Raw genomic sequence first — 57,671 nt, forward strand, 5'->3', positions numbered from 1 at the left:
ATGGTTATTTATTTTAGGGAAATTAGTCAAGCTATCAGGAAAGATAAGTGTTACCGATTGGAAGGAAAACTTATCTCCGTTTCGTTATTATTTGCTTGTAGGTCCGTTCGTTCTTTATCTAATTTTCTCCGCTTTCATAACGAGCAAAGATATCGTAATTTGGAGCCATATTTCATATATACCAGATATAAAATATGAAATCATTGTCATTGTTTTTCTGTTTATATGTTATCTTGGAACAAAATCAGGAACACAATCATTAGCAATCTTAAGTGGAATATTATTGCCGTTGGTAGTAGTGTTAGGCATATTTGTCATGACAGTGAATGTGAAAAATAAACAGTATGAATTGCTATTCCCTATTTTTGAAGACGGATATATGCCAATTCTTAACGGGCTTATTTATACAATGCTGCCGTTAGTAGAACTATTCATTATTATGATCATTCCTCATGTAGACAATAAAACAATGACAACTAAAAAGATCTTTCTAATCGGCGGGATTATTGTAGGTTTGATGCTTGGACCTACAATAGGGGCAATTACAGAATTTGGCCCTGACCAAGCATCTATATATCGCTATCCGGCATTTGAACAGTGGCGGATACTCACAATAGGAAATTACTTTTCACATGTAGACTTTTTCGCCATTTATCAATGGTTAGCAGGCGGAGTCTTAAGAACAAGTTTATATGTATTAATAGCAAGTTACCTGCTTACAAGAAAGAAACAAAAGAAGTACACAGTTATCTCAATTTATCTTGTTCTAATGATTGGATGTTTCTATCGGATTGATCAACACACATTTTATGAATTTGTATATACGTTTTTTATGCCGGCTTCATTACTTGTATTAACGATTCAACTAGCTATTCTATTTGTTTTTCTTACCCTTCAAAATCATAAAAAGAAGCTGGAGAAGGTGAAGCAGGATGGTTGAGAATAACGTTGAGTATACAGTTGAGGGAATGCAAAATCTGTTTTATTCGTCTTCAGATGTTGTGATAAAAACAATATTAATAGGAGAAGGAGAAAAGATTTTGGTGGTGTTTTGTCAACCATTAGTTGATACAAATATAGTAAATCAATTTGTATTGCTGCCGATGAATCAACATGAATCTGTTGAGAAATTACTTGAATCGCTGAAAAACTCGATACAAATAAGCGCAGTGGAAAAGGCGCAAATAACGCCTGATGATATTTGCAGTTTTATTTTTTCAGGGAAACTAATGGTGACAACATGGGAGAATGATGTGGTCTATTTTTATGATATCAGTAAAATACCTTCCCGAACACCTGATGAGTCAATTACAGAAGTTTCGGTAAGGGGACCAAAGGATGGATTTGTGGAGGAAATAGGTACAAATATTGGATTAGTTAGAAAGCGTTTAAAAACAGCTTCATTTATTGTCGAAGAATATAAAGTAGGGAAACGAACTCAAACAAAGGTAGCGCTTCTTTATATAACAGATATTATAAATTCAGAATTATTAAAAGAAATTAAAGAGCGATTAGAAAACATAGAAATCGATATCCTCACTGGAAGTGCACAAATGGAACAGCATATTGCGAAGAAACAGCTTCTATCATTGTTTCCGTTAGTGGATTATACGGGAAGACCAGATTATGTTGTTGAATCGATAAACCAAGGAAGGTTTTCCATCATTGTTGATGGAGCACCAACTGCTTTGGTTGCTCCTGCAAACTTAGGATATTTAATAAAAACCTCAGAAGATGGGCATACAAGCTTTTTTTATGCTTCAGTCGAAAGGCTACTCCGCTTATTTGGCTTAATTGTTACAATTTTCCTGCCAGGATTGTATACGGCTCTAACAACTCATAATGTCGGACAATTACCGCTGCCATTATTAGCTACAATTTCATTATCAAGAATGGGGCTTCCATTTACAGCCTTTATAGAGATTATCATAATGTTAATTATGTTTGAATTGTTTCGAGAGGCGGGGGCACGCCTGCCTAAAGCTGTTGGTCAAACAGTAGCGGTTTTAGGCGGATTGATCATAGGGGATGCAGCGATAAGAGGAGGCATTACATCGCCAACGATGCTCGTTGTTATAGGCGTTACAGCCATTGCAAGCTTTACGCTTGTGAATCAATCACTTGCAGGAAATATTTTTATTTTACGATTATATGTTGTCATCTTGAGCTATGTCATGGGGATTTTTGGTGTTATCATTGGTTTCATTTCGATTGTGATGTATTTAGCTAATTTAAAGTCATTCGGTTTTCCGTATTTGTCCTTATATACAAATCTGACCTGGAAGGATTTCTTGTCAATCTTTATAAAGTTGCCTGAAGAAATAAAAGATAAGCGCGGAGCTGGATTAAAGCAAAAGGACTCTTCAAGGTTAGGTGAAACTGAATGAGGTTCCGATTGAGTAAGCTATTGATATTTGCATCAATGTTAATATTTCTTTCAAGCTGTGGAAGTGCCAAGGAAATTTATAATCAAGCATACGCTGTTGGCATGGGAATTGACTATATAGATGATGAATACAATGTTGTTATCCAATTTCTTGATTTTAGTAACGTTGCTAAAACTGATCAAGGGAAGAGCTCGCAGTCGGTACCTGTTTGGTTGGCGAAGGGGAAAGGAAATACCATTGAAGCCGCATTAACAGACATTTATCAATCAGTTCAAATGCGGGTGAATTTCGAACAGTTAAATTTAATCGTTTTCGGTGAAGGGATTATTAAATCAAAACAGCTTGAAGAGGCATTTCAATCACTAACATCTAATTTTACTGTCCGGTTAACGGCATGGGCATATGGGACAAATATGAGTTTTGAAGACATTTTTACTTCAACGGTGATATTTGACTTTCCGTTTTCTTACTCAAGGTTAAATCAGCCTGATGAAGGAAATCAGCAGAGCTCCACGATTCCAGCAATTACGTTAAGAGAATTTGTTTGGAGATTTAATGAAAAAGCAATGACAACCATCATTCCATCTGTTTCACTTAACGAACAAAATATTCTTAAAGAGGATAGGCCTAAAAAGACTGCGGTCATCAATGGAGCTTACATTCTTTCAAATAAAGCATATAAAGGCTGGTTATCCACATCAGATTTACGCGGCTTTATTTGGACAAACAATGAGTCGAACAGATCGATTACAACAATTAACGAAGAAAAAGACAATCTAGTAACCGTAGAACTAATAGAGCCGAAAATAAAATTGAAAAAGAATGTTAATGGATTGAATTATAACGTTATTGTACGATTAAGAGCCATAGTAAAACAGAGCTTAGATAGTCACTTATCCCAAGAAAAGTTTATAAAGAAAGTGGAAGATGCAGTAAAAAAAGAAGTGAAAAAAACGTTCATTGCAGGGAAAGAGATCGGTGCAGATATATTTCAATTGGAGGACAACTTGTATCGATACCATTATCATGAATGGAAAAACAATAAACAGGAACAACCAATTGATATGGCGAATGTTAAGGTGAAGGTGGAAACATTATATAGTATTGATAAATATAAAAGCAAAAACTCAGATGCAAATACAAAAAGGCAAAATTAAAAAAATTCGTATTATCCATTCAACGGATAGTCAATGCATGAAATAACAGGGTATGATAAACTAGGGATATAGTTTGTTGCGAAGGAGAATAGTATGCAGGTAACATTTACTAAAGAAGCACTTGAGCAAATATCACCTAAACTTGAAGAAAATAAAAATAAAGTTTTAAAATTAAAATATGATACAGAAGGCTGCGGATGTGTAATGAGCGGTGTGACATCCTTATGGCTTGTAGATGAGCAGGATGCTGATGATATTAAGATTGAAACAAATGAAATACCGTTATTTGTTGAGAGAACAAAAATGGTCTTTTTAGATGAAGAGCTTACCGTTTCCTTTAACAAAACTGCCAATTGTTTTATGTTAAAAAGCCCTTCACAAATATTAAATCCGCGTATGAGCTTGTTAGTAAAGTGAGGGAAAAAATAGGTGAAGGATCGATTAAAATCAATAAAAAATGTTGCCTTAAATAAGACATGGGTATCTTTTTTAAATGATAATCATCCATACAGTCTGCTGCATTGGTCGATTGGCGGGTTTCATGACGAAACAAAAGATGTATGGCTGCTTCAGGATGAAATGACGTTTGAAGCACAGGAATTTCCAACCATTGATGAAGCTATTCAGTGGATGGAGAATAATATGGAGAATATTTCAGATGTGCTAGGATAAAATGTAAGGCTGTCACCTCCAAACAGGGCAGCCTTTTTATTATTTATAATCCAATTTCAGTGAAAAAGTCATCAATTACCTTTGAATAATCTTCGCGATTGTCAGCATATGACATTGCATGTGAACCCTTTTCAGCAATGTAGAGTTTTTTTGTCCCTATCTTTTTGTCATAAAGTTGCTGTGTCATTTGAGAAGGGATATAATCGTCATCCTTACTATGGATAAAAAGAACAGGGCTGTTAATATTAACGACTGAATTAATTGGCGACACCTCTTTAAGTGAATAGCGGTCACGAAGCTGAACAAAAGGCTTTGCAATTGGCATCACAAGAAAGCTGGGAATTTTAAATTCAGCTTTTAATCGGTATAACAGCTGTGCCTCAAGCTCAGAAAAAGGGCAATCTGCAATATAAAAATCAGCTCCATCTTCGACCATACCAGCATAAAGTAATGTTGTAACAGCACCCATTGATTCTCCATGAATACCTAAAACAATGGAGTCTCCAGCCTCTTGCTTTAACCAGTGAACAATTGATTGAAGGTCAAACTTTTCATAATGACCATAGCTTGTTGTTTTCCCGCCGCTTTCACCATGTCTGCGATGGTCGTATATCAAAACATTCCAGCCTTTTTGTATAAATAAATTCATGTATTTCACAGAATTAAGGCGATTTACTGTAACTCCGTGGCATAAGATGATGTAACGGTTTGTTCCATGGGGCTCAATAAGTGAGCCTTTAAGCAAATACCCAAACCGGGATGGAATAGAGAAATGTTTTTTTTCTAACGCATCGAACTCTTCTTGGTTATAAAGCTCTAGCATCGTTTCCCGCTCAATGATTTCTTTATCTGTTTTCTTTTTTATGTACATCATTTTATTCGTAAAGAAAATTCCTACAATAAAAATGTATGAGAGGATAATAAACAGTCCGAAAAAAACTTTTTTCATAGGCAACTCCTTTATTTAAGTTATACCTTCTAAGTCCCATTTGATCTCTCTTCATTATAACAAATGCATCGCTAAGGCTTGAAGTGTTTCAAAAGACAAAAAAGCAGTGATTTAAAAATCGACTGCTTTTAGTAAGAGAAAGGGCTTATTTTATAGAGGGAGTATAAAATTTGTACTTAGTTTTTGTGTCAAGCTCCAGGCGCCATGGCTTTAGGGTCTAATCAAATCGGAATTGAAGGTAAAGAACACCTTCTATTCCGATTTGCCTTATGGTTGTCGCCTAATGCTGCGCCTTCCGCTTTTCTTAGTACCTATTATTATTGCGGTGAATTTTGTCTTTTTGTAGGGTGTATGGCTTTATCTACTTCTTCGGCTGCCATCATCTTTTTTGATGTATCTGCATTTGGTTTTCCTTTTTGTCCTTGTTGCTTTGCCACTTAAATCGCTCCTTTCTATCTATTAAAATGTCTGTAATAGGTAAAAAATATGCAAGCGGGGATTTAATTAATTTTCAGTAGTAAATCCTTTAAAATAAGACAAAACTTTTTTATACTTTGTATGAGAGATGGTAAGAGGAGGCACTTGGATGAAAAAGTCTAATAAGAAAAAGGATGATCAAACGGTTAGTGTATCAGATCATTTAAACCATGATTTAGTGGAGAAATTAAAGGCCGTAAAAAAAGGCTTAACAAAAGAGCAAGAAGAAAGAGAAGCAGTTCTCGAACGTAAAAAAATTGAAGAACGAAAGCAAAGAGAGAAAAACAAAAGCTTTGAAGAGCTTTTAAATGAAAGTTCATTAACGTGGAAGGATTTTAAATAAAACCGGGACCTTTGCAAGCAGGTCCCGGTTTCAATGATTAAGAGCATTTGTTTTAACGATGTTGTTCATATTGATCCAGCTTTGCAAGTTGTTGCAGCTGTTCATGTGTTTGAGCAGTTAGTTGTTCTGAAGTTCCTGCAGCTGCATTTTCGATTAATTGCTGAATTTTACTTGCACCAGGGATAACCGCACCAACGACATCCTGGTAAAGGCAATACTGTAAGGCAAGCTCGGTCATAGCATGTGATGAATGAATGCTTTCAAATTTCACTAAAAAAGCCTCTAGTTCTTCTTTTGTATAAGAAAGATATCCCTGATCCTTTAGCTTTTGATCCAGCGGTTTGTCAGTTAACAGTCCTTTAGCGAGCGGGCCGCGGGCAATAACACTAACACCTCTATCTTTGATGAAGGAAAACCATTCCTCTGGGCGCCGGTCTAAAAGGCTATACTGCATCATAATTGAAACAATACTAGATTTATCTAAGTATTCTTTAATTACATTAGGTCGAATCGAAGAGATTCCATAATGGCGAATAACCCCTTCTTGTTTTAATTCCTCAAAAGCCTCAATCGTTTCATCAATATTGTCTTCAATCGTTCCGCCATGCAGCTGATATAGGTCGATAAAATCAGTTTGAAGACGCTGGAGGCTCTTTTTAACTGCTTCTTTTATGTATGCTTTTGAAGGATCCCAATCCCATCCTGATTTATCTTCTCTCCAGCGGTTACCTACTTTTGTTGCCAATATGATGTCATTTCGGCGATGTTTAACAGCTTTACCTACAAGCTCTTCATTTTGCCCGACATCATATAAATCCGCTGTATCAAAATAATTTATCCCCAGGTCAATTGCCTTATCGATAAGTGAAAGCGCACGCTTTTCTTCCGTCCCTAGCGACATACAGCCAAGTCCTATTTCACTTACATACAAATCAGATTGACCAAGTCGTCTTTTTCGCATCATATCACTCCTTGTTCAAATGTCATCTTCTTTTCGAGGGTAGTATAAAGAATGCGAAAAAGCAACTTATAACACTTATCGTTTTTTCGATTCAACCTGCAGTTTTTCATCATTAAGCCATTCAGCAACGGTTGTATAAGACTCACGATATTCCTTTAATTTTGTCAGAATCTCCCATGCCTTGCCTACGAGGACTACTCCGTTATCTAACCGGTAGATTTTCACGCTTAAAAAATCATCCTTTCAGGTAAGATATGATAGAATGTATGAAGGTAGGAAGGCTTATAGAACAGGAGCTGATTGAATGGATCATTTAAAAGAAACGACCCTTTCCTCAAAGGAAATTTTTAAGGGAAGAGTGATAGATGTATATGTAGAAGAGGTGGAATTGCCTAATGGAAAAACAAGCACCCGGGAAATTGTTAAACATCCTGGAGCAGTAGCCGTTATCGCAATAACTCCTGAAAATAAAATTCTAATGGTTGAACAATTTCGTAAACCGCTTGGCCGGACACTTGTTGAGATTCCGGCAGGTAAGCTGGAAAAAGGAGAAATGCCGGAAGCGACTGCAAAAAGAGAGCTGGAAGAAGAAACAGGCTATACATGCAGTGATTTAAAGCCCCTTATTTCGTTTTATGTATCACCAGGCTTTGCGGATGAGCTTGTCCATTTATTTATTGCGGAGAATTTGGAAAAGCTAACAAATGCTGCAGAACTAGATGAAGATGAATTCTTAGATGTATTGGAGGTGACGTTAGAGGAGGCGCAAGAAATGGTCGAAAGCAAACGCATTTATGATGCGAAAACAGCGTATGCTGTTCAGTATTTGCAGCTTAAACAGGCGCTCCGCTAAAACAAATGGACAGTTATTTTGCTGATTTACATATTCATATTGGCCAAACCACTTCAGGAAAACCAGTGAAAATAACGGCATCCCGCTCACTTACATTAGAAAATATTTTGGTAGAAGCAAGCGAGCATAAGGGTATTGATATCGTTGGTATTATCGACTGTCATGTTCCAGAGGTGTTGATTACATTAAAAAAGCTTGTGGAAACCGGTGAATGTATGGAATTAGAAAACGGTGGCATACGCTTTTTGGACACTACGTTAATGCTCGGCACCGAACTTGAAATTTATGATGAAGCCTGCAAAGGGCCGATTCATATATTAGCTTTTATGCCGTCACTTGATAAGATGGAGGAATTTTCTTCTTGGCTTTCCTCACGAATGACAAATATTAACCTAAGTTCTCAAAGAATTTATGAACAAGGAAAAACACTGCAAAAGGTTGTGAAAAGCCTAGGCGGGTTGTTTATTCCTGCCCATATTTTTACTCCGCATAAGAGCATGTATGGGAGTGGTGTAGAGAAATCGTTAGAAGAAGTTTTTGATAGCAGCTTAATTGATGCAGTTGAATTAGGTCTAAGCTCAGATACGACGATGGCTGATCAAGTTGGTGAACTTCATCAATATACATTTTTAACAAATTCGGATGCCCATTCCTTACCGAAAATAGGAAGAGAATATCAAAAACTCATATTAGAAGAGCCTAGCTTTTTAGAGCTGAAAATGGCGCTGGCTGAAGAAGGCGGCAGGAAAGTTCAAGCGAATTTCGGCTTAAATCCTTATTTAGGAAAATATTATGACACAACCTGTGAAAAATGCGGTTTAAAGCCGAGAGCGGGCCAAAAGGAATGCGAAAACTGCGGAAGTACACGGTTTGTTAAGGGTGTTTCAAATCGGCTTAAAGAATTAGCAAACAAAATAGACAAAAGCCGGCATCGACCTCCCTATATTCATCAAGTACCGCTTCAATTTATTCCCGGTATTGGTCCGAAAACATTGGATAAGTTAAAGGATATGTTTAGTACAGAGATGAATATCTTACACGAAGTACCTAAAACTGAACTAAAAAAAGTCGTACCTGATAAAATAGCTGATTATATTGAAGCTGCAAGAGAGGGTCGGCTTCAAGTAATCTCAGGCGGCGGTGGAACGTATGGAAAAGTGACTGGTATTTAAGAGAAGAGGCTGTCTAATAAGGGTTGTAAACCCGTTGAGACAGCTTCTTTTCTTTTTATCTTCCGCTTTAAGATGTAAGAAAGAGTAGTTAAGATGGAAGATAAGTAGGGGATTACGGGCCATAAAGTCCCAACGAAGGAATATTGTCCAAGCGAAACATAAGGATGCAGCGATATTACGTAATAAGTTTCACTAATTACTCAGGCCAGAATGAAAACCCACTGATGGAATTCTCACTATATAAAAGACGATGCATCATTTTGCTATGTTGATCGGAACGGATATGCGAGACCCTGGTGAAATAACAAGATAGGATCCTCCGCAGCATACTGCATTATAAGACCAGAACCATCCGCGAAATCTACTAAAAATGCGATTCAAACTTCTCCTTATGTTTTTTAAGTCATAGATTAGCAATCCTCTCATATACTCTAGTAAGTGAATGACGGGAGGAAATTATTATGCGTAAACAACCGCCAATTAGTGAAATGATGAAGATGCATCTAAAGGATCATTCATCCATTTATCTGTTTGTTTTTGTCCTATTTTTGATGGGAGTTATATTTGGCGCGATCATTGTTAATAGTATGAATTTAAGTCAGAAGGAAGATTTATTTTACTATTTAAATCGTTTTTTTGGACAAGTTGCTGAAGGGAAAGTTGCAAGCTCAGCAGATATGTTTCATCAGAGCTTTTTTCATAACTTGAAATACTTAGGGCTAATGTGGATTTTAGGTGTTTCAATTATCGGCCTGCCAGTAATATTAGTCATGTTGTTTATTAAAGGGATAGTGGTAGGCTTTACAGTCGGTTTTTTAGTTAATCAATTAGGATTAAAAGGTTTTTTATTATCATTTGTCACAGTGCTCCCGCAAAATGTATTGCTCATTCCAGCGTTTATCATTATGTGTTCTGTTGCCATTGCATTTTCATTAAAGATCATAAAACAGCTGTTTGTAAAAAAATCAAACAGCTTAGAGGCTCCGTTCACTTTATTTATGAGATATGTGATCGTATTTTTGTTTATCGGAGTTATGGCTATAGCAGCCTCCGGCTTTGAAGCATATGCATCTCCATTTTTAATGAAGAATATTGTGGAGCTTGTAAGTAAATAATAATAATTATTATCTAATATTGATTCTTTTTGTTAGATTATAATCATTTTAGTTGGACACCTTCCTTCCTGATGATATATAATAGGTTTTGGGAACGCGGCGAGGGAGGAAGAGTATTATGGAAAACCGCATTGATCGGATCAAGAAGCAGCTGCATTCTGCTAGTTATAAGCTGACACCGCAGCGTGAGGCAACCGTTCGGGTATTGCTGGAAAATGAAGAAGATCATTTAAGTGCTGAGGATGTATACCTTCTTGTTAAAGAAAAAGCACCTGAAATTGGCTTAGCAACTGTCTATCGAACATTGGAATTGTTAACTGAATTAAAAGTTGTCGATAAAATAAACTTTGGTGATGGCGTTTCAAGATATGACCTTCGAAAAGAAGGAGCAGCCCATTTTCATCACCATTTAGTATGCATTGAATGTGGTTCTGTCGCTGAAATTGAAGAAGATTTACTTGAAGACGTAGAAGAAATTGTTGAAAGTAAATGGAAATTTAAAATAAAAGATCACCGCTTAACATTTCACGGTATATGTGTGAAATGTCAAGAAAAAGAAAATAGTGAGCAAGAACTTAATAGTGAGGTAAACAAAGTCTAACAACCAACGTTAGGCTTTTTTTATTCCTTTGAAAAATCCATGTATAAAGTTTGTCCTTTTTGGCATATCTTCTAATAATCCTAATAATTCCTCTTTTAGATATGATCCTTCAAATGGCTGGCTAAACTGGGTAAATCTTAATAACATGGAGGTTCTTTATGATTCGTTGGCTAAAAACGGTTAGAGATATGATAAAAGTGTTTATTTTATTTACTGGATTTACGATTTTATTCTATTATGCTATTATGTGGGTGAACTTAGAGTACCAGGAATTGCATCGATATGATCAACCAGAAGGAGCAGCTTTAAAGGTTACGAATATGGTAAACAATGAAGAGGAAAGTTGGTATAACAGATTACTTTTCTTTTTAGACAATGGGGAGTAGACAATTTTGAAGGATCAAATAAAAGATTTCATCCATTATTTAATAGTAGAACGAGGTTTATCCAATAATACGATAATGTCCTATGAACGAGATTTAAAAAGCTACCAAAATCATTTAGTTGAGAAGCAGCAGATTGAAACGTTTAATGATGTAACCCGTATTCATATCATTCAATTTTTAAAGTCATTAAAAGAAGCAGGGAAATCTAGTAAAACAATTGCAAGACATACCGCTTCGATACGTTCTTTCCATCAATTTTTACTTAGGGAAAAACAAGCTGACCAAGATCCATCCGTACTTATTGAATCACCTCAATTAGAACGAAGCTTACCTAAGATTCTTTCCCTGCAAGAAGTTGAAAAGCTTCTTGAAACCCCAAAGCTTACAACACCATTTGGCTATCGTGATAAAGCAATGTTAGAGCTCTTATATGCAACAGGAATCCGTGTTAGTGAAATGATCGATTTGAATTTAACAGATGTTCATTTAACAATGGGATTTATTCGCTGCTTTGGAAAAGGGAATAAAGAACGGATTGTACCAATCGGTCAAACAGCAACAGAGGTTATCACAAATTATATTGAAAATGGAAGACCAAAGCTATTAAACGCAAAGCAGCCTACAGAAGCCCTTTTCGTCAATCATCACGGAAAGCGAATTACCCGGCAAGGTTTCTGGAAGAACTTAAAGAAAATAGCTTTGGAAGCAAGAATTGAAAAAGAACTTACCCCGCATACATTAAGGCATTCATTTGCCACACATTTACTCGAAAATGGGGCGGACTTAAGAGCCGTTCAGGAAATGCTTGGACATGCAGACATTTCAACAACACAAATTTATACACATGTAACAAAAGCTCGATTAAAGGATGTTTACAATCAATTCCATCCAAGGGCTTAACAAGGCATCTCCAAAACGGGATGCTTTTTGTTGTTTTTGCCACTTTGTTGATTGGAACGTAAGGTGAAAAGCTCTTGGACTGCAGGTTCAGAAATAGAGCCTATTGGTGAAATGAAAAGAGTCTCATTTTAAAAGTTGTCATTTATCATGAAAGGGGTTTATAATAAAAGTAACGAAAGGTTGTCAGACTTCTGACAAGTTGACGTTATCGAATGGATTAAGCTAATAATTGGCACAGTAAGATTAGATAATAAAGGAGGATGTAGATGTCACATTATACATATAAACGAATTTTTTTAATCGTGATGGATTCAGTTGGCATTGGAGAGGCCCCTGATGCAGAAAAGTTTAATGATCTTGGATCTGATACTCTTGGCCATATAGCAGAGCATATGGGTGGATTGCATATGCCGAATATGGCCAAGCTCGGACTCAGCAATATACGAGAAATTAAAGGGGTACCAAAACAAGCTCAGCCATTAGCTTTTTATACAAAAATGCAGGAAGCATCAACTGGCAAGGATACAATGACAGGGCATTGGGAAATTATGGGCCTTCATATTGAAAAACCATTTAGAGTGTTTCCGGATGGATTTCCACCTGAGCTGATCAATGATTTAGAAGCAAAAACAGGACGAAAAATCATTGGAAATAAACCTGCATCCGGAACAGAAATTTTAGATGAATTAGGCGAAGAACATATGAAGACAGGGTCTTTAATAGTCTATACATCAGCAGATTCTGTATTGCAAATCGCTGCTCATGAAGAAATTGTTCCATTAGATGAATTATATAAAATTTGTGAAATAGCCCGTGAATTGACATTAGATGAGAAATACATGGTTGGACGGATCATTGCCCGTCCATTTGTAGGAGAGCCTGGAAATTTCACAAGAACAGCAAATCGTCACGATTATGCATTAAAACCATTTGATCGTACAGTTATGAATGAACTTAAAGATAGTGGATATGATGTTTTGGCAATTGGAAAGATATCTGATATTTACGATGGAGAAGGAATCACAAAATCTTTAAGAACAAAATCCAATTTGGATGGCATGGATAAATTACTTGATACGGTAGGGATGGATTTTACCGGCATCAGTTTTGTTAACCTAGTTGATTTTGATGCATTATTTGGTCATCGCCGTGATCCCGCTGGTTATGGAAAAGCGCTAGAGGAATATGATGAAAGACTAACTGAGGTGCTGGAAAAATTAACCGAACAAGACTTGCTTATTGTCACGGCTGACCATGGAAATGATCCAATACACCACGGAACAGATCATACTAGAGAGTATGTACCATTACTAGTTTATAGTCCGAAATATAAAGCGGGTAAGGAGCTGCCGCTAAGAAATACATTTGCAGATGTTGGAGCGACAATTGCTGATAACTTCAACGTAAAGCTGCCAAAATACGGAAAAAGCTTCTTAACTGAGTTGAAGGGGGATGGATCTTAATGAATTATGAAAATATTAAAGAAGCTGCAAGTTATTTAAAGGAGAAATATCAGGAGACGCCAAAGATCGGGTTAATTTTAGGATCGGGCCTTGGAGTTTTAGCTGATGAGATCGAACAGCCTGTAAAAATCCCTTATCATGAGATTCCAAACTTTCCTGTTTCCACGGTTGAAGGGCATGCAGGACAGCTTGTTTTTGGCCGATTAAATGGCGCAAATGTAGTTGCAATGCAAGGACGTTTTCATTTTTATGAAGGATATAGTTTAGACAAAGTTACTGCGCCAGTTCGCGTTATGAAGGAATTAGGCGTCAAAACATTGATTGTCACAAATGCTGCAGGCGGCATTAATGAATCTTTTGAAGCTGGAGACTTAATGTTAATTACCGATCATATCAATAATATGGGGACGAACCCATTAATTGGACCGAATGATTCTAACATCGGAGTACGGTTTCCGGATATGTCAGAAAGCTACAGTAGAAACCTAAGAGAGTTGGCAAAAAATACTGCGAATGAGTTAAACATTAAACTCCAAGAAGGAGTCTATGTAGCGAATACCGGCCCGTCGTATGAAACCCCGGCGGAAGTTCGCGCTCTTCGTATCATAGGAGGAGACGCGGTAGGGATGTCAACAGTGCCAGAAGTAATTATAGCAAGGCATGCAGGAATAAATGTGTTAGGAATCTCTTGTATTTCTAATATGGCAGCAGGTATTTTGGATCAGCCATTATCACATGATGAAGTTATGGAGACAACCGAAAAAGTACGTGTTAATTTCTTAATGCTAGTAAAAAGCATTATAGAGAAGATTCGCTAAAACTAATATAAGGGTGAGATTAAGCATGAGAATGGTAGACTTAATTGAGAAAAAAAGAGATGGTCAGGAATTAACAAAAGAAGAAATCCACTATATCATTAAAGGATATACAGCAGGCGATATTCCGGATTACCAAATGAGTGCTTTAACAATGGCGATTTTCTTCCAGGGAATGACCGATAATGAACGTGCAGAGCTTACAATGGCAATGGTTGATTCCGGTGATAAAATCAACTTAAGCGATATTGAAGGCATAAAAGTAGATAAGCACAGTACAGGTGGAGTAGGCGACACAACTACATTAGTATTAGGACCATTAGTAGCAGCAGTTGGAGTACCAGTAGCAAAAATGTCCGGCCGTGGATTAGGGCACACTGGAGGAACCATTGACAAGCTTGAGTCTGTACCAGGCTTTCACGTAGAAATTGAAAACAAAAAATTTATTGAGCTAGTCAATCAAAACAAGCTCGCTGTCATCGGGCAAAGCGGAAATCTTACTCCAGCAGACAAAAAACTTTATGCACTTAGAGACGTAACAGCAACCGTAAACAGTATCCCTCTTATCGCAAGCTCAATCATGAGCAAAAAAATTGCTGCAGGTGCGGATGCAATTGTATTAGATGTAAAAACTGGCGCTGGAGCATTCATGAAAGATATTGAAGGTTCAAAAGAACTTGCAAAGGCAATGGTCGACATTGGAAATTTAGTTGGCCGCAGAACAATGGCGATTATTTCTGACATGAGCCAGCCATTAGGCTTTGCAATCGGCAATGCTCTTGAAGTAAAGGAAGCCATTGATACGTTAAGTGGAAAAGGTCCAAAGGACTTAGAAGAATTATGCTTAACTTTAGGCAGTTATATGGTTCTTTTAGCAGAAAAGGCAAACTCTCTGGACGAAGCACGTGCAAAACTTGTTGAAGCAATAGAAAATGGCAAAGCATTAAATACTTTAAAAACATTTCTGGAGGCACAAGGCGGAGACGGATCAGTTGTTGAGCAGCCTGATAAATTACCGCAAGCACAATATATTACTGAATTAGAGGCAAAAGAAGATGGCTGTGTTGCAGAAATCATCGCAGATTCAGTCGGAACGGCTGCCATGCTGCTTGGCGCCGGGCGTGCAACAAAGGAATCTGAAATTGACCTAGCTGTTGGCTTAGTACTAAATAAAAAAATTGGTGATGCCGTTAAAAAAGGCGAATCACTTGTGACGATACATAGTAATCGTGAAGATGTTGAAGATGTGAAGAATAAATTGTACGCTAGTATTACGCTTTCGAAAAATACAGTTACTGCACCAAAATTAATTTATGCTACTGTTGAATAGGATTAGTTGGACCACAGCCTAGAGGCTGTGGTTATTTTGATGGAGTATGATGGGCTGGAGAATTCGTTGAAAATGGTGAGACTTTTAAAGTGGAAAGACGTGGCTCCTAAAGGAAATAGTGTGATAGGTGCCTGAAAAATCTGATAACTTCTGCAAGAAGCATGACACCAAAAAAGTAAGAAGATGACATATAGGGGAAGAGTCTTGATCAGGTGCCTAAAAGAAGAATACCTATAGAAAATGAAGTAACAAGGTAAGTGGAAGAAGTGATAGAGAAGAAAGAACCTGACTCCAAAAGAAATGATACCGACAGTAAAAAATGCGACATCCTACAAAATCGACGTGGCCTGGTATTCCTTAGTCTTAGCGTCTACTAAACTACCCCGATCCTGCTATAAACCCGACTTTTATCTAAATTCTTGATAAATCAGACGTACAAAATTAAATAATCCCCTCCATATCAATTAAAATCCATAAATCACTATAGAAACACCCTTCTTCGCACAAAATTCTCTCTTCTTAAACTTCTATGTGACAGGCAAAACTAGTAATTGGCATTATCATCTTACAATCGATTTACATGAATAAAAAAACTTCCATTCTAAGTATAATTTCCCTGCCATTGGAAAAAATGGAAAGTATAAAGAATGGAGGGCTTATGAAATGAAACGGATACTTTCATGTTTAACGCTTATAGCGATGCTTCTTTCTGTCACACCAGCGGCTTTTGCTGCTAAAGAATCTACTACTGTTGAACTTGCAGATAAAGCGAAGTCAGCTGTTTTAATCGAACGAGATACAGGAACGATTTTGTACGATAAAAATAGTAATGAAAAGCTTCCTCCAGCAAGTATGACAAAAATAATGACAATGCTTTTAATCATGGAAGCGCTTGAAAAAAATCAAATAAAATGGGATGAAAAAGTACGCACAAGCGAATATGCTGCTTCAATGGGAGGTTCGCAAATTTTTTTAGAGCCTGGTGAAGAAATGACTGTTGAGCAGATGCTAAAAGGAATTGCGATTGGGTCTGGAAATGATGCATCTGTTGCTATGGCTGAAAAAATTGCTGGCTCTGCCGATGAGTTTGTCAATATGATGAACAAAAAAGTAGCTGAGTTAGGCTTAAAAAATACTCATTTTAAAAATCCGACAGGACTACCTGAGGATGGCCATTTTAGTTCTGCATATGACATGGCTATTATGGCAAAAGAATTATTAAAGTATGAGGAAATTACAAAATTTACTGGTAAATATGAGGATTACTTACGTGAGGGAACAGAGAAAAAATTCTGGCTCGTCAACACTAATCGACTTGTTAAGTTTTATCCAGGTGTAGATGGAGTAAAAACAGGATTTACGAATGAAGCAAAGTATTGTTTAACAGCAACAGCGAAAAAAGATAATATGCGTGTGATTGCCGTTGTGTTCGGAGCCGATACTCCTAAGGATCGTAATGCACAGGTCACAAAAATGCTTGATTATGCATTTAGTCAATATCAGACACATCCTCTTTTTGAAAAAGACCATGTGTTGACAAGGGTAAAGGTTAGCAAAGGCAGTGAAAAGGAAGCAAATTTAATGACTTCTGAACCGATTTCTGTCCTTACGAAAAAGGGAGAAACTGTTGATGATGTAACCCAGGAAATTACCTTGGAAAAGAATGTTCAAGCTCCTATTAAAAAAGGGGATGAGCTAGGATCTCTTCTGCTGAAAAAAGAGGGTAAAGTGATTGCTGAAAGCAAATTAGTAGCTGAAAAAGATGTAACATCGGCAAACTGGTGGAAATTATTCCAACGTGTAATGGGTGATTTTACAAAGTCTAGCTAATGTTGGCGAATATCCACTAGTTTTGTCACCATGCAGGAAAATAAAGCTTCAATCAAGAAAGACTCTTTTATCCAGAATTTAAGGAGGGGTAAAACCTTGAGTCTAGCAATTGAACTTGATGTAAAGGAAGCTGTTTTATGCATACGACTTTCAGGTGAGCTTGATCATCATGCAGCTGAAGAATTGCGTTCAAGAGTAACGGAAACGTTAGCCGCAAATCCTATCAAGCATATTGTGTTAAACCTAGAAAAATTGACGTTTATGGATAGTTCTGGTTTGGGAGTCATACTAGGAAGATACAAACAAATTAAAGCTTCTGGCGGAGAGATGGTTGTATGTGCGATTTCTCCTGCTGTTAAACGATTATTTGATATGTCAGGGTTATTTAAAATTATCCGCTTGGAAGATGATGAGCCTAAAGCGTTGCAAACATTGGGGGTGGCGTCTTGAAAAATGAAATGAACCTCCAATTTTCAGCACTTAGTCAAAATGAATCGTTTGCAAGGGTAACTGTTGCTGCGTTCATTGCCCAATTAGATCCAACGATGGATGAATTAACGGAAATTAAAACAGTGGTTTCTGAGGCTGTAACCAATGCCATCATTCACGGATATGATAATGATCCAAACGGGATTGTTTATATTTCAGTCACATTAGAGGATGGAGTCATTCATATGACAATTCGGGATGAAGGGATTGGGATTCCTGACATTGAGGAAGCAAGGCAGCCTCTATATACGACAAAGCCGGAACTTGAACGATCAGGCATGGGCTTTACCATCATGGAAAACTTTATGGATGAAATTTCTGTTGAGTCTTTAGAGACTAAAGGGACAACAGTCAGGCTGACAAAACATTTATCGAAAAGTAAAGCTTTATGCAATTAAAGGGAGACTTGCTATGGATGTGGAGGTCAAGAACGATCAATCAAAAACACAGTTAAAGGACCATGAAGTCAAGGATTTAATTCGCCGTAGTCAAGAAGGTGACCAAGAGGCACGTGATTTAATCATTCAAAAAAATATGCGTCTTGTTTGGTCAGTTGTCCAGCGCTTTTTGAATCGCGGCTATGAACCTGATGATTTGTTTCAAATAGGAAGCATTGGTTTACTTAAATCTGTTGATAAATTTGATTTATCCTATGATGTGCGATTTTCAACCTATGCTGTACCGATGATCATCGGTGAAATCCAACGTTTTATTAGAGACGATGGAACTGTTAAGGTTAGTCGATCACTAAAGGAATTAGGGAATAAAATTCGGCGTGCCCGAGATGAGCTATCGAAAACAATGGGGAAGGTACCCACTGTTGCAGAAATCGCAAACTACTTAGATATTTCTCCCGAAGATGTGGTTCTCGCACAAGAAGCTGTTAGAGCACCTTCATCCATCCATGAGACCGTTTATGAAAATGATGGAGATCCGATAACATTACTTGATCAAATTGCAGACCATACCGAAACGAAATGGTTTGACAAAATTGTGTTAAAGGATGCAATTCGTGATCTCGATGAACGCGAAAGACTTATTGTATACTTAAGGTATTATAAAGATCAAACTCAATCTGAGGTTGCAGATCGGTTAGGTATTTCACAGGTACAGGTTTCACGCCTTGAAAAAAAGATCTTGCAGCAAATGAAGGATAAGATGAATCAATAAAGTGAGACTTCCATCAGTGGCGAGGTTCTTCATCCAACTGATGGTTAACGATTCATATCATTTCAAAACCGCCTCATCTGTGGCTTTCTTCTGACTTAGGCAACAAATACTCGTCGGATCTTTATTGGCAGTTAGAATGGGACGTATTTTCTTAAGCAATAACAGAATATTGAGGCGGGGGTTTTACTGCCCGTTAATATGGGATAAAAAACATAGCTGACTCAAGCATTGGGTCAGCTTTTTTGTGCTTAAAAAAATAAACAAATCTTTCATGGTAATTAATGGACTTCAACTTAGGATTGTATGATTAAAATTGTGCCTATGCATACTAGATATACAGGCAAAATGAAAATGATGAAATGAATAAGAAAAGAAGCCATAAAGGATGAAGCTGTAAATCTCGTTTAAGTGACTTAAGCAAGAGAAGCTCCTTTTCCTTTATACCAAATCAATCATTAGGAAGTGAATCTTGATGGAAAAGACGGTATATATCAGACTTCGTCATCGCATTCAAGTCCATCCTAACGATGTTATTACGATTGATAAAGTCGCACTCGTCGTCGGTGATAAGGAGTTGACGGAACAGCTAAGAGAACTTTTCATTCACAAAATTAAACCAAGTGATAAAAATATGGTGGTCATTGACGTCATGCACGTTATAAAAGAAATACATAAATTTGACCCTCATATCGATGTCCAAGCAATTGGCTCGTCACAAACAGTTATAGAAATTGTTTTTGAAAAGAAAAAGCTTTCTCCACTTTTATTTTGCGCAGTATGGTTACTGCTTTTTATTGGAGCAGGCCTTGCTATCATGAATTTTCATGAGGACGTGAGCATGCAGCAGGTACATCAGCGAATTCACAAGATCGTAACTGGAAAGACAAATACCCAGCCGCTCTTGCTGCAAATACCATATTCAATTGGCTTAGGTTTGGGAATGGTGTTGTTTTTTAATCATTTATTTAAGAAAAGAATTAATGAGGAGCCGAGTCCCTTAGAAGTTGAAATCTTTAATTATCAGTTGGATTTAGATAAGTATGTAGCAATGAACGAAAATAAGGAGAACTTAAACGAAGCAAATGATGATCGTTGAAAATTTGCTATTAATTATCATCGGCTTATCAGGGGGATTAGTTGTAGGTTCCGGATTTGTAGCGTTTCTTGCGGTACTTGGGATCATTCCGCGACTGACTCAGTTAACAAAAACGTATCAATTCATTCACGTATATGAATGGGCGATTATTTTAGGGGCTGTCTTGATAGGCTGGATAAGTTTAAGAGATACCCTCCTGTTTCAGTCGGCATTATGGCTGGTCCCCGTCGGTCTCCTTAACGGGATGTTTGTTGGCATGCTGGCAGCAGCTTTGACAGAAGTTTTAAATGTTTTTCCGATTTTAGCAAAGAGGATCGGATTAGGAGATAAAATTATTATTTTACTAATGGCCATTGTCCTAGGAAAAATCGCAGGTTCACTTTTCCACTGGATGTATTTCGTTAATCATTAAAGGGAGGTAGCAGTATGGCAAAGCCTAAAATGAAGGAAGATTATAAAAATCGGATAAAAAATTACCAGCCAAAACCGCCATATTTCCTTAATTGTCTCAAAGCATTTATTATCGGCGGACTCATTTGTTTGCTGGGGCAAGCGATACAAAACTTTTATATGAATGTAATGAACTTTTCAGAGAAAGATGCCGGTAATCCGACAGTTGCAACATTAATTCTTATTTCAGCCCTTTTAACGGGCTTTGGAATTTATGATAAGATAGGGCAGTTTGCAGGTGCTGGCTCAGCGGTTCCAGTTACTGGTTTTGCCAATTCCATGACAAGTGCTGCGATCGAGCATCGAAGCGAAGGAATTGTATTAGGAGTTGCGACAAATATGTTTAAGTTGGCCGGAAGCGTCATCGTTTTTGGTGCTGTCGCAGCCTACGTTGTTGGGATCATACGTTATTTTTACGGAATTGTATTTTAGAGTGGGGTGACGGTGATGAAGTTAACAGGTAAACAAACATGGCAATTTGAAAATCCGTTATTTGTTCAATCTAGTGGTACGGCAGTGGGTCCCAAGGAAGCGGATGGACCATTAGGGCAACATTTTGATGTTAAACATAAAGAACTCCATTGTGGTGAGGATAATTGGGAACTTGCAGAAAGAAGATTAATGGAACAAGCAATTGAGCAATGTTTAACAAAGGGAAACAAAACAATAGATGATATAGACCTTTTGTTAGCTGGAGATTTGTTAAATCAAAATGTGACTGCTAATTATGTTGCCCGACATGTAAATATCCCTTTTCTATGTATGTTTGGTGCATGTTCAACCTCTATGGAAACAGTTGCTGTCGGATCAGCTTTAATAGATGGAGGATTTGCTAGCCGTGTCATCGCCGCAACTAGCAGCCATAATGCAACAGCAGAAAGACAGTTTAGGTATCCGACGGAATATGGCGGGCAAAAGCCTGACACAGCAACATTTACTGTTACAGGGTCTGGAGCAGTCTTAATTAGTAAAGAAGTCAGCAATATCCGAATTACATCGGCCACTATTGGAAAGGTTGCAGATCTGGGAATTAAAAATCCTTTTGACATGGGATCAGCAATGGCACCTGCTGCTGCAGATACTATTGCCCAGCATTTGAAGGATTTAAACAGAACACCTGATGATTATGATTTGTTTTTAACAGGTGATTTATCTGGAGTAGGAAGTCCTATTGTAAAAGAAATGCTTAAAGAGGAAGGCTTTGATGTTCACGATAAACATAATGATTGCGGATTAATGGTGTATCGTCCTGATCAAAAGGTATTTGCCGGTGGAAGCGGCTGTGCTTGTTCTGCAGTCGTGACGTATAGCCATATCTTTAATGAATTAGAGCAAGGGAATTTGTCCCGCGTTTTCGTCGTAGCAACTGGAGCATTATTAAGCCCGACAATGATTCAACAAAAAGAATCGATTCCTACCATAGCACACGGAGTGGTATTTGAACGAGCGGATAGGAGTGTGAATAGCTAATGGAATACCTAATAGCTTTTGTTGTCGGTGGAGCGATTTGTGTAATTGGCCAGCTGCTTTTAGATATTTTCAAATTAACTCCGGCACATGTAATGAGTGTCTTTGTTGTATCAGGTGCGATTTTAGATGGCTTTGGTTTATATGACAAACTAATTGAATTTGCTGGTGCAGGAGCAACTGTACCAATCACGAGCTTTGGACATTCCTTGCTCCATGGAGCGATGGAACAAGCACATGAACATGGATTTATTGGAATTGGAATGGGGATCTTTGAATTAACTTCAGCAGGTATTTCAGCAGCGATCTTGTTTGCATTTATTATGGCACTTATTTTTAAACCGAAAGGATAGGATATACATTGACAAAAAAACGAAAGGTCATCTTAGTAACGGATGGGGATGAGTATGCTGCACGAACAGTTGAATATGTTGCAGCTAAAATAGGTGGCAGAGCCATTTCCAGGTCTCAGGGAAATCCAACGACACTAAGTGGACAAGAGATTGTTCAGCTCATTCTCGAGGCTAAAAATGACCCGGTTTTTGTCATGTTTGATGATTGTGGCCTATTAGGTGAAGGTGCAGGTGAAACAGCTTTAAAATATGTGGCAGAGCATCAGCAAATCGAGGTTCTAGGTGTTATCGCTGTTGCGTCTAAAACACATCAGACTGAGTGGGCAAGAGTTGATGTTAGTATTGACCGCTTTGGTGAGTTAACAGAATATGGAGTAGATAAAAGCGGGTTAAAGGATCTTGAGGTTGGCAGAATAAGTGGTGATACCGTTTATTGTCTAGATCTACTTGATGTACCGATTATTGTGGGAATAGGGGATATCGGCAAAATGGCCCGAAAGGACAGCGTGAATAATGGATGTCCTATCACAATGAAAGCAGTAGAACTTATTTTAGAAAGGAGCGGATATCATGACAACAAAGACTGACAAAAGGCCAATCTCAGCGAATCTTGCAGAAAATGAACATTTTTTTAAAAGCCATGTAGGGTTGAATACAAGCTTTGATTTAGGGATTAGGAAGCTGACAATCACTGATTTCCGAGTGAATTTATACTATGTTAACGGCCTATGTGATACAGCTTATATCACACAATTATTAAGACAGCTTTTAATGATAAAAGATGATGAGATTGAAAAATTAAAGTTTAAAGAGGTTCTTGAAAATCAACTCGTTAATCAATCCGTTGAAAAGATTTATTCTTTGGATGATGTGGTAGACCAAGTTTTATCAGGATTAGTCGTCTTTTTAATAGAAGACACAACTTACGGTTTAGTTGTTGATGTACGCAGCTACCCCGGCAGGCAGCCGCAGGAGCCTGATACAGAAAAAATTGTTCGTGGTGCCAGAGATGGATTTGTCGAAAATATTATCGTCAATACCGGACTCATTAGACGAAGAATTAGAGATGAACGATTAAGATATGAAATGATGAGAATAGGGGAACGTTCGAAAACAGATGTATGTATTGCATATGTGGAAGATGTAGCGGACCCTGGACTAGTCAAAACAATAAAAAAAGAATTAGAAACGATTAAAATTGATGGCATTACAATGGCCGATAAATCTGTAGAGGAATTTTTAGTGAAGCAGGGATTTAATCCATATCCTTTGGTTCGATATACCGAGAGACCTGATGTAGCGGCTAATCATTTGCTTGAAGGACATGTTATTATCATTGTGGATACCTCCCCAAGTGTCATTATTACTCCTACTACATTTTTTCATCATGTCCAGCATGCTGAAGAGTATCGGCAAGCACCTGCAGTTGGTACCTTCCTAAGATGGGTCCGTTTTTTAGGGATTCTAGCTTCCATTTTTTTACTGCCGATCTGGTTTTTATATTCGATTGAACCTTCATTATTACCTGAACAGATTAAATATATTGGTCCAAATGAGAAAAAAAATATCCCGATTGTAGTGCAAATTTTCCTCGCAGATTTTGGGTTGGAATTTTTAAGGATGGCGGCTATACACACGCCAACAGCGCTGTCAACGGCAATGGGGTTAATCGCTGCAGCTTTAATTGGTGAAATCGCAATCAATGTCGGTTTATTTGTACCTGAAGTTATCCTTTATGTAGCAATTGCAGGGATTGGAACATTTGCAACCCCAAGTTATGAACTCAGCGTTGCCAATAAGATGGCTCGTTTAGTCTTATTAGCTGCAGTTGCTTTATTCCATTTGGAAGGTTTAATTATTGGTTGTACAGTGATATTAATTTTCCTTGTTAGTATAAAATCATTAAATACTCCTTATCTATGGCCTTTCTTGCCTTTTAATGCAAAAGCCCTATGGCAAATTATCGTACGGACGGCTGTACCAGGAGCAAAGCTTAGACCAAGTATTGTTCATCCGCAAAATGTAAAAAAACAGCCAAAATAGGTAAAGTGACATTGAAAGTACCCCTTATTTGTGATATTGTATGTTTAATTTATAAAGGATTTTTCGTAACAGACAGTTACTTGCCTGCTGGGTGTTAACTGTCTTTTTTTCCTTTTTAGTTAAAAATGAATGGCTTATTATCAATAGATGTTTTTTAGCGGAATGATTGATTGGTTACAATCGTGCATGAGTAAAAAGAACATTTTCATAACTAGCCTATATATAGAAAGAGGGGATACAAGTTGTTCTTACATGGTACAAGTAAGATAAATGATGCAGGACATTTAGAAATAGGCGGAGTTGATACGGTTACATTAGCTAAAGAATATGGTACACCTCTTTATATTTATGATGTAGCTTTAATTAGAGATCGTGCAAGAAGCTTTAAACAGGCATTCGAAAATATAGGTGTAAAAGCACAAGTTGCCTATGCGAGTAAAGCCTTTTCTTCGATTGCAATGTTCCAATTAATTAATGAAGAGGGCTTGTCACTAGACGTTGTGTCTGGAGGGGAGCTTTTTACAGCAATCACTTCTGGTTTTCCAGCATCGAGAATTCATTTACATGGCAATAATAAAAGTCGTGCAGAGTTAAAAATGGCGTTAGATCATGGAGTAGGTTGTATTGTAGTCGATAACTTTTATGAAATTGAGCTTATTTCCGAGCTTTCAAAGGAATATAGCAGACAAGTACCGATTCTTTTACGTGTAACACCTGGTGTTGAAGCACATACACATGATTATATTACAACAGGTCAGGAAGATTCCAAGTTTGGTTTTGGTTTGTTAAATGGTCAAATCGAACAAGCAATGAAAACGGTACTTGATTCTGATGGTATTCATTTATTAGGCATTCACTGTCATATCGGATCACAAATTTTTGATACAGCCGGATTTGTTTTAGCTGCAGAAAGAGTTTTTGAAAAAATCAAGGCTTGGAAGGAAGAATTTTCGTATATACCAGAAGTTGTCAACTTAGGCGGCGGCTTTGGTATACGCTATACGCAAGAAGATGAGCCACTTCCAGCAACATATTATGTAGAACAAATTGTAGAAGCTGTAAAGAAACAGGTAGATGACATGGGAATAACCATGCCTGAAATTTGGATTGAACCAGGCCGTTCCCTTGTAGGTGATGCTGGTACAACACTATATACAGTTGGATCGAAAAAAACTGTACCGAATATCAGAGAGTATGTGGCGATTGATGGCGGTATGAGCGATAACATCCGTCCAGCGCTTTATCAAGCGAAATATGAAGCGGTGTTAGCCAATCGAGTAACTGAAAAGCATGACAAGCCGGTCTCTATTGCAGGGAAATGCTGTGAAAGCGGGGATATGTTAATTTGGGATTTACCATTGCCAGATGTTCAAGCAGAAGATCTATTAGCTGTTTTCTGTACAGGAGCCTATGGTTATTCTATGGCAAATAATTACAATAGAATTCCTCGCCCTGCAGTAGTATTCGTTGAAAATGGGGAAGCACAGCTAGTGATAAAACGAGAAAGCTATGAAGATTTAATTGTGAATGACCTTCCTTTAAAATCAAAGGTATCACAAGGCTGATCTCTATTAAAAAACTAAGGTTTAGCAATTATCTAATTTAATAAAAACAAGCGGTGAAATTCTTGAGAATTTCACCGCTTTATTTTTGATTAGGGTATGATAAAATTTTTATACTGTGAATTGGCCATAACATTCAGCTTCAAAGCACAGGAGTTGTAAGGAAAGTCGGCAAAAAACTTCGGTTTTTGCATGCCGGCGCTTTTTTAATTAAGCGGATTGTTCATTATTAGTAAAGATCGAAATGATCGCATTCCATAAAGCGATAAAAAAGTCTTCTAGTTGTTGTAAAAACGTTTGGCCTTCCTCAGAGTTCAGGAATTTTGAGATTTTATCTCTTGCTTGATCGAGCTGCTGACCCACCTGATTCCAGTCAATATTAATGTCTTTCATTTTATTAAATAGGTCAATCAAGCTATTAATATCTTCCTCTGATAAAGTAATTCCTAGTTCTTTTGCCGAATCTTCAATTAAGGCGCGAAGATCGGCATCAGTTTCTGGAACACCATTTTTTGCGATTTCATCTTTTATTTTAGCCATAAGGGCAGAGGCATTTTCTGCACCAACCTCATCACCAAGCTTAGCTGTTGTAACAAGCTCTTCATTAGCGACCTGCTTTACATCCTCAGGGATCGCTTCATCTGCGGATACTTCATAAGCTTTGATCAACCCTGTCAATGCTGCTGTACCTGAAACCTCGAACGGTGCAGTCACATAAATGGTTGCATCCTTTACTCCAGCTGTCATTAACGCATTTAAATACATTTCATCTGTTACCCAATTAATATTTTTAGTGGATACTTCGAGTCCAGATCCTTCCTTTTCAATCGTAATACTTGAAGAAGAAATTGCTTTTGTTCCTATTGTCGCTTTGGGAATGTAATTCCCTAAATATTTATGCTCTTCAGCATTAGAAACAGTAATAATCTGATTTTCTTCCTTCGCATCCATTTCAGTTAGTAGTTGTTGTCTTTGTTGCTCTGTTAAATCTTCTCCAAGCGTAATAATAAGATCACCGACCACCGCATCAGCGTGGCTAAGTGAGGGAAATGCAAATATTAGTATCGCAATTATGCTTAACATAATTTTTTTCAAAGGGATAACCTCCTTAATTTGTTACAGAATTTCTTTGACACCATCAATTATAATGCTTTTTCAGTCAGTAAGACGTATTGCTTGGTAAGTAAGGTTGTTAAACGTTAGGGTAACATGTTTCTATACGGATTACAATGTAAGGTTACATGGTGATTGATCTTATTTGCTGTTCACTCCTTGAATATAGTAGAATAGAATGGTGTTCATGTCTATTAGACGTATAATATTTATTGGAGGTTTCATACATATGAAAAAAGCACAAATTACAATGGAAAATGGGGATACAATCGTTTTTGAATTATTCGAAAATGAAGCACCCGGCACTGTAGCAAACTTTGAAAAATTAGCAAATGAAGGATTTTACAACGGTTTAACGTTTCACCGTGTCATTCCTGGATTTGTTGCTCAAGGCGGTTGCCCACACGGAACAGGTACAGGCGGCCCTGGTTACACTATTAAATGTGAAACAGAAGGCAATCCGCATAAGCATGAAGCAGGGTCACTTTCAATGGCGCATGCAGGAAAAGATACAGGCGGCAGCCAATTCTTCATCGTACATGAACCACAACCGCATTTAAATGGTGTCCACACTGTGTTTGGTAAAGTCATTGAAAACCTTGAGGCAGTTTATAAAATTAAGCCGAATAATGTTATGAAGGAAGTAAAAGTATTCGAAGAGTAAGGTGCAAAAGGATGACGTTAATGGCATATTCATTAGCGTCATCCTTTTTTTATATTTTCTTTCGGAAACTAACAGTCAGTAAAAAGGTACTCCAAAACGCTGTTGAGGATTAATTTATTAATTAACAAGCTTTATGATTGCGTTTCTCACATTATACGGATAAAATAAATTTATAACTTCATATTTCGGTTTACATTCTTCGGGGCAGGGTGGAATTCCCTACCGGCGGTGATGAAGCTAAAATCTTGCTTCTTAGTCCGTGACCCGTTAACAATTGTTAACGGTGGATCTAGTGAAACTCTAGAGCCGACAGTTAAAGTCTGGATGGGAGAAGAATTGCGCGAATTTTTGCGGTGTATTAAAATCTTTTTTAAAATTTGGGTTTTAATACTCTTATTTGACGTACTCAAATATCAATTTCTCAACTTACAAGCCCTTAGTCTGCAGACTTTGGGCTTTTATTTTATGTAAACGTAAATATGGCCATTATATAAAAAGGGAGGTTGAATGGCAGTTTAGGCTCACGTTAGAGAGACCAAAAGGTTTTACAAAAGCTGTAACAAAGAGAGGGAAGCTGATGTTTACGGGAATTATCGAAGAGATTGGAATAATTACTAGTATTCAAAGTTCGAAAGACGCATTTGTCTTTACGATCGGGGCAAAAAGGATAATGGATGATATTTCCTTAGGAGATAGTATCGCAGTAAACGGTGTATGTTTAACAGTAACAGAGTTTAATTCTGCTTCTTTTTCTGTAGATGTCATGCCAGAGACAGTCAAAAGTACGTCTCTGAACCAATTAAAACAAGGATCAAAGGTTAATTTGGAAAGGGCTATGGCAGCAAACGGCCGATTTGGCGGCCATTTTGTTTCAGGACATGTGGATGGGATTGCCAAAATCATTAAAAAACAGCGTGTCTCAAATGCTGTTTATTATGAAATGCAGGTTTCTGAAGAGTTAACAGAAACGTTAATCCATAAGGGCTCAATTACAATCGACGGCATTAGCTTGACCATTTTCGGCTTAGAAAAAAACAAGGTTATTATTTCAATTATTCCACATACTTTGACAGAAACGATTCTGGGCACAAAGGATGTTGGGGACATCGTGAATATTGAATGCGATATGATAGGAAAATATATTAAGAAATTTTTAAATCAACAGATAAATCCAAAGGGCTCTTCATTAAGTAAATCATTTTTAGAAGAAAATGGCTTTTATTAATGATAGGAAAACGAAAATAAAATGAAGGGGGCTTGACAATGTTTGATAAAATTGAAGATGCGATTGCTGATTTAAAAGTGGGAAAAGTTATTATTGTTGTTGATGATGAGGATCGTGAAAACGAAGGGGATTTTGTCTCCTTAGCTGACCGGGTGACACCAGAAACGATAAATTTTATGATTAAACATGGAAGAGGATTAGTGTGTGTACCGATTACTGAAAAACAAGCGAAAAGATTAGATCTATCACCTATGGTCAATCAAAATACTGATCCCCATGGAACGGCTTTTACAGTTAGTGTTGATTATAAAACAAATTCAACTGGAATAAGCGCCTACGAACGTGCAGACACCGTTCGGGCACTGTTATCAGATGACACAAAACCTGCAGATTTTAAACGTCCTGGCCACACGTTTCCATTAATAGCAAAAGAGGGCGGAGTACTTCGCAGAGCAGGCCATACAGAAGCCGCAGTTGACCTTTCTATTCTATGCGGTGCAAAACCAGGCGGTGTGATCTGTGAAATTATTAAAGAAGATGGAACGATGGCAAGGGTACCGGATTTACTTAAAATTGCTGAGCAGTTAGATGTAAAAATGATTACAATTAAGGATTTAATACAATACCGTAATCGCAGCGAGAAATTAGTAAAAAGGGAAATTGAAATAGACTTGCCAACAGAATATGGTACCTTTAAAGCGATCGGGTATTCAAACTTATTAGATAATAAAGAACATATCGCGCTTATAAAAGGTGAAATTGCAGATGATGAACCTACATTGGTACGGGTGCATTCCGAATGCTTAACAGGTGACGTTTTTGGCTCTTACAGATGTGATTGTGGTCCACAATTACATGCTGCACTTGCTCAAATCGAAAAGGCAGGCAAAGGTGTGCTGTTATATATGCGCCAAGAAGGCAGAGGGATTGGGCTGCTAAACAAAATGAGAGCATATAAGCTTCAAGAAGAGGGCTATGATACAGTTGCAGCAAATGAAAAGCTGGGCTTTGCTCCTGATTTGAGAGACTACGGGATAGGAGCTCAAATCCTAAAAGATTTAGGGATTGACAAGATGAAATTATTAACAAATAACCCAAGAAAAATTGCAGGTCTTGAAGGATATGGCTTAACCGTTTTGGACCGGGTTCCGATTGAAATGCCTGCAAGAGAAGAAAATAAAAATTACTTAAGAACAAAGTATGAAAAATTGGGTCATTTTTTACATTTTTAAAACAAACATAATTTTTTGGAGGAATGAAAAATGAAAACATTTGAGGGTCATTTAATAGGGAGCGGATTAAAAGTTGCGATCGTTGTCGCTCGTTTTAATGAATTTATTACATCAAAGCTTTTAGGCGGAGCAGAGGATGGATTAAGAAGACATGGTGTTGAAGAAGAGAATGTAACTGTTGCTTGGGTTCCAGGTGCCTTTGAATTACCGTTAGTTGCTAAGAAATTAGCTGAATCTGGCAAATACGATGCAGTTATTACACTTGGTACTGTAATCCGTGGTTCGACTACACATTATGATTATGTCTGTAACGAGGCTGCAAAAGGAATTTCAAAAGCTTCATTGTCAACAGGAGTTCCGGTTGTATTTGGTGTCTTAACGACTGAGACAATCGAGCAAGCGGTGGAAAGAGCTGGAACAAAAGCTGGCAATAAAGGGTATGAAGCTGCTGTTACTGCAATTGAAATGTCTAATTTACTTAAAGCCCTTGATTAATTTTCCTAAAAGTGTTTAAAATCGATAAAAAACTGTTTATAATGTTGTGAGAAGTGGTTTCTCAAAAGAGCTATTGTTCTTGAATTCGAATATCACTAAAAACGCATTTTTATCTTACTAATTTATCGGTGGAAAACTATTGCTTTCGCTTTTTAGGGAGCTATTTCGTTAATGAGGGGTATATATGTTAATACGTTATAAGAAGAGTTTTGAAAAAATTGCAATGGGCCTCCTGTCATTTATGCCGGCGGAAAAGGATCTGAAGCAATTACAACAAACAGTTAAACAGTATGAAACCGCAGATGATTGGCAGTTGTTTCTCTGGAAGCAAGAAGAGGATATTATCGGTGCAATTGGAGTTGTTCTTAAAGGTGATGAGCTTGTAGAAGTACAACATATCTCAGTGAACCCGTCCCATCGCCAGCAAGGTGTTGGTAAACGTATGGTCAATGCAGTGAAAGACCTCTACAAAAACAAATCTGTTGTTCCTAATGACGAAACAGAAGCATTTTTTAAAAAGTGTAAAAGTGATAACAAAGATTGTTAGTAAAAGAGGCTGTCTCAGGAGAATTTTCCTTTTTGAGGCAGCCTCTTTATCTTTATTTTAGAAGGTAATTTATGCCTAGGTCACCTAAAAACTTCCCTTTTCAAATTTCTGCTTTTTTAAAGAAAAGAATGGATACTATTTGAACATAGATCCAGTATCTTGCAACTCTAGAGTCTAGCCGCTCAGGAATTGAAACAAAGAACGCCTTCTATGAGAAATTTATTTGCCCTTGGTTGTTCAAGGCGTTTCCGTTTTTCTTGATTTTCTGAGCTCAAGCTGGTTTTTTCGTTCTTCTATTATATCTGTCCGATCTCTTTTTGTATGTTTATGGATTAAATACTCATTTGTAAAGTCACTGGCGTTTCCCCAATTTTTTTGATCATGACATTGTGTTTTGCAAATCGTTACTAATTCTTGATCAATGATAGGAAGATTGAAACTATAATAGCACTTGCCATCTAGAATTTCATTCTTTCTAATTAATAATTGTTTTATTAGCTCCTCTTTATGTAATCCAAGCCTTTGAAGGTCATGCTGCTCATTCTTTAGCAGCTTAATAGCGTTAGATATCATTTTTGCAGCCCCGGCAAAATTTCCGCGTCTATGATGGTATAAGCCAACAGCGATCTGTATTAATCCTACCCAGTAGTTTTTTCGTTTAGTGGGCGGATCTTTTTTCCAATGTTCTTCAAGTATTTCATGGCACTCAAAATAGTCACGATCACAATGAAAATATATGAGATAGTCAATATATGCTTGTTCATACATACCGAATACATCCCTTCAGTTCTCCAATAAATAACATTGTAGCATAATCATTTAAAGGCTGCTGAATGAACAGCAGCCTCTTTGATTAATAAGCACGCATGTACCAGTATCCGAAGCACAGGACGTGTAAGTGCAGTCATGGCGATTGTGGTCGCTGGTTTGACTGCCAGCACCAAGCCCAGCAATTCTATCCACTAAGGAACTATAGACAAAGAACGTCATCTATTCCTTGCGTCTAATTCATCTCCGTGCTGGTCAAGGAGCTGCCGCTTTTATCTTAATATATACAAGCAGCACCAACAATGATTAATAAAATAAACAAGACAACGATTAACGCAAATCCTCCACCATAGTTAAAACCTTGTTCACCCATTTAGAATTCCTCCTTAATGTTGAGCTATTACATTTGTAATATATGAGACCATAACAGAAATGTATGGGCTAATGTCTATTTTTTAGGTATTTTAATCCTAAACAAAATAGGAACCTATTTTTAAAGCTGTCTAGTCAGTCAATCGGCTAAAAAATGACCGTTTTTGTAAAATACCTCAAATATTTCTTGGACATGCAGAAAATTTACTCTATACTATATGGTGGCTAGTTGTAAGAATGGTGGGATATAAAATTGCAGTATCATGTGAAAATCGATGCTTTTGAAGGTCCATTAGATCTTTTGCTTCATTTAATTAATCGCCTGGAAATTGATATATATGATATTCCTGTATCGGAAATCACGGAGCAATATATGCTTTATATTCACACAATGCAAGAATTGGAGCTTGATATTGCTTCTGAATATTTAGTTATGGCTGCAACATTACTTTCAATTAAGAGCAGAATGCTGTTGCCGAAACAAGAGGAAGAGTTGTTTGAGGATGAGTTTGAGGGTGAGCCTGAAGAGGACCCTCGTGAAGAATTGATGAGAAGATTAATTGAATACCGTAGATATAAAGAAGCAGCACAGGATTTGCGTACACTTGAAGAAGACCGCTCACAAGTTTATACAAAGCCTCCTAGCGATTTAAGCGAATATGGGTCACAGACTGTGAATCAGATGGATTCCCTAAATGTTTCGCTTTATGACATGCTTGGCGCTTTTCAAAAAATGTTAAGGAGAAAAAAAATTCAAAAACCTCTCCAAACCAAAATTGCCAGGCAAGAAATTCCGATTGAAAAAAGAATGGAAGAAATTTTAGATGATTTACGAACAAATCCCGGAAGACGGAGATTTGTTGATTTATTTCCTTCTAACAGCAAAGACCATTTGGTTGTTAGCTTTTTAGCAATCTTGGAATTGATGAAATCACATTTAGTAATAATTGAACAAGAGAATAATTTTGCAGATATTTATGTAATGGGGAGTGAGTAGCTCATGTCCTTGGGTGTAATTGAGTGGAAATCGATTGTTGAAGCTCTTTTGTTTGCAGCCGGTGACGAGGGCCTTTCTTTAAAACAGCTTGCTGTTGTTTTAGAGATTGATGAACAGGAAGTCACGGGTATTTTAGAGGAGCTTTCACAAAGCTATAAAGAAAAGGAGCGGGGCATTGAATTAGTTGAAGTGGCCGGACAATATCAGCTGACAACTAAAAAAGAACATGCTGTCTATTTAAAACGATTAGTTGAGGCACCGGTAAATTCCTCACTTTCACAAGCAGCGCTCGAAACATTAGCGATTATTGCTTACCGCCAACCAATAACAAGGTCTGAGATAGAAGAAATTCGCGGAGTGAAAACGGAACGGCCTATCCAAACACTCCTTTCAAAAATTTTGATAAAAGAGGTTGGCAGAGCAGATGGAACGGGCCGGGCCATTCTCTATGGAACAACAAAGGAATTCCTTGAATATTTTGGATTGAAATCAATTGGAGAACTGCCGCCACTTCCAGACAAAGCTGAAGATTCATTTGAGCAGGAAGAAGCAGATTTATTTTTTGAAAAGTTTAATGAAACATTAGAGGATTTAAAATAATAAATTTATAAGGCTGACTTAGAGATATGTTTCCATCGATCAGGTGGCTAACATAAATTTTCAAAGTCAGCCTTATTTTTGTTCAGTTGCGAAAGAACCTAGCATATACTTATTTCTGAAAAAATAAGATGGAATTACTTTTATATTAGCCAATAGAAAATTCCTTCAGAGGATTTAAGAAGTAACGAAAGGGTGTATGATTTGGAAGGTACAGGAATCAAATCAGAGCTTAAACATGTTATTACATTTTTAGAAAATGTAGTTGGAAAAATGACAAATTATTTGAATGAAATTACACTTTCCTCATTAGAAGCTGAAATTGAAGGAGATATAGATTACTTCAAAGAATTATTAAAAACAGTTCGAAAACTAGTCGTATTTTGTGAGGAAGCCCTTGAAGCCTGCTTAATGGCTATTAGAAATCAGTCTTTAAAGGAAGTGTCAACAAAACAGCTTCTTTATAAAGTATATCATCAATGTATAGAACGATATTTTCAGCCGAAAAATGATGTTTGGTTTGAAGATAGTAGAAGCTCCTACACAGGTACCAATACCATTATTTTTAGAAAAACCCCTCCGCCTTCTTTGGCAGGTATCATCATCTCCTTGGAAAATGACTTTCTGGCTATTCGTGAAGAATTAGACTTTGGAATTCAAGTGTAATTTTCAAAATTCATTCATAAGCTTTGTCCACCTGCATAAACTTGTACAAAACAAGTAAGGGGACGTGGACCGATATGCTGTACATAAAGAAAGTAACAACCGGTATGATCGTCATTTTTTTGTTAATAACATTATTTCCCCATCGTTCATCAGCAGTTGATGTTAGTGCTCAAGCTGCAATTTTAATCGACCAGGAGTCAGGCCGAATACTATATGAAAAGGAAGCCAACACAAAGATGAGAATTGCCAGTATTACTAAGATTATGACTGCCATCCTCGCTATTGAGTCAGGTAAGCTGGAGGAGATGGTGAAGGTAAGTGATAGGGCATTACAAGCCGAAGGTTCCTCTGTTTATTTACAAAAGGGTGAAAAAATAAAATTAGAGGATCTTGTCTATGGTTTAATGCTTAGGTCGGGAAATGATGCGGCAGTTGCAATTGCTGAGTATGTTGGCGGTAGCTTAGAAGGCTTTGTAGTCATGATGAATCAAAAAGCTGAGGAAATAGGGATGACAAACACTGAATTTTCCAATCCTCACGGGCTTGACGACCATGAAAATCATTTTTCCACAGCGTATGATATGGCAATCTTAACCCAATACGCAATGAAAAATGAAACATATCGAAAAATTTCAGATACGGAAACACATAAAGCGCCAAATCCTAATGAAAAATGGGACAGAGTATGGCATAACAAAAATAAATTAGTGACAGGTCTTTATAAATATAGTACGGGCGGAAAAACAGGTTACACCGTTAGAGCAAAGCGAACGCTCGTCTCAACAGCGTCAAAAGACGGATTTAATACGATTGTCGTGACATTGAATGATCCAAATGATTGGGATGATCATATCAACCTGCATAATTATGCGTTCAACAACTATGAATTGGTAAAAATCAAGAAGGAAGGAACTCTAAACAATATCGAAAATGAATTTTACCAAAATAACGTGTTTATTAATCGTGATATTTTATATCCATTAACAACAGATGAACAAGAAAAAATTAAAATTAATCTTTCTTTGCTAACCCCAAAAAAAGATTGGGAGGAACCCAAGGATGTCCCAAATGTAGTAGGGGAAGTGTCCGTTAAGCTTGATGAAAAGGAAATCGAAAGGGTACCCATTTATTTTGATAATGGAAAAGTAGAAAAACCGAAGAACTCCTTTTGGGAATTGTTCAAAAATCTATTTTTTGCAGCAGCAGGGGTAAATAAATATGGTTAATCTTATTTGGGTCTTTTTAACGGTTATTGGTATAGTCTTTGCGATGTTTAATGGAACAATGGATCAAGTAAACGAAGCGATCTTTAAAGGCGGAAAGGAAGCAGTAACAATTTCGTTTGGGTTAATTAGTGTGCTTGTCTTTTGGCTTGGATTAATGAAAATAGCTGAAGCAGCAGGATTATTAGAAAAGCTAGGCAAATTGTTCAAACCAATTGTGTCCAGGCTATTTCCAGAGGTTCCTCCTGACCATCCGGCTATGGGGTATATGCTGTCAAATATGATGGCTAACCTGTTTGGATTAGGAAATGCGGCAACACCATTAGGAATAAAAGCAATGGAACAATTAAAGGTTCTCAACGGAAACTCAGATGAAGCAAGTCGATCGATGATTACGTTTTTGGCGATTAACACATCAAGCATAACTCTAATTCCAACAACTGTTATTGCGATCATGATGACTTATGGTTCTTCTTCACCGACAAGCATCGTTGGACCTACCCTAATTACTACATTTATTTCAGCAATAGGCGGAATTTTGATTGATCGGTTCTTTTATTACCGGAGAAAGAGAAAAGGGTGATCAGGTATGGGAATCATAGGTGTGTTATCTTTATGGTTAATTCCAGTAATAATTGGTTTTATATTAATATATGGGACGCTAAAAAAAGTTCCCACATATGAAACCTTTGTGGAAGGTGGAAAAGAAGGGTTAACAATCTCTTTTTCAATCATTCCTTATTTAGTTGGGATGCTTGTTGCCATATCAATCTTTCGTGCCTCAGGTGCATTAGAATTTTTGATGACTTTCATGAAGCCTATGTTGGATGTGCTGCATATCCCGGCTGAAATTATGCCCCTCGCATTTATCCGCCCTATCTCTGGGACAGCAGCTTTAGGTTTAACCTCGGATATCATCGCCACCTATGGGCCGGATTCATTTGTTGGAATGCTTGCCGCAACAATGCAAGGAAGCACTGATACAACCTTGTATGTTTTGACTGTTTATTTTGGTGCAGTCGGAATTAGAAAAATGGGTGATGCCTTAAAGGTTGGCCTTTTGGCGGATCTTGTCGGAATTGTTGCCGCGATATTAATTGTCACTTTGATGTTTGCATAGATCATGATAGTTAACAAAGGGACTGCTCAATGATAAAGAGTAGTCTTTTTTGTGTTAATACAATATCGAATGAATTTGAACTGTTAAACGGATGATTTCCTCTCCAGGTGTTGGCTTACCCATTGAACAGCCTCCTCCATTGTCACCTAGTGAATCCCTTTCAAAGAAGGGTCCCGCATATCAATTTCAAGCTCATAGTCCCAAAAACAAACATGCCTTGGGAACATAGCTAAGGAAATAAAACATATTAGCAAAAATGTGGTATGATAATTAGGCAGAATTTTGTCGTTTATAAATCAATCAACAAGAAGAGTTTGTACGATAAGGTCATATTTTCATGTCCGATTGTCGAAACTTGTTAAAAAAAGATGAAAGCAGTAATATGTTAACGAGGTGAAATAGATGGAACGTTTACAAAAAGTAATAGCTCATGCTGGCGTCGCATCAAGAAGAAGAGCGGAGCAGCTAATTTTAGAAGGTAAGGTAAAGGTGAACGGTAAAATAGTAAAAGAGCTTGGCACAAAGGTGAGCGACCATGATCAAGTTGAGGTCGAAGGTATACCATTAGAGCGAGAAGAACCGGTTTATTTGCTTTTATACAAGCCTACAGGTGTTATTTCAGCAGTGAAAGACGACAAAGGCAGAAAGGTAGTAACGGATTTCTTCCCGTATATTAAGCAAAGAATTTATCCCGTGGGAAGGCTTGATTATGATACATCAGGGTTGCTGCTATTAACAAACGATGGTGAATTTGCCAACAGTCTTATGCATCCACGTTATGAGATTGAAAAAACCTACGTGGCTAAAGTAAAAGGAATCCCACCTCGTGAAAAAATAAAGCAGCTAGAAAGAGGGATCCATCTGGAAGATGGGAAGACAGCACCTGCAGTCGTTAAAGTATTATCAATCGATAAGAAAAAACAGACAAGCATTGTGGAATTGAAAATTCGCGAAGGCAGAAATCGCCAGGTTCGCCGAATGCTTGAAGCGATCGGCCATCCCGTTCAAAAGCTAAAAAGAGAGAGATATGCATTTTTAGATTTAAAAGGACTTTCTACCGGTGATTCAAGAGAGCTGTCGCCACACGAAGTAAAACAGCTCCGGGCTCTTGCACAGCATGGTAATACGTGAATTAAGTTTTCACATAAACTTCAAAAACTGCGGCAGATCATGCATTTTAATAGTGTTATAATGGCTTTGAATGTTTAAATTGTAGGGGAGTTAGTCCATGAAGAAAAAACGCTTACTAATGCGCTCTATTATCTTAATCGTTTTAATTGGTGCCTTAGGGTATACCTTATATACAAATTTCTTTGTCAGTAAAGAAAAGGTAAAAGTAGGAAGTGCAGCGCCTGATTTTCAATTAGTGGATTTACAAGGGAATCAGCATCAGCTATCCGATTATAAGGGAAAGGGTGTCTTCCTAAACTTCTGGGGAACTTGGTGTGAGCCTTGTGAACGCGAAATGCCGTACATGGAAAATCAATATGAATATTATAAAGAACAGGGAGTAGTGGTTTTAGCGGTTAATATTGCAGAATCAAATGTTGCCGTTCAAAGCTTTGTTAATAGACATGACTTATCATTCCCTATACTACTTGATAAAGATCGTCAAGTATTAAATGCTTTTGGTGTAGGCCCTTTGCCAACTACATTTTTAATCAATCCTGAGGGAGAAGTTGTACATATTACATCGGGTTCATTAACAGAGAGAATGGTAAGAGACTTTATGGAACAAATCAAACCTTAAATGGGGAGTTTTTGGGATGGATAAGGTACAATGTGAGTGCGGTCATGCAAATCCTGAAGGCACACATTTATGTGAAGCCTGTGGAAATCCAATAAGTGATAAAGAGACAAAAGAAACTAAAAAACTATTGGATATGAAGTATGAAGGAACTGCAAGACGCTCTCAAACATATAAAAAATCGATTATCGATAAAATTTGGAATTTCTTTTCATCTGTCAAAGTGGGAATCTGGATCATTGTATTGCTCTTAATAGCTTCAGCTCTTGGTACCGTGTTTCCTCAGGAGATGTACATACCGCCATCAGTAACTGCAAGCGAATTTTACAGAGACGAATATGGAGTTCTGGGACAATTATATTATGATTTAGGGTTTCATAATTTATATGGTTCATGGTGGTACATGATTTTAGTCGCATCATTAGGGATCTCTCTTGTTATTGCCAGCTTGGATCGCTTTGTTCCTCTCTACCGGGCATTGAAAAAGCAAGGTGTTACCCGCCATGACACATTCATGAAACGTCAGCGGCTGTTTAGTTCTACGAAAACCAAGGAGCTTCATCTAGAAGAAATAAAAAAACGTCTCATTTCCCGCCGCTACAATGTAAGAGAAGAAAATGGCAGCTTATTGGCCGAAAAAGGACGCTTTTCCAGATGGGGTCCATATGTTAATCACTGCGGACTGATCATTTTTCTTTTAGGTGCAATGCTTCGTTCTGTTCCCGGTATGTATGTCGATGACGTGCTATGGGTACGCGAAGGCGAAACAGAAGTCATTCCAGGGACAAACGGGAAATACTATCTGGAAAATAAAAAATTCATTATGGAAGTTTACGAAAAAGAAAATGAAAAAGAAGTATTTGAAAACGCCATTACACGAGCAGGAGACGGCTCTGTTGTTAAGAACTTTCAATCAAATGTCGTATTATATGAACGAAAAGGTGAAATTGTCCACGGTGCAAAGCCTGAACTTCAAGAAGTAGATACAGCAAAAATTCGGGTAAATGAACCACTTAAATTTGATTCATTCGCTCTTTATCAAGTAGATTATAAATTAAATGAATTAAATAAAATGACATTTAGTTTTATAGACAAGGAAACAGAAGAAAGCTTTGGTCAGATAAAAGTAGATCTTCTAAATCCAAAAACGAAATATGATTTAGGAAATGGCTACAAAGTTGAGATAACAACCTATTTGCCAGATTTCTTTTTTAATGATGAGGGCGTACCAGCCACTAAAACAAGTATTCCAAATAATCCGGCCTTCGTTTTTAAAATGATTACCCCTGAAACTCCTAAAGGTGAGACAAGTTTTGTTGCGATCCAACAAACGATAGAACCCTCCGGAGATAATCAGTATAAGATGAAATTTGAAGGTGTTGAAACGAAAAATTTAACGGCCTTAACGGTTAGGAAAGATTTGACTCTCTGGATCTTAGGAGTCGGCGGCGCGATCTTTATGATTGGTGTTATTCAAGGAATGTATTGGAACCATCGTCGAATTTGGATAAAACGCAATGGTGATGAGGTATTAATTGCTGGTCATACAAACAAAAACTATTATGCTTTGCAAAACGAATTAAAATTATTATTAGACGGAACGTCATTAACTATCCCTAAAGACCAAAGGGAAAAAGAATAACTTTAAAAAGGAGGGAACCATGTGGCAGCAATTAGCAGTACATTATTAGAAATTGCGTTTATCTTGTATTTGGTTGCGGTCTTCCTATTCGGCGGCTCAATACGGGATAAACGAAGCAAAACGGATAAAATGAGTAAATGGACGGTTCTTGCCATTGCAACCACGATTATTGGTTTTGCTGTGCAATTAGGCTATTTTATCACAAGATGGATTGCATCAGGTCATGCACCTGTAAGTAATTTATTTGAGTTTACCACAGCATTTGGAATGATGCTTGTACTAGCTTTTATTATTCTTTTCTTTATCTACAGAGTTGCTGTTTTAGGTCTATTTACCTTACCTATTGTTATATTAATTATTGCTTATGGAAGTATGTTTCCATCAGATATTAGCCCTCTGATACCATCATTGCAAAGTCACTGGTTATATATTCACGTGACAACTGCTGCTCTTGGACAGGCGATTCTAGCGATCAGTGCAGTAGCAGGAATTATTCATCTAGTGACGATAGTTGATCAAACGAAATCGACGAAAAAAACATTTTGGTTGGAAGCCGTAATGTATGTCTTAGTTGTTACAATTGGATTTATCATCATAACAACTGCCTTTAGAGCAATGGACTATCAAGCTGAATTCAATTGGGTGGACAAAGAAGGCCAAGATGCTGTCATGGAATTTAATCTCCCTGCTTTAGTTGGACCGCATGAAGGAGAATTATTAACCGAGGGGAAATTTGAACCGTTTGTCGAGCTTCCTGCAATTATTTCAGCACGAAAACTTAATACCGTGATTTGGTCTGTAATAGTTGGGTCGATTTTATATGGGGCATTAAGACTTATTTTCCGCAAACGAATCTCACAGCTTATTAAGCCTTTCACCAAAAACGTCAACTTAGATCTTGTTGATGAAATAGGATACCGTTCCGTTGCCATTGGATTCCCAGTATTCTCGCTTGGCGCATTAATCTTTGCTATGATTTGGGCGCAAATTGCCTGGACTCGTTTTTGGGGATGGGATCCAAAAGAAGTATGGGCTTTGATAACATGGCTGTTTTATGCTGCCTATTTGCATCTGCGGCTTTCAAAAGGCTGGCATGGTGAAAAATCAGCATGGCTTGCCGTAATTGGCTTTGCGATTATTATGTTTAATTTAATTTTTGTAAACTTAGTCATTGCGGGCTTACATTCTTATGCATAAATAATAGTTGATTTAAAATACTAGGTAGATAGACAAAAAAACATGTACTTAGTAGCATGAACATCATTTAACGCTGCTGTCAAAGCCTTCACTCCTATGCAGTGAAGGCTTTTCTTAAAAGTTAAGAAAGTATAAAATTTATATTTGCTTTTGGTGTCTAGCTCTAGGCACCATCGGCGATACGAAGATGTGTAAAGGCCAGTTATATTGATTGATGCCCTAGTTTTTAACTGCCACTGGGGTCTAGCCGAATAGGAATTGAAGGGAAGGTGAAATATCCCTCTATTCCTATTTCAACTTATACTTGTCGCCGAAAGCTTAGCGCCTTGTGCTTTTCTTAAAAAGCAAGAATTTGAATAGGTGCTTACGTGATTCTAAATTAGGGAGGGCTTTCTAATGGAAGAGAACCAAAATGGAAGAATTTTAGTTGTTGATGATGAGGACCGTATTCGCAGACTATTACGGATGTATTTAGAAAGAGAAAATTATGTAATCGATGAAGCTGAAAATGGCGATGTGGCATTGGAACTTGGATTAAATAATGAATATGATTTGATAATGCTTGATATTATGATGCCTGGTATAGATGGAATTGAGGTTTGTAAACAGCTCCGAGAGAAAAAAGCAACACCAATTATCATGCTAACTGCCAAAGGAGAGGAAGCAAACAGGGTTCAAGGCTTTGAAGTTGGAACAGATGATTATATTGTTAAACCATTTAGCCCCAGAGAAGTTGTTTTACGTGTAAAGGCTCTTCTGAGAAGATCGTCACAAACTTCTTATTTAAAAACAGATACAAAAGCAAAAAATGTAATTGTTTTTCCTCACTTATCAATTGATCATGATGCACATCGAGTAACAGCTGATGGCACGGAGGTTAGCTTAACACCAAAAGAATATGAGCTTTTGTATTTCCTTGCTAAAACTCCGGATAAAGTATACGATCGGGAGAAACTCTTAAAAGAAGTATGGCAATATGAATTTTTCGGCGATTTACGTACAGTTGATACACATGTTAAACGGCTACGCGAAAAATTAAGCAAAGTTTCACCTGAAGCTGCGAAAATGATAGTAACTGTTTGGGGTGTAGGTTACAAATTTGAGGTTAATAATGCATGATACTTTGGAAAAGTGTAGTAGGTAAATTATGGGGAACGATTATTTTACTCGTTTCCTTTGTCTTATTTGTTTTAACTATTCTTATGCTTGAATTCATTGAAAATTACCATGTTGAAGTAGCGGAGAAAGAGCTTGATCAGCTTGCAAATAAGGTATCTGTGATAATGGAGAGTCATGAAGATCAATCGCTTGCAAGGTCAATTACCTGGGAATTAACCGATGAATTAACCCATATTCTAATCGTTAATGACGATGATACCTACTGGAATTCACCGATTGAAGAAAAACAAATCCCTCATTTAGAATTTGAGGATATTTATAAAGATGAAGATCTTGCTGTTGTGTTAACGAAAGACCGTGAAGTAAGCAAAAGAACAAATTTAGAGCAGCCCAATAATGGTGAGGAAGAAGTTTTAGTTGTTGGAGTTCCGTATAAAATTTCTGAAACCGAAACGGGTGCTATTTTTATCTCGCAATCTTTATTAGCTGTTCATGATACAACCAAGGAAACGACAAAGTATATTATTTTAGCAGCTGGGATTGCCATTATTTTAACAACTATATTTGCTTTCTTCTTGTCGACACGTATTACCTATCCATTAAGAAAAATGCGAGAGGTTGCCCAAGAGCTTGCGAAAGGAAAATTTGATACAAAAGTACCGATTATGTCTCAGGATGAGATTGGCGAGCTCGGAATAGCCTTTAATCAAATGGGAAGACAGTTAAAATTCCATATTAATGCCCTTAGTCAGGAAAAAGAGCATTTATCAAATATTTTAAGCAGTATGGCAGATGGTGTTATTACATTGAATATTGATGGGTCAATATTGGTTACAAATCCACCTGCCGAGCGCTTTTTACAGGCTTGGTATTATGAGCAAGGAATGAAAATCCAATCTGGAGAGGAACTACCTCCTGAAGCAAAAGAACTTTTTCATAGAGCGGTTCATTCTGAAAAGGAGCAGGTGCATGAAATAACAATTCAAGGAAGAAGCTGGGTGATTTTAATGAGTCCGCTGTATAATCACTCACATGTCCGCGGTGCAGTAGCAGTCCTTAGAGATATGACAGATGAGCGCCGTTTGGATAAACTCCGAAAGGACTTTATTGCCAATGTCAGTCATGAACTGCGTACTCCTATTTCCATGCTTCAAGGCTACAGTGAGGCAATTATTGATGATATTGCAAGTACTGATGAAGAAAAGCGTGAAATAGCGCAGGTTATTTATGATGAATCATTGCGTATGGGCAGATTGGTGAATGAATTATTAGACTTGGCTCGAATGGAAGCAGGTCATATTTCTTTGAATATAGAAGAGGTATCTGTCCTGACATTTATTGATAAAATTAATCGTAAGTTTCAGGGGCTTGCAAAGGAAAAAATGATAACACTGCAAGCAGATATTGGGTTAGATGATCCTTACTTTTTATTTGACCCTGACCGTATTGAACAAGTATTAACAAATTTAATTGATAATGCTATTCGCCATACATCTGAAAATGGTACAGTTGCTATTACTGCGGCAGATAATGATGAGGGAATCTTGATTAAAGTCAGGGATTCAGGAAGCGGCATACCAGAAGAGGATTTACCTTTTGTATTTGAACGTTTTTATAAAGCGGATAAAGCGAGAACAAGGGGAAGAACTGGAACTGGACTTGGCTTAGCGATAGCCAAGAATATCGTTGAGGCACATAAGGGGAAAATTCAAGTTCATAGTAAAATTGGAGAAGGTACGACATTTAGTATCTTTTTACCGCGAAATAACCATGTTTCTGAATAAGTTTGACGAACAATCTTGTTTCATAAGAAACAAATTTCTTATTTTTATACCTAGCCTATTCAAAAGAGTAGTCTAGGTTTTCTACATGTAACAATTGGCAATTGAGTTCGGCAGGCAAAATAATCCTTGAAAATTCCAAGTCCGCCGGCCTAAATGTAGAGATAATCAATAGACTAGTTAAACAGAGCAAAATAAATTTAAAGGATATTAAAAATGCAGATCGAAAATATATTGAAGAATAGAGCGATACATACCTTAGATAGGGAGTTGCGGCAATGAATTTATATACAAAAACAGGTGATAAAGGAAAAACCAGTATCATTGGTGGCAGAGTGGATAAAGACCATTTGCGTGTTGAAGCTTATGGTACAATTGATGAGGCAAATTCTTTTGTTGGTCAGGCGATGACAATGCTAAAAGACCCTATGTTCAATGATATTTATCATGAATTAGAAAAAATTCAACATGAGTTGTTTGATTGCGGAGGAGATTTAGCAGTCGTAAAGGAAAAATACCCGTATAAAACAACAGCTGAGATGGTAACATTTTTGGAAGAGAAAATAGATCATTATGTAAAGGAAGCACCTGAATTAGAGAGGTTCATCTTACCTGGAGGCAGTCCGGCTTCAGCTGTTATTCATCTTGCAAGAACGGTAACACGCAGAGCTGAAAGACGTACAGTATCTTTACAAAAGGAAATAGAAATAAATCCATTCGTTTTACAGTACCTAAATCGTTTATCAGATTACTTCTTTGCTATTGCAAGAGTCATTAATTTTCGCTTAGGAGTAAAGGATGTTGAATATGAGAGAAGTGCACTCGTGTTTAAAAGCAAACCTTCGAAAAAAGAACGTGATTAAAGGGTAAACTTTAATTTCATATGGTCAGTCGTCAATCGTTTGATCGTTTTCCAATAAACATTGTGAAAAGGATCGAACGATATTTTTTTATGAAATTTTTATGAGAGACTTCGAGATTGCTAGTAAGTATGCTAAAGTTAACATAGTTGACGTCAAATATTACATAATTATTTCAAAATTATTTTCTTTTCAAAAAGCGCAACTTTTCCAATTTGTTATCGACTAAATAAACGAATGGAGGGGCATTCATGGAGGATACCTTTCAGAGAATATATGAAAAATATCACCAAGATTTATTTCAGTTCCTTTTCTATATGGTGAAAAATCGTGAGCAGGCTGAAGATTTGGTGCAAGAGGTGTATATTCGGGTATTAAAGGCCTATGATAATTTTGAAGGCCGAAGCACAGAAAAGACATGGTTGTTTTCCATAGCTAGGCATGTGGCCATTGATTGGTTTAGAAAACAAAAAACGATTCGCATGCGGATTCTCGAAAAGTTCGATTGGCAAAAACATCAAATTGAGGACCATAAACCGTTGCCAGATGAGATTGCCTTAAAAAATGAAAAAATTCAATGGATGTACCGGTCACTTGATGCATGCTCTTTTGACCAGCGCGCTGTGCTTATTTTACGATATCTTCAGGAACTATCCATTACCGAAACAGCTGAAGCACTTGGATGGACATCTAGTAAGGTAAAGACAACTCAGCATCGTGCGCTAAAACAGCTGCAAAAACAAATGATGATTATTTCAAAGGAGGGGCTATCAGTTGAAAAGACAGGATTGGAATGAAGAACAGCTCAAACAGCTTTTGAAGCAGCTACCCTCTGTTAAGGATAAACAAACGTCAGAGGACATCTATCAGAGTATTCTTTCTAAACAGCAGCAGGGGAAAAAATCGAGAACTTGGATGGCACCGGCAATTGCTGCTGTTGCCGCATTGTTTATTTTCGCTTTGCTTTCTCCATTGTTCTTTCAAAGCTTTCAGACAAATGAAGAGAGTTCGATGGATATGTCTTCCCAATCAACAACAGAGGGTTCAGCAAAATCACAACAATCATCAGATAACAATGAGCAAATAGCTGAAGCACGAAAAGATTCAGAGAACAAGGAACTTGCTAAAGCTTCTTTACTAAATGAAAAGCAAGATACATTTGTAACTGCTGCAAGTGAGGAGGAAGACGTTATTACTGTTGGTTTTACAGATTCTGAAGCTAAAAACATTCTGCCTGTAAGTCTTGTCGTAAACAAAAAGCAGGATAAGCTGGAGCAAATCGAAGAGGTAAATCCAGAAGTATATAAGGAAGAGCTTGGGCCGATTACCTATGAGTTAAGCGAAACTGAATTTTCAGAGACAGGAAAACCTGAGGAAATTACAATTGATTATAAGGGTGTGCCGAATTTGTCTTCATCGACAAATGATGTATTATATCAAAATGCAATTATCGAAACTTTTAAATGGCTTAATTATAAAAGAGTAAACCTTTATACAAATCAAAAAGAAGGCATTGAATTCGGTCAATCAGGCCCTAAAAATAATTTAGATGTGAGTCAAGAAACGCAAAAAGCATATTTCCTCTATCAATTCGATGAAAATACATTAAAGCTACTCGTGCCATCACCTAATTCATATGATTCAATTAAAGGAGCTCTGGATGCGATGAAGCAAGGGATTGAAGAGAATAACCTTCAACCAACGATATTGAAAACTGTTACAAATATAAATTCAATTCCAAAAGGTGACCTGCTTGAAATTGAGTTTAATCAAGATGCTGGTTTGGAGGATAGTGAAGATTCAATTATTATGTTAGAAGCTGTGTTAATGACAGCAAAAGAATTTGGCTATCATACGGTTCAGTTTAAAGGAATTAAAACTAATCGGATTGGGGAAATGGATGTTACAAAACCGATTGAAGTACCTTTTTCACCAAATCCGATCAAAACGAATTAGAGAGGCTCAATCAAGAGTCTCTTTTTTTAATGTCCAGCTCTGATAGTCTAGCCATTCTATAAAGGAAGGTAAAGAAAGCCTGCATTAAAAATGGCTTATTGGCGCGAGTCCGGACAAGTCAATTTTGTATTCGTATGTATAGAAAGGAAATAAATGTTATATACTAACTCTTGTTCTTTTCCAAGACAAGCTTCCATACAATGTCCCTGTAGTTTTTCATGAATTCGAGTTCATTTAGAAGTAATTTTCACTTTCACTAAATTGAAAATAGCTTTAAAAAATGTAGGGGGAGAAAAATGCTAGTAAATGTAAAAAAGTTATGGTTCATCATAATGTTTGGGCTATTTATAGGAATAACCTTTGGCATACATAATCAGGTAGAGGCACAATCTTACATAGATGAATTAGAAGATAACTGGGTTCAGCCAGTTGATGGTGTTATTACAGATACATTCGGAACAAGGAATGGAAATCATAAAGGAATTGATATTGCCGCACCTGATGGAGAGAAAATCGTCTCTGTATCCGCAGGAAACGTAAAAAAATCGTATTATTCCGATACATACGGGCATGTTGTTTTTGTTGAACATCCAGAGGGCTATGAAACGGTATATGCTCATTTGAGTAAAAGGCTCGTTAGCGAAGGTGAGAAAGTACAAAAAGGACAAACAATTGGCATTATTGGAAATACAGGAATCTCAACAGGAACACATTTACATTTTGAACTACATGAAGGCGAATGGACATATGAAAAAGAACATGCATTAGACCCTATTTTTGTTTTTGGCTTGTCAAATGAAACGGTTCGTTCAGAAGACAAACAAGCTTCTGAGTCTTCTAAGGAAAAAACAGAATCAGCTGTATTTAAAGAGGAAACTGCAAATACAGAGCTTCAGTCGACTACAATAATAAAGTCTCAAGAAAACCATGGAAAAGAGCAAGAAATGAACAAAAAGGTGATAACGATCATGAAGGGAGATACGTTATGGAAAGTATCTCAAATTCATAAGGTAACGGTCCATTCACTCCAGAAATGGAATAAACTTGAATCAACTCTCATCTATCCGGGGCAAAAACTTATCATTTATGTCAATAAGCAAAATAATTATGCATGGCAATCCGGCAACATACCAGTTAAGCGCTAATTATGTTTAGCTGTGTCAGCTTTTTTAAATGGTGAAAATCGAGAAATGGATGATTCAAAGTCAAAATAACATATCTTTTTAAAAAAGGAATTTTTTCGAACATTGAATCATCCCCTTCTAGAATTAAAATTATTACAGGTCAATGGTTTTAATAGAAACAATGTCATCAAATGCAGCGATCTTACCTGTTAAACCATCATCTAAAGCTCGATCGAAAGCTAACATCATAATCGCTTCTCCGCCTTTTTCTTTACGTCCAACCTGCATGGCTGCAATATTGATTTCATGATCACCTAATACCTTACCAACACGGCCAATAACACCCGGCTTATCCTGGTGTTGAATATATAACAAATGACCAGTGGGGTAGAAATCAATTTTAAAATCATTAATACCTACTATTCGTTCTCCATAATGGGGGACATGGGTACCCTTTAAAACAAAAGTTTGCTTATCACTGAATACTTTAACTTCTATCAAGTTCTCATAGCCTGATTTTGAAGAGGAAATTTTCTCACTAAACGTAATTCCTCTTTCCTTAGCAATCATACCTGCATTTACTTCGTTAACTGAAATGTCGACTCGAGCATCTAAAAATCCTGCTAATAAGGCTTTTGTGATAAATGATGTTTCAATCTCAGCTACAGGTCCTTCGTATTGAATGGAAATTTCTTGAACGGGGACTTTCATGCATTGTGAAACAATATTTCCCATTTTTTTGGCTAAATGAAAAAAAGGTTGAATTTTATCAAAAAGTTCTTTTGTAAGAGTAGGTAAGTTAATGGAAGAGGTCACAGGTTTACTGTCTAAGTAATTTAGTACCTCCTGAGTGACTTGTGCGGCAACGTTTAATTGAGCTTCTTTTGTTGAAGCACCTAAGTGAGGTGTTACAATTACATTATGAAATTCTAGGAGCTTATTATTAAGGGGAGGCTCTACCTCAAAGACGTCGAGAGCAGCACCTGCAACATGGCCTGTTTCAAGATGATAGATTAATCCAGCTTCATCGATAATTCCGCCACGTGCACAATTTAATAAGTAAACACCTTTTTTCGTTTTAGCAATCGTTTCTTTGTTAAGAATGCCACGGGTTTCTTTTATTAGCGGTGTATGAACGGTAATAATATCTGCATTTGCTAATAACTCATTAAACTCACAATTCCTTACACCGATCTTTTCAGCACGTTCTTTCGTAAGGAATGGGTCGTAAACAAGGACATTCATGCCAAATACACGTACACGTTTTGCTAATTCTCCGCCAATTCTGCCAAAACCAATAATACCTAAGGATTTTCCAAATAATTCAGTTCCAACAAATGAATGTCGATTCCACTTATTTGATTTAACTGTCATATTGGCTTGAGGGATGTGACGAACTAATGATGCCATCATTGCAAAAGTGTGTTCAGTTGTTGAAATGGTGTTTCCGTTTGGTGCATTTATGACAACAACACCATGTTTTGTTGCAGCGTTAACATCAATATTATCAACGCCAACACCTGCGCGGCCCACAATTTTAAGATTCGTCATTTCTTTCAATAATTCTGCTGTAACCTTTGTTGCACTTCTAACAAGGAGGGCATCGAATAGATGAAGATCTTTCGTTACTTCGTCAACCTTTTTTTGCACAACATGAATATGCGATGCTTCTAATAAAGGCTGCAATCCCTCACTGCTTATTGAGTCGGAAACAAGGATATGAATCATTTTTATGATCCTCCTACAGGCCAGAATAATTTTCAGATAATTTACCATATTAAGGGGATTTTGTCAAAAGGTCTTTAAAGCATGAAAGTGTGAAAAGTCTCAAGTAGGACCTTTTGTTTTCCTCTGTATCCGAACACATTTTAAATGGTAGTACTAGGTGTTTTCACAGCATTTATGCACTTGAATGTTCCTTTGTCATGTTTGCCTCCCGCAAATTATTCATCGTTAAAATTAAAAAACCCTCTGCATTAAATGCGGAGGGTACCATTAACTATTCAAATTTTAACGCGTCACCGTCAAATTTTTCATCAGCAATTTTAATTGAATCTGTTGGGCAGCCTTCAAAAGCATCCATCATATCTTCTTCAAGTTCTTCCGGTACTTCTACAATGCCTTGGTTATCATCTAAGGTAACGAATGCGATACCTTCATCATCATAATCATAAATGTCTGGTGCTGCAGCGCCACATGCTCCACAAGCGATACATGTGTCTTTGTCAACGATCGTATATTTTGCCATTAAAACTAAACCTCCTGAAAAAATTAATACCATATCTTCATTATATGGTAGAACTTAAATGCTTGAGTCAATTCTTTTTAAACAATATCAACTTCTGCTGTTCCTATTTAGTATTGTAAATCTGTTTTTTAGACATTTCAATAAAAAACTCTGATGAGAATACTTATCATAGTGAAAACATTGGGAAAAATAAACCTATTTTGTGAACGTAGGACTAAAAATTTGTTAAAATAAAGAAGATGATCGAATATTGTCAAACAATGTTAGGTGATGAAATGAAACATAGTTATTTCTATCTTGTTTTGCTTTATTGTTTTAAGCAATTTAAAGGAGAGAGATCTCTCTCCGCTATTTATCATTTGCTTAATGGAAAAAAATCTTCACAAACAATTCAAGATGGCAAACTTTTTAATTTATCTCATATGTTTAATCTTTTCCCAAGGTTGTCTCGTCAATACTTAAATGAAGCATGTGAAGAATTGATACAGGAAGGTTTGCTTGAATTTTTACCTAATCAGCATTATTCTGTTACAGATAAAGGTAACTTCGTATTAAATGAAGGGATGGCCCAAAGGCCATTACCTGCTAACTTAAATGGATGGGAATATGGTGATCTTGGCAGGATTTTTTGGAGAAGGCTGTCGCTGCTTGTACAGGTCTTATCTAATATTGTTTATGAGAGAAGGAAGTATCTTCCTTTAACGAAAAATCAAGAGGATTTACAGTGGTTAAAATCATTTTTAATGCAGATTTCTATTTCAAAGAAGCGGCTTGCTGATGATATTTATAAAGAGATAAAAGAAGCTCTTTTACTTCAGACAACAACTGAAGCAGCCATTTTCACTCAGAGACTTACATCAAGTCAAACGATTGGGCTCACGTTTGAACAAATTGCCAGAAAACATAACGAAGATCCAACATATGTTTTTTTATTATTTTGGAATGTTATTCATTCAATGTTTCTATTCCAAACGGAAAAGCGGGACAGTATCTTTCATGCGATCATTAAAGATAAGCGGCAAAATAATATCCTAACATCTTCGACGGCAAAAACGCGCTCCTATTTATTGCAAGGGAATACCCTGCAGCAAATCGCTGCGATTCGAAAGTTAAAAATAAGTACAATTGAAGACCATATTGTCGAAATAACGTTACATGATCAGTCTTTTACACCTTCTGCTTTTTTATCAACAGAAGATTTTGAGGAGATTAGCAAGGCAATTGAATCCCTTCATACACACCAATTGAAAAAAGTAAAGGAGTACTTAAATCATAAGTACAGCTACTTTCAAATTAGACTTGCTTATGCGATCAATGGGAGGAACGGATGAACAAACAAATTGAAAACATCTTAAAAACTTACTTCCAGCTAGATCACTTTCGAACAGGGCAATTAGAGATTATTGAAGCAGTTATACAAAAACATGATGTGTTAGCAATGCTGCCGACAGGCGGGGGAAAGTCACTTTGTTATCAGCTTCCTGCCTATATATTGAACGGGCCAATCTTAATAGTATCCCCCTTATTATCGTTAATGGAAGATCAAGTGGAACAAATTAAACTCAGGGGAGAAAAGAGAGTTATTGCTCTAAACAGTACCATTTCAATAAAAGAAAGAAAAAGATATCTAACATCTTTAAAACAGTATCGGTATATTTATGCATCACCAGAAATCTTGCAATCAGAAAATGTACTTCGTGCTTTAAAAGATGCAAAGATATCATTGTTTGTAGTGGATGAGGCACATTGTATTTCACAATGGGGGCATGATTTCAGGCCGGATTATTCAAAACTTGGGTCAATTATTAAAGAATTAGATCATCCTCCTTGTTTGGCATTAACTGCAACTGCAACAAAGGAAGTGGTAGAAGATATAAAAAAAACACTCCTATTCCGTTCACAAAGCAAGACGTTTATTTATTCTATTAATAGGCCGAATATTGCATTAACTGTTGAAAAACATGCTTCAATCGACGAAAAAATTGAGCGAATTCTTACTTTAGTTCGGTCATTAAAGGGGCCTGGAGTCATATATTGTTCAAGTAGGTTATGGGCTGAACGACTTGCACAGATTCTTATTAATGCTGGTTTCAGTGAAATTGGCTATTATCATGGAGGAATGGATCAGGAGCAGAGAATTTTGATTCAGCAGCAGTTTTTATATGACCAACTTCAGGTTGTTTGTTGTACGAATGCTTTTGGAATGGGTATAAATAAACAAAATATACGTTTTGTGATCCATTTCCATTTCCCCTCCCAGCTAGAATCTTACATGCAGGAAATTGGCAGGGCAGGTCGTGATGGACTTCCTAGCTTAGCGATAACACTGTTAACAGAAAGTGATTATGAAGTACCAAGGATATTAGTTGAATCTGAATTTCCTTCATATGAAAAGCTGTACCGTACGATCTATTACTTACAAGAAAAAAACCAACAATCAATAACCTTTGATGAGATTCAAATGCAATGTGGTTTAACAGAAATTCAATGGCGATACCTTGAATATCACCTAAGTACATTTCGAAGCCTTGATCTTTATCCGGAAACTCTTGTATCCCGCATTTGGACTGAGATTGAAACCAGGGTGTTGCTTAAACATAAAAAATTAAAAATAATGACCGATTGGCTTAACTTTGAGGGATGTAAAAGACAAGAGCTTTTAGCTTATTTTAATGAACAGGTCCCCATTCACACTGTTGAAAATTGCTGTGATTTTTGTGGCATAACCCTTAAGGACTTTGAAGGGAAAAGTGACTCCCAAAAACAAACAGCAGAATTAGATTGGGAGAGGGAATTATATGCGATATTTCATAAGGCGAGTGATTAATGTTTGTTTAAAAAGCAAAATGAACTAATCAAACATCTAACAGATAAACAAATTGTTCAAAATTTATATTTTACACAATTTTTAATATTGGTATTCTCGACGATTTCAGGTATATTTTTATTCGATTCAGTTAAAGAATTTATGGATCTATGGAGGGTTACAAATAATTCATTTATCATATATGGAATAGCAACTGCAATTATTGTTATCTTTGTTGACTTTATTATCATGAAGCTAGTACCGAAACATTTCATTGATGATGGAGGTATAAATGAAAGACTCTTTGCTAAAAGGAGTTTCCCTCATATTGTTTTCCTAACCTTGTTAATAGCCATTTCAGAGGAAATTTTGTTTCGCGGTGTGCTGCAAACACATTTAGGTATATGGACTGCAAGTTTAATTTTTGCTGTTTTACATTTTCGCTACTTATCAAAATCGATTTTATTTACAATGGTCGTGGCAATTAGTTTCTTGTTAGGTATTGTATATGACATAACAGATACATTATATACAACCATTATTGCTCATTTTTTAATTGATTTAGTCTTTGCAATTCAAATCAGGTTGAATTATTTAAAAGAGGTGAGAGAAGGAAATGAGTGAATTTGATCAACGCTCTGACCAAGCGAGAAACTTACGATCTCAGATGATCGATGACTATAAAGAAATACATGGCGATTTTCCTCCACGCTCTAAAGTTCATAAGGATAATGTGAAAAAGAAAAAACCAAAAATGAAATATCCAATCATTAGTATATTAGCTTTACTCTTTGTTATGCTGCCGATCCTTTTTTTGTTCATAACAACCTATTACAGCAATCGTGATCACGAGTCTGCTGATGGAGAAAGCCTTTCAGGAAATGAAACGGTTTTTGTTGCGACAGAAGCACAAGAAGATGAAGAACAAGGGTCAAGTTCTTTGGAAACAAGTGAACCAATTGATGAAACAAAAGAAGAGGATCCTGTCCAAACTGATGATTCAAGCAATACTAATCAACAGCAAACTGAACCTAATGATGGGGACGTACAATATACAAATGATACTGTCAAAGAGGATGATGATACAAATGAAAGTGAGGAAACGGATAGCACTCATTATCGAGAAGTCATCACTCATAAAGTAGCTGCAAATGAAACACTCTTTAAAATAGCGATTAAGTATTATAATAGTCGTTCAGGCGAAGAAATTATTCGAGAATATAACAATTTACAAGGTGATACTGTTTTTGAAGGTCAAGTTTTAAAAATTCCTTTAAAATAATACATTTTAAACTAAATAAGAGTTTAAAGCATTTTGATCTTACTGAAACCTTATATTGAATTCAAAAGAAGTAATGAAGATGTGAATAAAGGGATAACGGACATAAAGAACTGCCGAGCGATTGAAGCCTGAGTCAGGAGAAACGTGGGCGGTGGCGATTTATGCATGATAAGTTTTGCTTACCATCAGAGGATGAAGCACATCCCACTGATGGAAGTCTCATTTTTTATCTACTCATATCTGTGTGGACGACTTCATACAATGTATTAACAGTAAGAATCGTTGTATGAGGGGAAGTGGACGTTATAGAAACTCGAATTCAGCTGCTTAAAGATCATACTGACGAACCGACCAAAAAAATGCTCCATCATTTAGTTGAGCGGAAAAGAAAATTGGAGAATTATAAAAACAAATGCTTTCAGGCACAATTTTTCACCTTTGTGCTGCTAATGGGCTTTATTGTTTACGTATATGCTTTTATTATTAAACCTGCTGGCAGTCAAATTGGGATCATTTTTCATAAGTTGTTTGATGGTACGTATCATATTTTGGTTGTTTTACTTATTGTCGCAGGTTATGCTACTGCACAATTTTATAAAAAGAAAGAAGAAAAAGCTGAAACTGAATACCATAACTTAAGATGTGAAGTGATCAAAAAAAGTGCAGATTTATGGCCGCAGCCAACTCAGTGGAAAAATCGCCATGAAGTGTTTTCGATGATGAAGAATGAATATGATATTAATTTGTTTCATGAGAGCAAGTAAATGATTACTTTCTACGTTTCCCCTTCTTTTCATATATTTGAAATAGAGGGGATTTTTATTATGTAGTGTGATATAATTCACTTTTACCAACAATAAACAATTTTATTGGTTTTCTAGTTATAAATTTCCAGAGGTGTTTCCCTTGTTGAAAATAATCATATTTTGCTTACCGGTACTGATGTTACTTTTGATGATAGTCATGCTTATAAAAGCTAAAGAAAATCATTTAACAAAACACACATTAAGCTTTAATGAATTTCCAAAAAGCTTTGGAAAATTTACGATTTTTTTCATTTCAGATATTCATAGAAGAACAATTTCTACTAAATTATTAGAGCAGCTTCCATCCTCGGTTAATTTAGTGATTATCGGCGGTGATTTAACGGAGTCGGGCGTGCCTTTTCAAAGAGTTGAGCAAAATTTAATTGTTTTGAAAAAAATTGCCCCAGTTTATTTTGTTTTTGGCAATAATGATTATGAAGTTGGTAAAGAAAGACTTGAACACTTACTAAAAAATCATGGTGTAACGATTCTTAATAATACAACAGCAACGATATCGTCAAAGAACCGAGAAAAATTGGTCCTTCTAGGAGTAGAGGATATGAGTATGGAAAGAGATAGACTTGATCTTGCCTTAGAACATTCTCCTAAAACCGATTTTAGATTATTAATAAGTCATAATCCGGAGATTTACGATCAAGTTAGGAAATCAGACAGAATATCTTTTATCATAGGCGGTCATACACATGGAGGCCAAATACGCTTGTTTGGTTTAGGGTTGTACAAAAAGGGAAAGCTTCACTCGCTGCCGAATGCAACACTCCTAATAAGTAATGGATACGGTACATCGGGTTTACCACTTAGGCTGGGTGCACCTGCAGAGGCACATATTATCCAGCTTAAGAATCCTGGTATAAAAACATAAATTTAATATGTAAAAAGGATGATTACCAGCATCATCCTTTTTTGGATGAGTCGGATTTTCACTTTTGGGGGAACGAAATGACTAATCAAGAAGGCAAATATAATATAAAAGCTGCTTCCAAGCTTCTTGGAATTCAGTCTGGAACATTAAGAGCTTGGGAAAGAAGGTATAAAGTCATTGCACCAAAAAGGAATGAATCAGGTCATCGACTTTATACGGAAGAACATATCCAAACATTAAAATGGTTAATTAATAAGGTAGATAACGGGTTTACGATTAGCCAAGCAATTAATCTTTTAGAAAATGCCAATTATCACAAGTTAATGGATCGCATGGCTAATGCTGACCAATCTATTGAGTTAATGGACAACCTCCTAGATTCTCTCCTTCAATTTGATGAAAGCCTTGCGAATGATTGTTTAAATAAAGCGTTTAGTCTTTTTACATTTGATAAAGTTGTATTTGAGATGATTCCTTATTTACTCTTAAAATTGGATAAGGATGTAAAGACGGAAGTGACAGCTGCAGAGAAACAATTTATTTTTTCTTATTTTCGATCGCGAATCGGGACGATTTTGCATAGCTTACCAGTAGCTGGAATTCTTCCAAAGGCAGTGGCATTATGCGGCCCAGAAGAATCCAGTGAACTTGAATTGCTTATTTTTACGGTATTTTTACGAAGAAAGGGCATTGAGGTGATATACATAGGAGGAAGTATTGATACTTTTGAATTAAATAGTGTATTGAATAAGGTAAAGCCGCAGTATCTCTTTTTATCATGTGTTCTAGATCGTAACAGTGAAAAAACGATAGCTTTGTTAGAAGAACTTTCATCTAGAACGAAACATGTGCAGATTTGTGTGATTAATAGTAGACAAAGTACGTCAAATTATTCACATTTGAAACATAATATACTTGAATTTCAACAACAAAAGTGGGAAAAATGGTTAAAGGAAAATTTGGCACAAAAAAATCAAGAGTAATTACTTGTCTAAAATATGTACAGAGTGTAAACTGTAAAAAATATTAGAACCATCTTATATAAAAATCATACTATGATGATATATAGAGCGTTCTGACGGCAGGAGGGTATGGGATGCGGCTAGAGCGACTGAATTATGATAAAATAAAAATTTTCTTAACAACTGATGATTTGCGAG

General features: G+C 36.8%; 64 protein-coding genes and 1 riboswitch (2 of these 65 cut by a window edge). Of the genes, 56 read left to right on the forward strand and 8 right to left on the reverse strand.

Annotated elements, in window-relative coordinates; translation table 11 throughout:
• The 5 genes from WQ54_RS06065 to WQ54_RS06085 form a co-directional block, all read left to right on the forward strand.
• On the forward strand, positions 1-940 hold the 3' portion of the coding sequence (locus tag WQ54_RS06065; RefSeq protein ID WP_046513543.1) for an endospore germination permease. The gene continues 149 nt to the left of window position 1, outside the view; the window shows 940 of its 1,089 coding nt (coding positions 150-1,089); its start codon lies beyond the left edge, outside the window; its stop codon occupies positions 938-940.
• Positions 933-2,387, forward strand: a complete 1,455-nt coding sequence (locus WQ54_RS06070) for a spore germination protein (protein WP_046513546.1) — start codon at positions 933-935, stop codon at positions 2,385-2,387. Before WQ54_RS06065 ends, WQ54_RS06070 begins: the two co-directional genes overlap by 8 nt.
• Before the next feature lie 8 nt (positions 2,388-2,395).
• Entirely contained in the window at positions 2,396-3,544 is a 1,149-nt protein-coding gene (locus tag WQ54_RS06075) for a Ger(x)C family spore germination protein (protein WP_197089552.1), read from the forward strand.
• 93 nt (positions 3,545-3,637) lie between these two features.
• Positions 3,638-3,961 (forward strand): iron-sulfur cluster biosynthesis family protein, encoded by a 324-nt coding sequence (locus WQ54_RS06080; protein ID WP_046513550.1) that lies wholly within the window; start codon positions 3,638-3,640, stop codon positions 3,959-3,961.
• 12 nt (positions 3,962-3,973) lie between these two features.
• Complete coding sequence (locus WQ54_RS06085; protein ID WP_046513553.1) at positions 3,974-4,216, forward strand: DUF2552 family protein; 243 nt, start codon at positions 3,974-3,976, stop codon at positions 4,214-4,216.
• A 43-nt stretch (positions 4,217-4,259) separates the two neighbouring features.
• Here WQ54_RS06085 and WQ54_RS06090 read toward each other — a convergent pair whose 3' ends face one another.
• On the reverse strand, positions 4,260-5,165 hold the full coding sequence (locus WQ54_RS06090) for an alpha/beta hydrolase (RefSeq protein WP_046513556.1): 906 nt from the start codon (positions 5,163-5,165) through the stop codon (positions 4,260-4,262).
• A 586-nt stretch (positions 5,166-5,751) separates the two neighbouring features.
• On the opposite strand from WQ54_RS06090, the gene WQ54_RS06095 reads away from it, so the two are divergent.
• On the forward strand, positions 5,752-5,985 hold the full coding sequence (locus WQ54_RS06095) for a YqkE family protein (protein ID WP_046513558.1): 234 nt from the start codon (positions 5,752-5,754) through the stop codon (positions 5,983-5,985).
• A gap of 52 nt (positions 5,986-6,037) precedes the next feature.
• Here the strand turns inward: WQ54_RS06095 and WQ54_RS06100 are convergent, their stop codons facing one another.
• Both WQ54_RS06100 and mciZ read right to left on the reverse strand, forming a co-directional pair.
• Complete coding sequence (locus WQ54_RS06100) at positions 6,038-6,946, reverse strand: aldo/keto reductase (RefSeq protein WP_046513561.1); 909 nt, start codon at positions 6,944-6,946, stop codon at positions 6,038-6,040.
• A gap of 75 nt (positions 6,947-7,021) precedes the next feature.
• Positions 7,022-7,171, reverse strand: coding sequence for a Z-ring formation inhibitor MciZ (gene mciZ, locus WQ54_RS32445; RefSeq protein WP_084821858.1), 150 nt, complete (start codon positions 7,169-7,171; stop codon positions 7,022-7,024).
• A 79-nt stretch (positions 7,172-7,250) separates the two neighbouring features.
• Between mciZ and WQ54_RS06105 the strand changes: the two genes are divergently transcribed.
• The 21 genes from WQ54_RS06105 (at position 7,251) to lysA (ending at position 26,044) form a co-directional block, all read left to right on the forward strand.
• Positions 7,251-7,799 (forward strand): NUDIX hydrolase, encoded by a 549-nt coding sequence (locus WQ54_RS06105; protein WP_046513564.1) that lies wholly within the window; start codon positions 7,251-7,253, stop codon positions 7,797-7,799.
• Positions 7,800-7,804: 5 nt separating this feature from the next.
• A complete protein-coding gene (locus WQ54_RS06110; RefSeq protein WP_046513567.1) occupies positions 7,805-8,971 on the forward strand; it encodes a TIGR00375 family protein in 1,167 nt (388 codons plus the stop codon).
• A 461-nt stretch (positions 8,972-9,432) separates the two neighbouring features.
• Entirely contained in the window at positions 9,433-10,086 is a 654-nt protein-coding gene (gene spoIIM / locus WQ54_RS06115; RefSeq protein WP_046513569.1) for a stage II sporulation protein M, read from the forward strand.
• A 118-nt stretch (positions 10,087-10,204) separates the two neighbouring features.
• Positions 10,205-10,687, forward strand: a complete 483-nt coding sequence (locus WQ54_RS06120; protein WP_046513572.1) for a Fur family transcriptional regulator — start codon at positions 10,205-10,207, stop codon at positions 10,685-10,687.
• A 158-nt stretch (positions 10,688-10,845) separates the two neighbouring features.
• On the forward strand, positions 10,846-11,073 hold the full coding sequence (locus WQ54_RS06125; RefSeq protein WP_046513575.1) for a YqzK family protein: 228 nt from the start codon (positions 10,846-10,848) through the stop codon (positions 11,071-11,073).
• 6 nt (positions 11,074-11,079) lie between these two features.
• Positions 11,080-11,973 (forward strand): site-specific tyrosine recombinase XerD, encoded by an 894-nt coding sequence (gene xerD, locus WQ54_RS06130; RefSeq protein ID WP_046513579.1) that lies wholly within the window; start codon positions 11,080-11,082, stop codon positions 11,971-11,973.
• Positions 11,974-12,239: 266 nt separating this feature from the next.
• Positions 12,240-13,436: a phosphopentomutase gene (deoB, locus tag WQ54_RS06135; RefSeq protein WP_046513582.1), complete on the forward strand. Its 1,197-nt coding sequence runs from the start codon at positions 12,240-12,242 to the stop codon at positions 13,434-13,436.
• Positions 13,436-14,254, forward strand: a complete 819-nt coding sequence (locus WQ54_RS06140) for a purine-nucleoside phosphorylase (RefSeq protein ID WP_046513585.1) — start codon at positions 13,436-13,438, stop codon at positions 14,252-14,254. Before deoB ends, WQ54_RS06140 begins: the two co-directional genes overlap by 1 nt.
• A 25-nt stretch (positions 14,255-14,279) precedes the next feature.
• The gene (locus tag WQ54_RS06145) at positions 14,280-15,581 is read left to right on the forward strand and encodes a pyrimidine-nucleoside phosphorylase (protein WP_046513588.1); all 1,302 of its coding nucleotides are present in this window, start codon (positions 14,280-14,282) and stop codon (positions 15,579-15,581) included.
• 663 nt (positions 15,582-16,244) lie between these two features.
• On the forward strand, positions 16,245-17,411 hold the full coding sequence (locus WQ54_RS06150) for a D-alanyl-D-alanine carboxypeptidase family protein (RefSeq protein WP_046513590.1): 1,167 nt from the start codon (positions 16,245-16,247) through the stop codon (positions 17,409-17,411).
• A gap of 96 nt (positions 17,412-17,507) precedes the next feature.
• Entirely contained in the window at positions 17,508-17,861 is a 354-nt protein-coding gene (gene spoIIAA / locus WQ54_RS06155) for an anti-sigma F factor antagonist (RefSeq protein ID WP_046513593.1), read from the forward strand.
• Positions 17,858-18,298: an anti-sigma F factor gene (spoIIAB, locus tag WQ54_RS06160; protein WP_046513595.1), complete on the forward strand. Its 441-nt coding sequence runs from the start codon at positions 17,858-17,860 to the stop codon at positions 18,296-18,298. The genes spoIIAA and spoIIAB overlap by 4 nt, the downstream gene beginning before the upstream one ends.
• A 13-nt stretch (positions 18,299-18,311) precedes the next feature.
• Positions 18,312-19,070, forward strand: coding sequence for an RNA polymerase sporulation sigma factor SigF (sigF, locus tag WQ54_RS06165; protein WP_046513598.1), 759 nt, complete (start codon positions 18,312-18,314; stop codon positions 19,068-19,070).
• A 472-nt stretch (positions 19,071-19,542) separates the two neighbouring features.
• A complete protein-coding gene (locus WQ54_RS06170; protein WP_046513599.1) occupies positions 19,543-20,166 on the forward strand; it encodes a stage V sporulation protein AA in 624 nt (207 codons plus the stop codon).
• A complete protein-coding gene (locus WQ54_RS06175; RefSeq protein ID WP_046513727.1) occupies positions 20,156-20,578 on the forward strand; it encodes a stage V sporulation protein AB in 423 nt (140 codons plus the stop codon). The genes WQ54_RS06170 and WQ54_RS06175 overlap by 11 nt, the downstream gene beginning before the upstream one ends.
• A gap of 14 nt (positions 20,579-20,592) precedes the next feature.
• The gene (spoVAC, locus tag WQ54_RS06180; protein ID WP_046513602.1) at positions 20,593-21,048 is read left to right on the forward strand and encodes a stage V sporulation protein AC; all 456 of its coding nucleotides are present in this window, start codon (positions 20,593-20,595) and stop codon (positions 21,046-21,048) included.
• Positions 21,049-21,063: 15 nt separating this feature from the next.
• Complete coding sequence (spoVAD, locus tag WQ54_RS06185) at positions 21,064-22,086, forward strand: stage V sporulation protein AD (RefSeq protein WP_046513604.1); 1,023 nt, start codon at positions 21,064-21,066, stop codon at positions 22,084-22,086.
• Positions 22,086-22,436, forward strand: a complete 351-nt coding sequence (gene spoVAE / locus WQ54_RS06190; protein ID WP_046513606.1) for a stage V sporulation protein AE — start codon at positions 22,086-22,088, stop codon at positions 22,434-22,436. The genes spoVAD and spoVAE overlap by 1 nt, the downstream gene beginning before the upstream one ends.
• An 8-nt stretch (positions 22,437-22,444) precedes the next feature.
• Complete coding sequence (locus WQ54_RS06195) at positions 22,445-23,023, forward strand: stage V sporulation protein AE (RefSeq protein ID WP_046513610.1); 579 nt, start codon at positions 22,445-22,447, stop codon at positions 23,021-23,023.
• Positions 23,007-24,479, forward strand: a complete 1,473-nt coding sequence (locus WQ54_RS06200) for a spore germination protein (RefSeq protein WP_046513612.1) — start codon at positions 23,007-23,009, stop codon at positions 24,477-24,479. Before WQ54_RS06195 ends, WQ54_RS06200 begins: the two co-directional genes overlap by 17 nt.
• Before the next feature lie 242 nt (positions 24,480-24,721).
• On the forward strand, positions 24,722-26,044 hold the full coding sequence (gene lysA / locus WQ54_RS06205) for a diaminopimelate decarboxylase (protein WP_046513614.1): 1,323 nt from the start codon (positions 24,722-24,724) through the stop codon (positions 26,042-26,044).
• A gap of 207 nt (positions 26,045-26,251) precedes the next feature.
• Here lysA and WQ54_RS06210 read toward each other — a convergent pair whose 3' ends face one another.
• Positions 26,252-27,136 carry a DUF1002 domain-containing protein gene (locus tag WQ54_RS06210; RefSeq protein WP_197089553.1) on the reverse strand — a complete coding sequence of 295 codons (885 nt, stop codon included), beginning with the start codon at positions 27,134-27,136 and terminating at the stop codon, positions 26,252-26,254.
• Between the two features lie 247 nt (positions 27,137-27,383).
• Between WQ54_RS06210 and WQ54_RS06215 the strand changes: the two genes are divergently transcribed.
• The 5 genes from WQ54_RS06215 to WQ54_RS06240 all read left to right on the forward strand — a co-directional run bounded on the left by WQ54_RS06215 (position 27,384) and on the right by WQ54_RS06240 (position 31,317).
• Entirely contained in the window at positions 27,384-27,818 is a 435-nt protein-coding gene (locus tag WQ54_RS06215; RefSeq protein WP_046513617.1) for a peptidylprolyl isomerase, read from the forward strand.
• 191 nt (positions 27,819-28,009) lie between these two features.
• A riboswitch (FMN riboswitch) is annotated at positions 28,010-28,158 on the forward strand.
• A gap of 237 nt (positions 28,159-28,395) precedes the next feature.
• Entirely contained in the window at positions 28,396-29,043 is a 648-nt protein-coding gene (ribE, locus tag WQ54_RS06225) for a riboflavin synthase (protein WP_046513623.1), read from the forward strand.
• Between the two features lie 38 nt (positions 29,044-29,081).
• Positions 29,082-30,275 carry a bifunctional 3,4-dihydroxy-2-butanone-4-phosphate synthase/GTP cyclohydrolase II gene (locus tag WQ54_RS06230; protein ID WP_046513625.1) on the forward strand — a complete coding sequence of 398 codons (1,194 nt, stop codon included), beginning with the start codon at positions 29,082-29,084 and terminating at the stop codon, positions 30,273-30,275.
• Positions 30,276-30,305: 30 nt separating this feature from the next.
• Positions 30,306-30,770: a 6,7-dimethyl-8-ribityllumazine synthase gene (gene ribE / locus WQ54_RS06235; RefSeq protein WP_046513627.1), complete on the forward strand. Its 465-nt coding sequence runs from the start codon at positions 30,306-30,308 to the stop codon at positions 30,768-30,770.
• 184 nt (positions 30,771-30,954) lie between these two features.
• Positions 30,955-31,317: a GNAT family N-acetyltransferase gene (locus WQ54_RS06240; protein WP_046513629.1), complete on the forward strand. Its 363-nt coding sequence runs from the start codon at positions 30,955-30,957 to the stop codon at positions 31,315-31,317.
• Positions 31,318-31,554: 237 nt separating this feature from the next.
• On the opposite strand, the gene WQ54_RS06245 is transcribed toward WQ54_RS06240, so the two are convergent.
• Positions 31,555-32,085 (reverse strand): DUF309 domain-containing protein, encoded by a 531-nt coding sequence (locus WQ54_RS06245; RefSeq protein WP_046513632.1) that lies wholly within the window; start codon positions 32,083-32,085, stop codon positions 31,555-31,557.
• 277 nt (positions 32,086-32,362) lie between these two features.
• Positions 32,363-32,458 carry a YjcZ family sporulation protein gene (locus WQ54_RS32450; protein WP_084821859.1) on the reverse strand — a complete coding sequence of 32 codons (96 nt, stop codon included), beginning with the start codon at positions 32,456-32,458 and terminating at the stop codon, positions 32,363-32,365.
• A 252-nt stretch (positions 32,459-32,710) separates the two neighbouring features.
• On the opposite strand from WQ54_RS32450, the gene WQ54_RS06250 reads away from it, so the two are divergent.
• The 16 genes from WQ54_RS06250 (at position 32,711) to WQ54_RS06325 (ending at position 48,507) form a co-directional block, all read left to right on the forward strand.
• A complete protein-coding gene (locus WQ54_RS06250; RefSeq protein ID WP_046513635.1) occupies positions 32,711-33,454 on the forward strand; it encodes a segregation/condensation protein A in 744 nt (247 codons plus the stop codon).
• 9 nt (positions 33,455-33,463) lie between these two features.
• Positions 33,464-34,054 carry an SMC-Scp complex subunit ScpB gene (scpB, locus tag WQ54_RS06255; protein WP_046513732.1) on the forward strand — a complete coding sequence of 197 codons (591 nt, stop codon included), beginning with the start codon at positions 33,464-33,466 and terminating at the stop codon, positions 34,052-34,054.
• Between the two features lie 201 nt (positions 34,055-34,255).
• The gene (locus WQ54_RS06260) at positions 34,256-34,717 is read left to right on the forward strand and encodes a DUF3907 family protein (RefSeq protein WP_046513637.1); all 462 of its coding nucleotides are present in this window, start codon (positions 34,256-34,258) and stop codon (positions 34,715-34,717) included.
• Between the two features lie 74 nt (positions 34,718-34,791).
• The gene (locus tag WQ54_RS06265; RefSeq protein WP_052737684.1) at positions 34,792-35,943 is read left to right on the forward strand and encodes a D-alanyl-D-alanine carboxypeptidase family protein; all 1,152 of its coding nucleotides are present in this window, start codon (positions 34,792-34,794) and stop codon (positions 35,941-35,943) included.
• A complete protein-coding gene (locus WQ54_RS06270; RefSeq protein ID WP_046513640.1) occupies positions 35,936-36,523 on the forward strand; it encodes a nucleoside recognition domain-containing protein in 588 nt (195 codons plus the stop codon). The genes WQ54_RS06265 and WQ54_RS06270 overlap by 8 nt, the downstream gene beginning before the upstream one ends.
• A gap of 6 nt (positions 36,524-36,529) precedes the next feature.
• Positions 36,530-37,060 carry a spore maturation protein gene (locus WQ54_RS06275; RefSeq protein ID WP_046513643.1) on the forward strand — a complete coding sequence of 177 codons (531 nt, stop codon included), beginning with the start codon at positions 36,530-36,532 and terminating at the stop codon, positions 37,058-37,060.
• A 402-nt stretch (positions 37,061-37,462) separates the two neighbouring features.
• Entirely contained in the window at positions 37,463-38,191 is a 729-nt protein-coding gene (rluB, locus tag WQ54_RS06280; protein ID WP_046513645.1) for a 23S rRNA pseudouridine(2605) synthase RluB, read from the forward strand.
• Positions 38,192-38,288: 97 nt separating this feature from the next.
• Positions 38,289-38,810 carry a thiol-disulfide oxidoreductase ResA gene (gene resA, locus WQ54_RS06285; protein ID WP_046513648.1) on the forward strand — a complete coding sequence of 174 codons (522 nt, stop codon included), beginning with the start codon at positions 38,289-38,291 and terminating at the stop codon, positions 38,808-38,810.
• Positions 38,811-38,826: 16 nt separating this feature from the next.
• Positions 38,827-40,449, forward strand: a complete 1,623-nt coding sequence (locus tag WQ54_RS06290) for a cytochrome c biogenesis protein ResB (protein ID WP_046513651.1) — start codon at positions 38,827-38,829, stop codon at positions 40,447-40,449.
• Between the two features lie 21 nt (positions 40,450-40,470).
• Positions 40,471-41,646: a c-type cytochrome biogenesis protein CcsB gene (gene ccsB / locus WQ54_RS06295; RefSeq protein WP_046513654.1), complete on the forward strand. Its 1,176-nt coding sequence runs from the start codon at positions 40,471-40,473 to the stop codon at positions 41,644-41,646.
• A gap of 396 nt (positions 41,647-42,042) precedes the next feature.
• A complete protein-coding gene (locus WQ54_RS06300; protein ID WP_046513657.1) occupies positions 42,043-42,765 on the forward strand; it encodes a response regulator transcription factor in 723 nt (240 codons plus the stop codon).
• Positions 42,762-44,549 carry an ATP-binding protein gene (locus WQ54_RS06305; RefSeq protein ID WP_046513661.1) on the forward strand — a complete coding sequence of 596 codons (1,788 nt, stop codon included), beginning with the start codon at positions 42,762-42,764 and terminating at the stop codon, positions 44,547-44,549. Before WQ54_RS06300 ends, WQ54_RS06305 begins: the two co-directional genes overlap by 4 nt.
• A 275-nt stretch (positions 44,550-44,824) precedes the next feature.
• The gene (locus tag WQ54_RS06310) at positions 44,825-45,409 is read left to right on the forward strand and encodes a cob(I)yrinic acid a,c-diamide adenosyltransferase (protein ID WP_046513664.1); all 585 of its coding nucleotides are present in this window, start codon (positions 44,825-44,827) and stop codon (positions 45,407-45,409) included.
• Between the two features lie 248 nt (positions 45,410-45,657).
• Positions 45,658-46,203, forward strand: a complete 546-nt coding sequence (sigX, locus tag WQ54_RS06315) for an RNA polymerase sigma factor SigX (protein ID WP_046513666.1) — start codon at positions 45,658-45,660, stop codon at positions 46,201-46,203.
• Positions 46,181-47,362 carry a hypothetical protein gene (locus WQ54_RS06320; protein WP_046513668.1) on the forward strand — a complete coding sequence of 394 codons (1,182 nt, stop codon included), beginning with the start codon at positions 46,181-46,183 and terminating at the stop codon, positions 47,360-47,362. Before sigX ends, WQ54_RS06320 begins: the two co-directional genes overlap by 23 nt.
• Before the next feature lie 296 nt (positions 47,363-47,658).
• The gene (locus tag WQ54_RS06325; RefSeq protein ID WP_052737685.1) at positions 47,659-48,507 is read left to right on the forward strand and encodes a M23 family metallopeptidase; all 849 of its coding nucleotides are present in this window, start codon (positions 47,659-47,661) and stop codon (positions 48,505-48,507) included.
• Between the two features lie 132 nt (positions 48,508-48,639).
• Here WQ54_RS06325 and serA read toward each other — a convergent pair whose 3' ends face one another.
• Entirely contained in the window at positions 48,640-50,214 is a 1,575-nt protein-coding gene (gene serA / locus WQ54_RS06330; RefSeq protein WP_046513670.1) for a phosphoglycerate dehydrogenase, read from the reverse strand.
• Between the two features lie 271 nt (positions 50,215-50,485).
• The gene (locus tag WQ54_RS06335) at positions 50,486-50,734 is read right to left on the reverse strand and encodes a ferredoxin (RefSeq protein WP_046513673.1); all 249 of its coding nucleotides are present in this window, start codon (positions 50,732-50,734) and stop codon (positions 50,486-50,488) included.
• A gap of 275 nt (positions 50,735-51,009) precedes the next feature.
• Here WQ54_RS06335 and WQ54_RS06340 point away from each other — a divergent pair, with 275 nt between their 5' ends.
• From WQ54_RS06340 to WQ54_RS06375, 8 genes are all read left to right on the forward strand, one after another.
• Complete coding sequence (locus tag WQ54_RS06340) at positions 51,010-52,065, forward strand: helix-turn-helix domain-containing protein (RefSeq protein ID WP_046513676.1); 1,056 nt, start codon at positions 51,010-51,012, stop codon at positions 52,063-52,065.
• Complete coding sequence (locus tag WQ54_RS06345) at positions 52,062-53,561, forward strand: ATP-dependent DNA helicase RecQ (protein ID WP_046513678.1); 1,500 nt, start codon at positions 52,062-52,064, stop codon at positions 53,559-53,561. Before WQ54_RS06340 ends, WQ54_RS06345 begins: the two co-directional genes overlap by 4 nt.
• A 3-nt stretch (positions 53,562-53,564) precedes the next feature.
• Entirely contained in the window at positions 53,565-54,164 is a 600-nt protein-coding gene (locus WQ54_RS06350; protein ID WP_046513681.1) for a CPBP family intramembrane glutamic endopeptidase, read from the forward strand.
• A complete protein-coding gene (locus WQ54_RS06355; protein WP_046513684.1) occupies positions 54,157-54,822 on the forward strand; it encodes a LysM peptidoglycan-binding domain-containing protein in 666 nt (221 codons plus the stop codon). The genes WQ54_RS06350 and WQ54_RS06355 overlap by 8 nt, the downstream gene beginning before the upstream one ends.
• Positions 54,823-55,118: 296 nt before the next feature.
• A complete protein-coding gene (locus WQ54_RS06360; RefSeq protein WP_052737686.1) occupies positions 55,119-55,586 on the forward strand; it encodes a DUF2663 family protein in 468 nt (155 codons plus the stop codon).
• Positions 55,587-55,764: 178 nt separating this feature from the next.
• On the forward strand, positions 55,765-56,511 hold the full coding sequence (locus WQ54_RS06365) for a metallophosphoesterase (RefSeq protein WP_046513746.1): 747 nt from the start codon (positions 55,765-55,767) through the stop codon (positions 56,509-56,511).
• Between the two features lie 77 nt (positions 56,512-56,588).
• Positions 56,589-57,494 carry a MerR family transcriptional regulator gene (locus WQ54_RS06370; RefSeq protein ID WP_046513686.1) on the forward strand — a complete coding sequence of 302 codons (906 nt, stop codon included), beginning with the start codon at positions 56,589-56,591 and terminating at the stop codon, positions 57,492-57,494.
• A gap of 113 nt (positions 57,495-57,607) precedes the next feature.
• Positions 57,608-57,671, forward strand: partial view of a genetic competence negative regulator gene (locus WQ54_RS06375; RefSeq protein ID WP_046513688.1) — the beginning only. 536 nt of this gene lie beyond the right edge of the window; the window shows 64 of its 600 coding nt (coding positions 1-64); it begins with the start codon at positions 57,608-57,610; its stop codon lies beyond the right edge, outside the window.

It is taken from the genome of Bacillus sp. SA1-12 (assembly GCF_000981385.1).
In the GTDB taxonomy this organism is placed as follows: Bacteria; Bacillota; Bacilli; order Bacillales; family Bacillaceae; genus Metabacillus.

What these genes read in the sequence shown, in the direction of transcription:
- WQ54_RS06290 (WP_046513651.1), top strand. Translation starts at nt 38,827, where the DNA reads ATGGATAAGGTACAATGTGAGTGCGGTCATGCAAATCCTGAAGGCACA.
- WQ54_RS06340 (WP_046513676.1), top strand. Translation starts at nt 51,010, where the DNA reads ATGAAACATAGTTATTTCTATCTTGTTTTGCTTTATTGTTTTAAGCAA.
- WQ54_RS06175 (WP_046513727.1), top strand. Translation starts at nt 20,156, where the DNA reads ATGATCGTTGAAAATTTGCTATTAATTATCATCGGCTTATCAGGGGGA.
- spoIIM (WP_046513569.1), top strand. Translation starts at nt 9,433, where the DNA reads ATGCGTAAACAACCGCCAATTAGTGAAATGATGAAGATGCATCTAAAG.
- WQ54_RS06140 (WP_046513585.1), top strand. Translation starts at nt 13,436, where the DNA reads ATGAATTATGAAAATATTAAAGAAGCTGCAAGTTATTTAAAGGAGAAA.
- WQ54_RS06265 (WP_052737684.1), top strand. Translation starts at nt 34,792, where the DNA reads ATGCTGTACATAAAGAAAGTAACAACCGGTATGATCGTCATTTTTTTG.
- WQ54_RS06125 (WP_046513575.1), top strand. Translation starts at nt 10,846, where the DNA reads ATGATTCGTTGGCTAAAAACGGTTAGAGATATGATAAAAGTGTTTATT.
- deoB (WP_046513582.1), top strand. Translation starts at nt 12,240, where the DNA reads ATGTCACATTATACATATAAACGAATTTTTTTAATCGTGATGGATTCA.
- WQ54_RS06240 (WP_046513629.1), top strand. Translation starts at nt 30,955, where the DNA reads ATGTTAATACGTTATAAGAAGAGTTTTGAAAAAATTGCAATGGGCCTC.
- WQ54_RS32450 (WP_084821859.1), bottom strand. Translation starts at nt 32,458, where the DNA reads ATGGGTGAACAAGGTTTTAACTATGGTGGAGGATTTGCGTTAATCGTT.
- WQ54_RS06170 (WP_046513599.1), top strand. Translation starts at nt 19,543, where the DNA reads ATGGAAAAGACGGTATATATCAGACTTCGTCATCGCATTCAAGTCCAT.
- WQ54_RS06070 (WP_046513546.1), top strand. Translation starts at nt 933, where the DNA reads ATGGTTGAGAATAACGTTGAGTATACAGTTGAGGGAATGCAAAATCTG.
- WQ54_RS06145 (WP_046513588.1), top strand. Translation starts at nt 14,280, where the DNA reads ATGAGAATGGTAGACTTAATTGAGAAAAAAAGAGATGGTCAGGAATTA.
- WQ54_RS06325 (WP_052737685.1), top strand. Translation starts at nt 47,659, where the DNA reads ATGCTAGTAAATGTAAAAAAGTTATGGTTCATCATAATGTTTGGGCTA.
- WQ54_RS06150 (WP_046513590.1), top strand. Translation starts at nt 16,245, where the DNA reads ATGAAACGGATACTTTCATGTTTAACGCTTATAGCGATGCTTCTTTCT.
- WQ54_RS06365 (WP_046513746.1), top strand. Translation starts at nt 55,765, where the DNA reads ATGTTACTTTTGATGATAGTCATGCTTATAAAAGCTAAAGAAAATCAT.
- WQ54_RS06215 (WP_046513617.1), top strand. Translation starts at nt 27,384, where the DNA reads ATGAAAAAAGCACAAATTACAATGGAAAATGGGGATACAATCGTTTTT.
- spoVAD (WP_046513604.1), top strand. Translation starts at nt 21,064, where the DNA reads ATGAAGTTAACAGGTAAACAAACATGGCAATTTGAAAATCCGTTATTT.
- WQ54_RS06090 (WP_046513556.1), bottom strand. Translation starts at nt 5,165, where the DNA reads ATGAAAAAAGTTTTTTTCGGACTGTTTATTATCCTCTCATACATTTTT.
- WQ54_RS06370 (WP_046513686.1), top strand. Translation starts at nt 56,589, where the DNA reads ATGACTAATCAAGAAGGCAAATATAATATAAAAGCTGCTTCCAAGCTT.
- WQ54_RS06200 (WP_046513612.1), top strand. Translation starts at nt 23,007, where the DNA reads ATGACAACAAAGACTGACAAAAGGCCAATCTCAGCGAATCTTGCAGAA.
- resA (WP_046513648.1), top strand. Translation starts at nt 38,289, where the DNA reads ATGAAGAAAAAACGCTTACTAATGCGCTCTATTATCTTAATCGTTTTA.
- WQ54_RS06245 (WP_046513632.1), bottom strand. Translation starts at nt 32,085, where the DNA reads ATGTATGAACAAGCATATATTGACTATCTCATATATTTTCATTGTGAT.
- WQ54_RS06300 (WP_046513657.1), top strand. Translation starts at nt 42,043, where the DNA reads ATGGAAGAGAACCAAAATGGAAGAATTTTAGTTGTTGATGATGAGGAC.
- sigF (WP_046513598.1), top strand. Translation starts at nt 18,312, where the DNA reads ATGGATGTGGAGGTCAAGAACGATCAATCAAAAACACAGTTAAAGGAC.
- WQ54_RS06095 (WP_046513558.1), top strand. Translation starts at nt 5,752, where the DNA reads ATGAAAAAGTCTAATAAGAAAAAGGATGATCAAACGGTTAGTGTATCA.
- WQ54_RS06110 (WP_046513567.1), top strand. Translation starts at nt 7,805, where the DNA reads ATGGACAGTTATTTTGCTGATTTACATATTCATATTGGCCAAACCACT.
- WQ54_RS06270 (WP_046513640.1), top strand. Translation starts at nt 35,936, where the DNA reads ATGGTTAATCTTATTTGGGTCTTTTTAACGGTTATTGGTATAGTCTTT.
- sigX (WP_046513666.1), top strand. Translation starts at nt 45,658, where the DNA reads ATGGAGGATACCTTTCAGAGAATATATGAAAAATATCACCAAGATTTA.
- WQ54_RS06355 (WP_046513684.1), top strand. Translation starts at nt 54,157, where the DNA reads ATGAGTGAATTTGATCAACGCTCTGACCAAGCGAGAAACTTACGATCT.
- WQ54_RS06230 (WP_046513625.1), top strand. Translation starts at nt 29,082, where the DNA reads ATGTTTGATAAAATTGAAGATGCGATTGCTGATTTAAAAGTGGGAAAA.
- WQ54_RS06100 (WP_046513561.1), bottom strand. Translation starts at nt 6,946, where the DNA reads ATGCGAAAAAGACGACTTGGTCAATCTGATTTGTATGTAAGTGAAATA.
- serA (WP_046513670.1), bottom strand. Translation starts at nt 50,214, where the DNA reads ATGATTCATATCCTTGTTTCCGACTCAATAAGCAGTGAGGGATTGCAG.
- WQ54_RS06310 (WP_046513664.1), top strand. Translation starts at nt 44,825, where the DNA reads ATGAATTTATATACAAAAACAGGTGATAAAGGAAAAACCAGTATCATT.
- spoVAC (WP_046513602.1), top strand. Translation starts at nt 20,593, where the DNA reads ATGGCAAAGCCTAAAATGAAGGAAGATTATAAAAATCGGATAAAAAAT.
- WQ54_RS06345 (WP_046513678.1), top strand. Translation starts at nt 52,062, where the DNA reads ATGAACAAACAAATTGAAAACATCTTAAAAACTTACTTCCAGCTAGAT.
- spoVAE (WP_046513606.1), top strand. Translation starts at nt 22,086, where the DNA reads ATGGAATACCTAATAGCTTTTGTTGTCGGTGGAGCGATTTGTGTAATT.
- WQ54_RS06080 (WP_046513550.1), top strand. Translation starts at nt 3,638, where the DNA reads ATGCAGGTAACATTTACTAAAGAAGCACTTGAGCAAATATCACCTAAA.
- WQ54_RS06305 (WP_046513661.1), top strand. Translation starts at nt 42,762, where the DNA reads ATGATACTTTGGAAAAGTGTAGTAGGTAAATTATGGGGAACGATTATT.
- ribE (WP_046513623.1), top strand. Translation starts at nt 28,396, where the DNA reads ATGTTTACGGGAATTATCGAAGAGATTGGAATAATTACTAGTATTCAA.
- WQ54_RS06275 (WP_046513643.1), top strand. Translation starts at nt 36,530, where the DNA reads ATGGGAATCATAGGTGTGTTATCTTTATGGTTAATTCCAGTAATAATT.
- rluB (WP_046513645.1), top strand. Translation starts at nt 37,463, where the DNA reads ATGGAACGTTTACAAAAAGTAATAGCTCATGCTGGCGTCGCATCAAGA.
- WQ54_RS06105 (WP_046513564.1), top strand. Translation starts at nt 7,251, where the DNA reads ATGGATCATTTAAAAGAAACGACCCTTTCCTCAAAGGAAATTTTTAAG.
- WQ54_RS06120 (WP_046513572.1), top strand. Translation starts at nt 10,205, where the DNA reads ATGGAAAACCGCATTGATCGGATCAAGAAGCAGCTGCATTCTGCTAGT.
- WQ54_RS06335 (WP_046513673.1), bottom strand. Translation starts at nt 50,734, where the DNA reads ATGGCAAAATATACGATCGTTGACAAAGACACATGTATCGCTTGTGGA.
- ribE (WP_046513627.1), top strand. Translation starts at nt 30,306, where the DNA reads ATGAAAACATTTGAGGGTCATTTAATAGGGAGCGGATTAAAAGTTGCG.